Source organism: Methylobacterium amylolyticum, assembly GCF_030700245.1.
GTDB lineage: Bacteria > Pseudomonadota > Alphaproteobacteria > Rhizobiales > Beijerinckiaceae > Methylobacterium.
Genome location: NZ_JAUYZI010000011.1, coordinates 1 through 54,684, shown reverse-complemented (window position 1 = coordinate 54,684; position 54,684 = coordinate 1). Strand labels below are relative to the sequence as shown.

Annotated in this window: 57 protein-coding genes (1 of these 57 only partly in view); 35 read left to right on the top strand and 22 right to left on the bottom strand. The window is 72.3% G+C overall.

What is annotated here, in order from left to right:
- Positions 1–1,051, top strand: partial view of a glycosyltransferase family 4 protein gene (locus Q8W71_RS10250; protein WP_305525259.1) — the 3' portion only. Its footprint begins 131 nt before the window's first position; 1,051 of the gene's 1,182 nt are visible here — the last part of the coding sequence; its start codon lies off the left edge, out of view; its stop codon occupies positions 1,049–1,051.
- A gap of 29 nt (positions 1,052–1,080) precedes the next feature.
- Here Q8W71_RS10250 and Q8W71_RS10245 read toward each other — a convergent pair whose 3' ends face one another.
- The gene (locus Q8W71_RS10245; protein WP_305525345.1) at positions 1,081–2,064 is read right to left on the bottom strand and encodes a glycosyltransferase family protein; all 984 of its coding nucleotides are present in this window, start codon (positions 2,062–2,064) and stop codon (positions 1,081–1,083) included.
- Positions 2,065–2,165: 101 nt separating this feature from the next.
- On the opposite strand from Q8W71_RS10245, the gene Q8W71_RS10240 reads away from it, so the two are divergent.
- Together Q8W71_RS10240 and Q8W71_RS10235 are read left to right on the top strand one after the other, a co-directional pair.
- Positions 2,166–2,801 (top strand): hypothetical protein, encoded by a 636-nt coding sequence (locus tag Q8W71_RS10240; protein WP_305525258.1) that lies wholly within the window; start codon positions 2,166–2,168, stop codon positions 2,799–2,801.
- Positions 2,802–2,806: 5 nt separating this feature from the next.
- Positions 2,807–3,451, top strand: coding sequence for a hypothetical protein (locus Q8W71_RS10235; RefSeq protein ID WP_305525257.1), 645 nt, complete (start codon positions 2,807–2,809; stop codon positions 3,449–3,451).
- Positions 3,452–3,618: 167 nt separating this feature from the next.
- Here Q8W71_RS10235 and Q8W71_RS10230 read toward each other — a convergent pair whose 3' ends face one another.
- The 6 genes from Q8W71_RS10230 to Q8W71_RS10205 all read right to left on the bottom strand — a co-directional run bounded on the left by Q8W71_RS10230 (position 3,619) and on the right by Q8W71_RS10205 (position 11,398).
- Positions 3,619–4,692: an alpha/beta fold hydrolase gene (locus Q8W71_RS10230; RefSeq protein ID WP_305525256.1), complete on the bottom strand. Its 1,074-nt coding sequence runs from the start codon at positions 4,690–4,692 to the stop codon at positions 3,619–3,621.
- Positions 4,693–4,846: 154 nt separating this feature from the next.
- The gene (locus tag Q8W71_RS10225; RefSeq protein ID WP_305525255.1) at positions 4,847–5,206 is read right to left on the bottom strand and encodes a hypothetical protein; all 360 of its coding nucleotides are present in this window, start codon (positions 5,204–5,206) and stop codon (positions 4,847–4,849) included.
- 36 nt (positions 5,207–5,242) lie between these two features.
- Positions 5,243–8,491 (bottom strand): efflux RND transporter permease subunit, encoded by a 3,249-nt coding sequence (locus tag Q8W71_RS10220; RefSeq protein ID WP_305525254.1) that lies wholly within the window; start codon positions 8,489–8,491, stop codon positions 5,243–5,245.
- A 10-nt stretch (positions 8,492–8,501) separates the two neighbouring features.
- Positions 8,502–10,217: an efflux RND transporter periplasmic adaptor subunit gene (locus tag Q8W71_RS10215; RefSeq protein WP_305525253.1), complete on the bottom strand. Its 1,716-nt coding sequence runs from the start codon at positions 10,215–10,217 to the stop codon at positions 8,502–8,504.
- Positions 10,218–10,295: 78 nt separating this feature from the next.
- Positions 10,296–10,673, bottom strand: coding sequence for a hypothetical protein (locus Q8W71_RS10210; RefSeq protein ID WP_305525252.1), 378 nt, complete (start codon positions 10,671–10,673; stop codon positions 10,296–10,298).
- A 470-nt stretch (positions 10,674–11,143) separates the two neighbouring features.
- Entirely contained in the window at positions 11,144–11,398 is a 255-nt protein-coding gene (locus tag Q8W71_RS10205) for a hypothetical protein (RefSeq protein WP_305525251.1), read from the bottom strand.
- 250 nt (positions 11,399–11,648) lie between these two features.
- Between Q8W71_RS10205 and Q8W71_RS10200 the strand changes: the two genes are divergently transcribed.
- The 3 genes from Q8W71_RS10200 (at position 11,649) to Q8W71_RS10190 (ending at position 13,964) form a co-directional block, all read left to right on the top strand.
- Positions 11,649–11,933 (top strand): hypothetical protein, encoded by a 285-nt coding sequence (locus tag Q8W71_RS10200; RefSeq protein WP_305525250.1) that lies wholly within the window; start codon positions 11,649–11,651, stop codon positions 11,931–11,933.
- A gap of 547 nt (positions 11,934–12,480) precedes the next feature.
- Entirely contained in the window at positions 12,481–12,612 is a 132-nt protein-coding gene (locus Q8W71_RS10195; RefSeq protein ID WP_305525249.1) for a hypothetical protein, read from the top strand.
- Between the two features lie 125 nt (positions 12,613–12,737).
- Positions 12,738–13,964: an FAD binding domain-containing protein gene (locus tag Q8W71_RS10190; RefSeq protein ID WP_305525248.1), complete on the top strand. Its 1,227-nt coding sequence runs from the start codon at positions 12,738–12,740 to the stop codon at positions 13,962–13,964.
- On the opposite strand, the gene Q8W71_RS10185 is transcribed toward Q8W71_RS10190, so the two are convergent.
- Both Q8W71_RS10185 and Q8W71_RS10180 read right to left on the bottom strand, forming a co-directional pair.
- Positions 13,954–14,382 (bottom strand): cupin domain-containing protein, encoded by a 429-nt coding sequence (locus Q8W71_RS10185; protein ID WP_305525247.1) that lies wholly within the window; start codon positions 14,380–14,382, stop codon positions 13,954–13,956. The two genes, Q8W71_RS10190 and Q8W71_RS10185, sit on opposite strands and share 11 nt — an antisense overlap.
- Before the next feature lie 25 nt (positions 14,383–14,407).
- Positions 14,408–15,145, bottom strand: a complete 738-nt coding sequence (locus tag Q8W71_RS10180) for a TetR/AcrR family transcriptional regulator (protein ID WP_305525246.1) — start codon at positions 15,143–15,145, stop codon at positions 14,408–14,410.
- Between the two features lie 96 nt (positions 15,146–15,241).
- Here Q8W71_RS10180 and Q8W71_RS10175 point away from each other — a divergent pair, with 96 nt between their 5' ends.
- The 9 genes from Q8W71_RS10175 to Q8W71_RS10135 all read left to right on the top strand — a co-directional run bounded on the left by Q8W71_RS10175 (position 15,242) and on the right by Q8W71_RS10135 (position 24,352).
- A complete protein-coding gene (locus tag Q8W71_RS10175; protein ID WP_305525245.1) occupies positions 15,242–16,129 on the top strand; it encodes an FAD binding domain-containing protein in 888 nt (295 codons plus the stop codon).
- A complete protein-coding gene (locus tag Q8W71_RS10170) occupies positions 16,119–16,631 on the top strand; it encodes a (2Fe-2S)-binding protein (protein ID WP_305525244.1) in 513 nt (170 codons plus the stop codon). The genes Q8W71_RS10175 and Q8W71_RS10170 overlap by 11 nt, the downstream gene beginning before the upstream one ends.
- Positions 16,628–19,012, top strand: coding sequence for a xanthine dehydrogenase family protein molybdopterin-binding subunit (locus Q8W71_RS10165; RefSeq protein ID WP_305525243.1), 2,385 nt, complete (start codon positions 16,628–16,630; stop codon positions 19,010–19,012). Before Q8W71_RS10170 ends, Q8W71_RS10165 begins: the two co-directional genes overlap by 4 nt.
- A 74-nt stretch (positions 19,013–19,086) precedes the next feature.
- Complete coding sequence (locus Q8W71_RS10160; RefSeq protein WP_305525242.1) at positions 19,087–20,322, top strand: ABC transporter substrate-binding protein; 1,236 nt, start codon at positions 19,087–19,089, stop codon at positions 20,320–20,322.
- Between the two features lie 19 nt (positions 20,323–20,341).
- On the top strand, positions 20,342–21,241 hold the full coding sequence (locus tag Q8W71_RS10155; RefSeq protein ID WP_305525241.1) for a branched-chain amino acid ABC transporter permease: 900 nt from the start codon (positions 20,342–20,344) through the stop codon (positions 21,239–21,241).
- Entirely contained in the window at positions 21,238–22,260 is a 1,023-nt protein-coding gene (locus Q8W71_RS10150) for a branched-chain amino acid ABC transporter permease (protein ID WP_305525240.1), read from the top strand. The genes Q8W71_RS10155 and Q8W71_RS10150 overlap by 4 nt, the downstream gene beginning before the upstream one ends.
- The gene (locus Q8W71_RS10145) at positions 22,257–23,033 is read left to right on the top strand and encodes an ABC transporter ATP-binding protein (protein WP_305525239.1); all 777 of its coding nucleotides are present in this window, start codon (positions 22,257–22,259) and stop codon (positions 23,031–23,033) included. Before Q8W71_RS10150 ends, Q8W71_RS10145 begins: the two co-directional genes overlap by 4 nt.
- Before the next feature lie 104 nt (positions 23,034–23,137).
- The gene (locus Q8W71_RS10140; RefSeq protein WP_305525344.1) at positions 23,138–23,854 is read left to right on the top strand and encodes an ABC transporter ATP-binding protein; all 717 of its coding nucleotides are present in this window, start codon (positions 23,138–23,140) and stop codon (positions 23,852–23,854) included.
- A gap of 24 nt (positions 23,855–23,878) precedes the next feature.
- Entirely contained in the window at positions 23,879–24,352 is a 474-nt protein-coding gene (locus tag Q8W71_RS10135) for an SRPBCC family protein (RefSeq protein ID WP_305525238.1), read from the top strand.
- Between the two features lie 9 nt (positions 24,353–24,361).
- Here the strand turns inward: Q8W71_RS10135 and Q8W71_RS10130 are convergent, their stop codons facing one another.
- The gene (locus tag Q8W71_RS10130) at positions 24,362–25,303 is read right to left on the bottom strand and encodes a LysR substrate-binding domain-containing protein (RefSeq protein ID WP_305525237.1); all 942 of its coding nucleotides are present in this window, start codon (positions 25,301–25,303) and stop codon (positions 24,362–24,364) included.
- Between the two features lie 365 nt (positions 25,304–25,668).
- Here Q8W71_RS10130 and Q8W71_RS10125 point away from each other — a divergent pair, with 365 nt between their 5' ends.
- From Q8W71_RS10125 to Q8W71_RS10100, 6 genes are read left to right on the top strand one after another with little or no spacing between them, the layout of a single operon-like run.
- Positions 25,669–26,463, top strand: coding sequence for an SDR family NAD(P)-dependent oxidoreductase (locus tag Q8W71_RS10125; protein WP_305525236.1), 795 nt, complete (start codon positions 25,669–25,671; stop codon positions 26,461–26,463).
- 17 nt (positions 26,464–26,480) lie between these two features.
- Positions 26,481–27,749, top strand: a complete 1,269-nt coding sequence (locus tag Q8W71_RS10120) for a ribulose-bisphosphate carboxylase large subunit family protein (protein WP_305525235.1) — start codon at positions 26,481–26,483, stop codon at positions 27,747–27,749.
- The gene (locus Q8W71_RS10115) at positions 27,746–29,137 is read left to right on the top strand and encodes a four-carbon acid sugar kinase family protein (RefSeq protein WP_305525234.1); all 1,392 of its coding nucleotides are present in this window, start codon (positions 27,746–27,748) and stop codon (positions 29,135–29,137) included. Before Q8W71_RS10120 ends, Q8W71_RS10115 begins: the two co-directional genes overlap by 4 nt.
- A gap of 11 nt (positions 29,138–29,148) precedes the next feature.
- Positions 29,149–29,925 (top strand): SDR family NAD(P)-dependent oxidoreductase, encoded by a 777-nt coding sequence (locus Q8W71_RS10110; protein ID WP_305525233.1) that lies wholly within the window; start codon positions 29,149–29,151, stop codon positions 29,923–29,925.
- A 40-nt stretch (positions 29,926–29,965) separates the two neighbouring features.
- The gene (locus Q8W71_RS10105) at positions 29,966–30,985 is read left to right on the top strand and encodes a TRAP transporter substrate-binding protein (RefSeq protein ID WP_305525232.1); all 1,020 of its coding nucleotides are present in this window, start codon (positions 29,966–29,968) and stop codon (positions 30,983–30,985) included.
- Positions 30,986–31,021: 36 nt separating this feature from the next.
- On the top strand, positions 31,022–32,137 hold the full coding sequence (locus tag Q8W71_RS10100) for a zinc-binding dehydrogenase (RefSeq protein ID WP_305525231.1): 1,116 nt from the start codon (positions 31,022–31,024) through the stop codon (positions 32,135–32,137).
- Here Q8W71_RS10100 and Q8W71_RS10095 read toward each other — a convergent pair.
- Positions 32,109–33,044 (bottom strand): GntR family transcriptional regulator, encoded by a 936-nt coding sequence (locus tag Q8W71_RS10095; RefSeq protein ID WP_305525230.1) that lies wholly within the window; start codon positions 33,042–33,044, stop codon positions 32,109–32,111. The genes Q8W71_RS10100 and Q8W71_RS10095 overlap by 29 nt on opposite strands.
- Positions 33,045–33,233: 189 nt before the next feature.
- Between Q8W71_RS10095 and Q8W71_RS10090 the strand changes: the two genes are divergently transcribed.
- The 3 genes from Q8W71_RS10090 (at position 33,234) to Q8W71_RS10080 (ending at position 36,800) form a co-directional block, all read left to right on the top strand.
- Positions 33,234–34,352 carry a mannitol dehydrogenase family protein gene (locus Q8W71_RS10090; RefSeq protein ID WP_305525229.1) on the top strand — a complete coding sequence of 373 codons (1,119 nt, stop codon included), beginning with the start codon at positions 33,234–33,236 and terminating at the stop codon, positions 34,350–34,352.
- A gap of 44 nt (positions 34,353–34,396) precedes the next feature.
- A complete protein-coding gene (locus Q8W71_RS10085; protein WP_305525228.1) occupies positions 34,397–35,407 on the top strand; it encodes a zinc-binding alcohol dehydrogenase family protein in 1,011 nt (336 codons plus the stop codon).
- 100 nt (positions 35,408–35,507) lie between these two features.
- Positions 35,508–36,800: an MFS transporter gene (locus Q8W71_RS10080; protein ID WP_305525227.1), complete on the top strand. Its 1,293-nt coding sequence runs from the start codon at positions 35,508–35,510 to the stop codon at positions 36,798–36,800.
- Between the two features lie 64 nt (positions 36,801–36,864).
- On the opposite strand, the gene Q8W71_RS10075 is transcribed toward Q8W71_RS10080, so the two are convergent.
- The 3 genes from Q8W71_RS10075 to Q8W71_RS10065 form a co-directional block, all read right to left on the bottom strand.
- Complete coding sequence (locus tag Q8W71_RS10075) at positions 36,865–38,028, bottom strand: acyl-CoA dehydrogenase family protein (protein WP_305525226.1); 1,164 nt, start codon at positions 38,026–38,028, stop codon at positions 36,865–36,867.
- A 163-nt stretch (positions 38,029–38,191) separates the two neighbouring features.
- Complete coding sequence (locus tag Q8W71_RS10070; RefSeq protein ID WP_305525225.1) at positions 38,192–38,788, bottom strand: thiamine pyrophosphate-dependent enzyme; 597 nt, start codon at positions 38,786–38,788, stop codon at positions 38,192–38,194.
- On the bottom strand, positions 38,776–39,318 hold the full coding sequence (locus Q8W71_RS10065) for a thiamine pyrophosphate-binding protein (protein WP_305525224.1): 543 nt from the start codon (positions 39,316–39,318) through the stop codon (positions 38,776–38,778). The genes Q8W71_RS10070 and Q8W71_RS10065 overlap by 13 nt, the downstream gene beginning before the upstream one ends.
- Before the next feature lie 451 nt (positions 39,319–39,769).
- Between Q8W71_RS10065 and Q8W71_RS10060 the strand changes: the two genes are divergently transcribed.
- Complete coding sequence (locus Q8W71_RS10060) at positions 39,770–41,056, top strand: MFS transporter (protein WP_305525223.1); 1,287 nt, start codon at positions 39,770–39,772, stop codon at positions 41,054–41,056.
- A gap of 30 nt (positions 41,057–41,086) precedes the next feature.
- Positions 41,087–42,139, top strand: coding sequence for an NAD(P)-dependent oxidoreductase (locus tag Q8W71_RS10055; RefSeq protein WP_305525222.1), 1,053 nt, complete (start codon positions 41,087–41,089; stop codon positions 42,137–42,139).
- Here Q8W71_RS10055 and Q8W71_RS10050 read toward each other — a convergent pair whose 3' ends face one another.
- Complete coding sequence (locus Q8W71_RS10050; protein WP_305525221.1) at positions 42,140–43,399, bottom strand: MFS transporter; 1,260 nt, start codon at positions 43,397–43,399, stop codon at positions 42,140–42,142.
- Between the two features lie 421 nt (positions 43,400–43,820).
- Here Q8W71_RS10050 and Q8W71_RS10045 point away from each other — a divergent pair, with 421 nt between their 5' ends.
- Entirely contained in the window at positions 43,821–44,378 is a 558-nt protein-coding gene (locus tag Q8W71_RS10045; RefSeq protein WP_305525220.1) for a YgjV family protein, read from the top strand.
- Positions 44,379–44,390: 12 nt separating this feature from the next.
- Here the strand turns inward: Q8W71_RS10045 and Q8W71_RS10040 are convergent, their stop codons facing one another.
- The gene (locus Q8W71_RS10040; RefSeq protein ID WP_305525219.1) at positions 44,391–44,639 is read right to left on the bottom strand and encodes a hypothetical protein; all 249 of its coding nucleotides are present in this window, start codon (positions 44,637–44,639) and stop codon (positions 44,391–44,393) included.
- A gap of 458 nt (positions 44,640–45,097) precedes the next feature.
- Here Q8W71_RS10040 and Q8W71_RS10035 point away from each other — a divergent pair, with 458 nt between their 5' ends.
- Positions 45,098–46,174, top strand: coding sequence for an SGNH/GDSL hydrolase family protein (locus tag Q8W71_RS10035; protein ID WP_305525218.1), 1,077 nt, complete (start codon positions 45,098–45,100; stop codon positions 46,172–46,174).
- A 36-nt stretch (positions 46,175–46,210) separates the two neighbouring features.
- Here the strand turns inward: Q8W71_RS10035 and Q8W71_RS10030 are convergent, their stop codons facing one another.
- Positions 46,211–46,360, bottom strand: coding sequence for a hypothetical protein (locus tag Q8W71_RS10030; RefSeq protein WP_305525217.1), 150 nt, complete (start codon positions 46,358–46,360; stop codon positions 46,211–46,213).
- A 115-nt stretch (positions 46,361–46,475) separates the two neighbouring features.
- A complete protein-coding gene (locus tag Q8W71_RS10025) occupies positions 46,476–47,006 on the bottom strand; it encodes a cupin domain-containing protein (RefSeq protein WP_305525216.1) in 531 nt (176 codons plus the stop codon).
- Between the two features lie 400 nt (positions 47,007–47,406).
- On the opposite strand from Q8W71_RS10025, the gene Q8W71_RS10020 reads away from it, so the two are divergent.
- From Q8W71_RS10020 to Q8W71_RS09995, 6 genes are all read left to right on the top strand, one after another.
- Positions 47,407–48,174 (top strand): class I SAM-dependent methyltransferase, encoded by a 768-nt coding sequence (locus Q8W71_RS10020; protein WP_305525215.1) that lies wholly within the window; start codon positions 47,407–47,409, stop codon positions 48,172–48,174.
- 538 nt (positions 48,175–48,712) lie between these two features.
- Complete coding sequence (locus Q8W71_RS10015) at positions 48,713–49,111, top strand: hypothetical protein (protein WP_305525214.1); 399 nt, start codon at positions 48,713–48,715, stop codon at positions 49,109–49,111.
- A gap of 338 nt (positions 49,112–49,449) precedes the next feature.
- The gene (locus Q8W71_RS10010; RefSeq protein ID WP_305525213.1) at positions 49,450–49,983 is read left to right on the top strand and encodes a DUF5131 family protein; all 534 of its coding nucleotides are present in this window, start codon (positions 49,450–49,452) and stop codon (positions 49,981–49,983) included.
- A complete protein-coding gene (locus tag Q8W71_RS10005; protein WP_305525212.1) occupies positions 49,964–50,266 on the top strand; it encodes a hypothetical protein in 303 nt (100 codons plus the stop codon). Before Q8W71_RS10010 ends, Q8W71_RS10005 begins: the two co-directional genes overlap by 20 nt.
- A gap of 3 nt (positions 50,267–50,269) precedes the next feature.
- Positions 50,270–50,626 carry a hypothetical protein gene (locus Q8W71_RS10000; RefSeq protein ID WP_305525211.1) on the top strand — a complete coding sequence of 119 codons (357 nt, stop codon included), beginning with the start codon at positions 50,270–50,272 and terminating at the stop codon, positions 50,624–50,626.
- Positions 50,626–51,720, top strand: a complete 1,095-nt coding sequence (locus tag Q8W71_RS09995; protein WP_305525210.1) for a hypothetical protein — start codon at positions 50,626–50,628, stop codon at positions 51,718–51,720. Before Q8W71_RS10000 ends, Q8W71_RS09995 begins: the two co-directional genes overlap by 1 nt.
- On the opposite strand, the gene Q8W71_RS09990 is transcribed toward Q8W71_RS09995, so the two are convergent.
- The 3 genes from Q8W71_RS09990 to Q8W71_RS09980 form a co-directional block, all read right to left on the bottom strand.
- Entirely contained in the window at positions 51,698–51,991 is a 294-nt protein-coding gene (locus Q8W71_RS09990) for a hypothetical protein (RefSeq protein WP_305525209.1), read from the bottom strand. The genes Q8W71_RS09995 and Q8W71_RS09990 overlap by 23 nt on opposite strands.
- Positions 51,992–52,101: 110 nt before the next feature.
- Positions 52,102–52,368: a hypothetical protein gene (locus Q8W71_RS09985; protein WP_305525208.1), complete on the bottom strand. Its 267-nt coding sequence runs from the start codon at positions 52,366–52,368 to the stop codon at positions 52,102–52,104.
- Positions 52,365–52,877, bottom strand: coding sequence for an Arc family DNA-binding protein (locus tag Q8W71_RS09980; protein WP_305525207.1), 513 nt, complete (start codon positions 52,875–52,877; stop codon positions 52,365–52,367). Before Q8W71_RS09980 ends, Q8W71_RS09985 begins: the two co-directional genes overlap by 4 nt.
- Before the next feature lie 115 nt (positions 52,878–52,992).
- Between Q8W71_RS09980 and Q8W71_RS09975 the strand changes: the two genes are divergently transcribed.
- Entirely contained in the window at positions 52,993–53,247 is a 255-nt protein-coding gene (locus Q8W71_RS09975) for an Arc family DNA-binding protein (RefSeq protein ID WP_305525206.1), read from the top strand.
- A gap of 197 nt (positions 53,248–53,444) precedes the next feature.
- On the opposite strand, the gene Q8W71_RS09970 is transcribed toward Q8W71_RS09975, so the two are convergent.
- On the bottom strand, positions 53,445–54,599 hold the full coding sequence (locus Q8W71_RS09970) for an ISAs1 family transposase (RefSeq protein ID WP_305525205.1): 1,155 nt from the start codon (positions 54,597–54,599) through the stop codon (positions 53,445–53,447).
- Positions 54,600–54,684: the final 85 nt, after the last annotated feature.

Below are 54,684 nucleotides of genomic sequence, written 5' to 3'. Positions count from 1 at the left end.
CCGCGCGCGGGTCGGCGGCGTCGCGGTGGTCGGCCTCGCCCTGCCGTCCTGCGGCACCCTGGCGCGGCTGCGCCGGTGGGGCTCGGCCGGGCATCTGGCCGCGCCGCTCGCCTTCCGGCGCGCCGTGCTCGACGCGCACGGCCGCGCGCCGTTCGCCGTGGTCGAGGCCACGAACTGGTACGCGCCGGCCGCGCTGCTCGCCGGACGCCCCGACCTGCCGCTGGTGACGCGCAGCTCGACGCCGGCCGCCTTCACGCGCGAGCCCGCCGGCACCCTGCGGGACCGCCTCGACGGGTGGACGGCCGATCGCCTCGAACGGCGGCAGGCCCGGGGCAGCGCCGGCCTCATCGCCAACACCGCCGAGCACGGGGCGGTGATCGCGGGGGCCTACGGGCTCGGGGGCCGGCAGCCCTCCGCGGTGATCGGCCTCAGCCTCCCGCCCGAGGTCGCGACGGGCGCCGGCGGCACCGCCTACCCGCAGGACGGACCGGTCTCACTGCTGTTCGTCGGACGGGCGGAGGCGCGCAAGGGCTTCGACGCGCTCCTCGACGCGGTCGCCATCCTCGGCCGGGAGCACGCCCGGGGCGGCCTGCCGCCGTTCCGGCTCGATCTCGTCGGCGTAGCGCCGGGCGACCTTCCGGCCGATCTGCCCGCGGCGGCGCGGCGGCACCTCCGCGCCCGCGGCCGGATCGACGGCCCCGCGCTGGCCGAGGCCTACGCGCGGGCGCACGCGGTGGTCGCGCCGTCCCGCTACGAGAGCTTCGGCCTGGTCTACCAGGAGGCCCTGGCCTATGGCCGGCCGGTCGTCGCGTGCGCGGAGGATGCGAGCGCCCGCGCCTTCGTCGGCGCGCCCGGCGCCGGCCCCCTCGCCTGGAACGCGACCGGGCCGGCCGTGGCCGAGGCCCTGCGCCCGCTCCTCGTCGATCCCGGCCTGCGCCGGACCTACCGCGCGCGCGCCCTGGCGGCGGCCGGACGCTTCGGCCGGGCGAGCCTCGGGCGGGAGACCCTGGCGCTCTACCGGCGCGCGGTCGCGGCAGCCCGGGGCGCCTGACCGGCGGTCCGGACACGCGCGCCGACCGGTCACTCCGCGTAGGGACGCAGCAAAGCCGCTTCCTCCTCGATCCGCCCGCGGCCGGGATCGAGGGCCTCGTAGCGGCGCGAGCGCGCCCGCACATGGGCCGCGCTCAGGCGATGCGCGATGACGCCGTGCAGCGTGATGAAGCTCCGGGGCCAGCCGCCGTCGAGCACCGGCCGCTCGTGCACCCGCCCGGCGAAGCGCACGCATCTCCGGTTCAGCCGGTACTGGACGTCCGGGAAGACGTCCGACAGCACGCCGTCGACCCTGTTGGCCCGCGCGAGCCCGACCGACACCACGTCCCCCGCCTCGGCCTGCGCGACCAGGGCCGGCAGGAGCCGGCCGGCGGCGGGGCGTATGGACTCGTCGGCGTCGAGTTGCAGCATCCAGGCCCGGCGCGCGAGGTCCTGGAGCGCGTTCCGCTGCGCGGCGAAATCGCCGTCGAGGGGCCGCGCGGCCACGCGCACCGCGCCGTCCGGAAACCCGGCGACCGGCACCGCCCGGGGCGCCTCCGCCGGCCCGTCGAGGAGGATCGCCGCGTCGTCCGTCCAGCCGGCCTGCCCGGGCAGCGCCGCCAGGACCGCGTCCAGCTCCGCCGGGCGGCAGAGCAGGCCGAGCGAGACCGGAGGCCCGTCGGCATCTGCGAGTGCGTAGAGGTCCGCCCGCGCCGCGCCCCGGTCGTGGGGGTGGAGCAGCGCCGCGCGGCCCGCCTCGTCGAGCGGGCGTGTGCCCCGGGCGAGGCGGGTCGCGGCGGTCCGGAGGGTGTAGAGGTCGAAGCCGTAGGGGGCGTCCGGGTCCGACGCGAAGACCGGTGCGGCGAGGCTTCGGGCCAAGTGCTCCCGACACGCGGCCGGATCGGCCCCGTCCGCCAACAAGACGCCGCAGGAGCCGCAGGCGCGCGCGAAGCTGCGGCTCCGGCCGTCCGGATAGGTCAGGCGCCGCCCGCCGGGCCCGAGCATGTCGGCCGCGCAGACGAAGCATCGGCGCATGGTCGTCACCCCGGTGGATTCCATCCGGCCGCGGTCTGGCTGTCCCCGGCCGGCACCTTACTTCGGCTGCTCCCCGCGATCCTTGCCGACCTTTGCCGGACATGCCCCGCGCCGTCGATCCCCCCTCCCCCGACACCCGGGGCCTGCCCACCGGACCGTCGCTCGCCATTGTCGGCAACGCGCCCGGGATCGGCGACGTCGGGCCGGCGATCGATGCGGCCACGTGCGTGGTGCGCTTCAACAACGCGCCGGGCTTCGGCGGCAGGACCGGCCGGCGCGTCACGCATCTCGCCCTGGTGAACCGCGGCGGCCAGACACGGGAATGGCTGGCGGACCGGCACTTCCTGGAGCGCCCGGTTGTCCGGGAGGCGCGGGCCTTCATCCTGCCCTTCCCGATGCTCCCGGCGGAGCAGAACGTTCCCGAGCCGATCTGCTGGACGCGCGAGATCCTGACGCTGCTGCGGCCCCTGGGACGCCCGGTCCACGTCCTGCCGCAGACTCTGCACGGTCGGGCGCACGACCTCCTGGCCGCCCGGACGGAGGGGGGCCCGAACCCCAGCACCGGTTTCCTCGTGACCCTCGCGCTGCTGGACGGCCGCCCCGCGCGGGCGCGGCCGGCGGACGCCTACGGCTTCGGCTTCGCCGGCTGGCCCGGCCACCCCTGGGCGGCCGAGCGCGCGTGGTTCGCCGCCGCCGAGGCGTCCGGCCGCATCCGCCTGCACCCCCCCGAAGGCTGAACGCCATGTCCACCCTGATCACCGTCCTCAAGGGCGGCGGGCGCTACGATGCGACCTGGGTCGAGCGCCTCGCGCGCGGCGTGCGCCGCCACGCGCCGGCCTTCGCGCGGATCCTCTGCCTCACGGACCTGCCGCTCGCGGTCCCGGGAGTGGAGCGGGTGGCCCTGCGCCACGACTGGCCGGCCTGGTGGGCCAAGATGGAGGCGTTCCGCCCCGGCCTGACCGACGGTCCGGCGCTCCTGTGCGACCTCGACACGGTCCTGACCGGGCCGGCGGATGCCCTGGCCGAACCCGGCCTCGCCGCGATGGAGGACTATTTCCACGCGGGGCGGCTCTCGACCGCGCTGCTGCGCTGGCACGGGGACGAGCTCGGTCCGCTCTACACGACCTTCGCGGCCGACCCCGCGCACTGGATGGCGCCGGGGTCCTGCGGTCCCGTGCCGAACGCGGTGCACGGCGATCAGGTCGTCGTCGACCACCTCCTGCGCCGGAGCGGCCGGCAGCCTGACGTCATCCAGCGGATCCATCCGGGCCTGCTCGACTTCTACGATCCCCGGCGCGACGCCCACGGCCCGGTGGTGATCTTCATCGGCGCGGCCAAGCCGGATGCGGCGACCGGATCCGTCCGCGCGGCGTGGAGCGGCGTCTGACGTGCGCCGCGGGGGGACGACGCTGAGGCAGGCCCGTCGTCCGGCGTCTGCGGCGACGCGTCCGGTCCGCGCCGTGAGCGGGACCCGATCGCGGTCTCCGGGACGTTCCGACCGGTCTACTACAGTGGATCGATCGGGAATTCTTCGTCTGGATCGAGGCGGTCGCTCTACATCGCCCGTTTCGGTGCGGCTTGCAGGAAGTCTCGGAGCTGCTGCTTGTAGAACTTGGCCAGGGCGGTGGTGCCGTGGCCCGCGGTCTCGTCGCTCGCTGGGATCAGGTACAGGCGGCCGTTCTTCACGCGCTTCATCGCGCGCTCCATGATCCCGGTCTCGGGCAGATTGCGCTCGTCGTCGGCGGCGTTGATGGCCAGAACCGCGGCCTCGATCCGCTCCAGGCCCGGCGAGGGATCGTAGCCGCGCGACGATTCCCATTGATAGACGTAATCGTTGGCGTCGGCACCGAACGGCGCCGCCAGGCGCGCGTCCACGAGCCTGTCGGCCCGTTCACCCGTCGACCCCTGCTTCTGGAGCGCCAGCGTGCCGCCGCTGGTGCCCAGCGCGAAGAAAACGTTGGCGACCCGCAGGGACGGCGGCTGGGCGGTGTACGCGCCGTCGGCATAGGCCGGATCGCGCCGGATGGTCTCGATCAGCAGCCGGCGCATCATCCAGTTGCGGCCCGCCATCTCGGTCGGCTGCGACGCCATCGGAACGAGCGCATCCATGTATCCGGGGTGCCGAACGCCCAGGATCCAGGCGTGCATGCCGCCCATCGAGTTGCCGATGATCAGGCGGACGTGGTCGAGGCCGAGATGCTCCCTGAGCAGCCTGTACTGGGCTTGCGCCATGTCGTCGTAGTCGTACTTCGGGAACTTCGCCTTCAGCCCGTCGGAGGGCTTGGAGGATTTCCCGTGGCCGATCGCGTCCGGGATGACGATGAAGTACTTGGTCGCGTCGAGCGGCTGGCCGGGACCGAACAGCTCGCCGGCGAAGCCGGGCGTGAGCATGCTGGCTGCCGATCCGGTCGTGCCGTGCAGGACGACCACCGGCTCGCCCTTCGGATCCCCGACCGTGGTGTAGTGGAGGCGCAGTTCGGGCAGGATCTCGCCGGTGTGGAACTTGAAATCCCGGACGGTCCAGTCGCCCTCCTTCGGCGCCGGGTAGTCCGCGGCGCTCGCCGCGAGAGCGGTCAGCGACAGGACCGCACCCGCGGCCGCGATCCGCAACAGGCTCAGGACGCCCATCCACTCCCCCCAGAACGACCGATCTCCGCGTCGGAGCCGTCACGCTAGCGACGCCGGAGCCGGTTTGGTAGGCGAGCGCTTGAGGATCGCGCCGCGAAGTCAGGCCCCCGGACCCGGAACCGCCCGCCGTCGACGCCGTCACGCGGCCGGTGGGCTACCGCTCGAAGCGAGCCTGAAGGGTGTGGCCGTGCACCCTGGTCGACAGCACGACCTTGGCGCCCGGCGGCAGCGGCGCCTTCAGGTCGGCGGCGAGGCGGTTCGGGGCGGCCGGCTTCAGGACCAGGGTCTCGGTCCTGCCGCCGGCCGTCACGAACGCCTTGGCCGTCAGGCCGGCGGTGTCGACCGGCTTGCCGTCCTCGCCGGTCAGGAAGAACGTCAGGCCGGCGTCGGTGGCCACGAACTCGACCGGGTGGCCGTCCGCCACCACCGTCGCCCCGCCGTTCGGGCCGGCCGCGAGGCAGGGCGCAGCGATGACGACAGCCGCGAGGGCCGCCGGGAACAGGTGTGCGCGCATGGTATCCGTCCTCTCCTCGTCGAAGGTGTCGCGGGTTCAGAACGCCCCGGCGGGGGCGCCGCGTTCGGCCGTGGCGGCGGGTCCGGGGCGGCGGAGCACCTCGTCCCGCAGACGCTCCAGGGGCCTGCGCCCGAAGGCCAGGAACAGGACCGGGGTCAGCACCGTGTCGAGCAGCGTCGCGCTGATCAGGCCGCCGAAGATCGCCACCGCCACCGGGTGCAGGATCTCCTTGCCCGGCGCGTCGGCCCCGATCAGCAGCGGCACCAGCGCCACGCCGGCCGAGAGCGCCGTCATCAGCACCGGCGCCAGCCGCTCCAGGCTGCCGCGGATCACCAGGTCCCGCCCGAACGGCACCCCCTCGTGGATCGCGAGGTTCAGGTAGTGGCTGATCTTGAGGATGCCGTTGCGGGTGGCGATGCCGGTGAGCGTGATGAACCCGATCATGGAGGCCACCGACAGCGGCTGCCCCGCGATCCACAGCGCCGCCACCGAGCCGATCAGCGCCAGCGGGATGCTGCCGAGGATGATCAGCGTGAACACGACCGACCGGTAGCGGCTGTAGAGCAGGGCGAAGACCAGGGCGAGCGAGAGCAGCGACAGCAGGCCGATGACCCGGGACGCTTCGGCCTGCGCCTGGAACGCGCCCTCCAGTTGGACGGTGTACCCGTTCGGCAGGTCGGCCGCCGCCACGCGCGCGCGGATCGCCGCGACGACGGCGCCCATGTCGGCGCCCGCCTGCGTGTTGGCCTGCACGACGATGCGGCGGCGGGCGTTCTCGCGCAGGATCTGGTTCGGGCCGTCGGTCTCGCGGATGTCGGCGATCTGCCGGGCCGGCACCCAGCCCGAGGGCGTCTCGATCAGCAGGTCGCCGAGCCGCTGCGTCGTGCGCATCGCGTCCGAGAGCCGCATCACCACGTCGAAGCGGCGGTAGCCGTCCACGACGCGCGAGACCACCTGCCCGTTCGACAGGCGGCTCAACTGCTCGACGAGCGCCGCCGGCTGCACGCCGTACAGGGCGGCCCTGTTGTAGTCGACGCGGATCTCCAGTTGCGGGATCAGCACCTGCCGCTCGACCTGGAGGTCGGCGATGCCGGGGATGTCCGCCATGCGCCCGCTCAGGTCGTCGGCCAGCGCGCGCAGGGTGTCGAGATCCTCCCCGAAGATCTTGAGGGCGATCTCGGCGCGCACGCCCGACAGCATGTGGTCGAGCCGGTGCGAGATCGGCTGGCCGACGTTGACGTTGACCGGCAGCACCGCGAGGCGGCCGCGGATGTCGGCCACCAGCTCGGGCTTGGGCCGCGCCCCGGGCTTGAGGTCGATCTCCAGATCCGAGGAGTGGACGCCCTCGGCGTGCTCGTCGAGTTCGGCCCGGCCGGTGCGTCGGCCCACCGAGCGCACGTCCGGCATCTCCAGGAGCAGGCGCTCGGCGACGAGGCCGATCCGGTTGCTCTCGGCCAGCGAGATGCCGGGGGTGAAGGTCATGTTGACCGTGAACGAGCCCTCGTTGAACGGCGGCAGGAAGGTCCGCGGCAGGTAGAGGGCCGCGAGGCCCGCCGCCGCCACCGCGAGGCCCGCCACCAGCATCACCGGCCGGGCGCGGCCGAGCAGGGCGCGCAGCACCGCCGCGTTCGCCCGCTTGAGCACCCGGACGAGGCCGCTCTCGTGCGCCTCCAGGCGCGTCAGACCCGGCAGCAGGTAGTAGGCGAGCACCGGGGTCAGGGTGATCGAGACGACGAGGCTCGCCAGGATCGAGACGATGTAGGCCTGCCCCAGGGGCGCGAACAGCCGCCCCTCGATGCCCGACAGCGCGAACAGCGGCACGAACACGAGGACGATCACCATCGTCGCGTAGACGATGCCCGAGCGCACCTCGTTCGAGGCGGCGACGACCACGTCGAAGACCGGCCGCGGGCTGCCCATCGCGCGGTTCTCGCCGAGGCGCCGGAAGATGTTCTCGACGTCGACCACCGCGTCGTCGACGAGCTCGCCGATGGCGATGGCGAGGCCGCCCAGCGTCATCGTGTTGATCGACAGGCCGGCGGCGTGGAACACGATCGCGGTCGCCAGGATCGAGACCGGGATCGCGGTCAGCGAGATCGCGGTGGTGCGCACGTTGAGCAGGAAGGCGAACAGCACCACCGCCACCACGACGACGGCCTCGATCAGCACCGTCTCGACGTTGCGGATCGAGGTCTCGATGAAGTTCGCCTGCCGGAAGATCAGCCTGTCCGCGCGCACGCCGCGGAAGGCGCAGGCCTCGCCGGCCGGCTCGGCGAGGGTGGGTCCGGCGGCGGCGGGTCCTGCTGCGGCGGGTCCTGCGGCGGCCTTGCCCGGCCCCGGCCCGCAGGCGTTGAGGTTGGCGGTGATCTCGCCCACCGCCCGCTCGACCTCGCGCGTGAGCCGGAGCGTGTCGACGCCGGGCTGCTTCTCGACCGAGACCACGACCGCGGGCGCGCCCATGTAGCCGGCGTCGCCCCGCTTCACCCGCGCGGCGAAGGACACGTCGGCGACCTGCCGCAGGAAGATCGGCCGCCCGGCCACGGTCGCCACGACCATGTTGCGCAGGTCGTCGAGCTCCATGGTCCGGCCGAGGTTGCGGATCAGGTACTCGCGGGCGTGCTGGTCGACGAAGCCGCCGCCGGTGTTGGTGCCGAACTGCGCGAGCGCGCCTTCGAGCTGCGCCTGGGTCACGCCGAGCGCGCGCAGGGCCGTGGGCTGGGGCGCGACGCGGAACTGGCGCACCTCGCCGCCCATCGGGATGACCTGCGCGACCCCCGGGATCGCGAGCAGCCGCGGGCGGATGGTGAAGTCGGCGAGTTCCCGCAACTGCATCGGCGAGACCGAGCCGCCGCTGACCGCCACCATGACGATCTGGCCCATGATCGAGGAGACCGGGCCCATGGTCGGGTTGACCGTCGGCGGCAGTTGCGGGCGCACCATCGCGAGGCGCTCGGAGACCTGCTGGCGGTTGCGGTAGATGTCGGTGCCCCAGTCGAACTCGACGTAGACCACCGACAGGCCGACGCCGGAGACCGAGCGGACGCGGGTCACGCCGGGCAGCCCGTTCATCTGCGTCTCGAGCGGGAACGTGACGAGCTGCTCGACCTCCTGCGGCGCCAGCCCCTCGGCCTCGGTCATGATCGTGACCGTCGGGCGGTTCAGGTCGGGGAACACGTCGACCGGCAGCTTGGTCGCCGTATAGGCGCCGTAGACGACGAGGATTGCCGCGAGCGCCAGCACGAGCAGGCGGTTGCGCAGCGATTGCGTGACCAGCAGCGTGAACATGCGCGCCTCCTCAGCGGACCTGATTGAGGAGTTCGGCGCCCTGGGTCACGACCCGTCGCCCCGGGGCGAGCCCCGACACCACGAGGACGCGCGCGGCGTCGAGCGGCTCGACCCTGACCTCGCGCGGCGCGAACGTCTCGGGCGCGGTGTGCTCGTAGACGATGCTCTGGCCGTTGCCCCCCCGCACCACGCTCGTGCGCGGCAGCGCCAGCCCCGTCCGCTGCACGTCGGTGCCGGCGAGCACGGTGACGAACTGCCCGGTGCGCAATTCCGGCGGCGCGTCCTGCACGGCGAAGTGCATCGGCACCGCCTGGCTGCGGTCGGCGAGGCCCGCGCCCATGAAGGCGAGCCGCAGCACCCGTCCGTCGGCCAAGCGGGCGGTGGCGTCCTGCCCGCCCGCCACCGCGTCGAAGCTCAGCGCCTCGACCCAGAGCCGGGCGGGATCGACGATCTGGAACACCTGCACGCCGGGGCTCGCCATCTGCCCGGCCACCGCGCTCGCCTCGGCGATGACCCCGTCCACCGGCGCCTTCAGGGCCTCCGGCTGCTGGCGGATGCTGTCGAGGGCGGCACGGCGGTCGAGCAGCCCCTTCAGCTCGGCCTGTGCGTCTTCCAGTTGCACCTGCGAGACCGAGCCGCCCGGCGCGAGCTTGCGGAAGCGCTCGACCCGACGCTCCAGGATGGCGATCTGCTGGTCGAGTTCGCCCTGGCGCTGGCGCATGTCGGACATGTCGACCGCCTGGACCGGCGGGGTGACGTAGGCCAGGATCTCGCCCTTGCGCACGCGGGTGCCGAGGCGGGGGAAGATCCCCGACTCCGGCGTCGACAGCCGCCCGCCCACCGAGGACTGGACGACGCCGCTCGCGCTCGGATCGGGCACGATCCGCCCGGGCAGCTCGACGGTGCGGTGCAGGGTCCCGTCCGCCGTCACGACGGTGCGGACGGCCAGCACGCGCTGGGTCGGCTTGGGCACGAAGACCGACCCGTCCGGCCGCCGCCGCGCCAGGTCCTGGCCGGCGCCGGTGAAGGCCATGGTCTTGGGGGCTGTCCCGCCATGGTCGTGGCCCTCGCCCGCGAAGGCGCGCGGCGCCAGCAGCATGGCGAGGACGAGCGCCACCAGGGCGGCGGCGGGCACGAGGCGCCGCCGCCGGGCGAGCAGGGTCGCCGCGATGCCGAGCAGGAAGCCCCCGCCGCCCACCGCCAGCGGCAGCGGATCCGCATCCCGGAGGTGACGCTCGAAGTCGTGGGCCGCCGCGAGCCCCACCGCCCAGGCCGAGGCGCCGGAGCCCGCCGGCTCGGCGGGCGCCTCGGGCACGACCAGGGTGACGGGGAACACGTCCGCGCCGCCGTCCGCGGCGACGGTGAACAGCACCTCGTGCTCGCCCGGCCGCTCGCTCCAGTGCGCGTCCAGCCCGTAACCGCCGTCCGGCAGCGGTGCCGCCTCCGCCGGGCCGTCGGGCGTCTCGGCCCGGACGACGGCGCCGGTCACCGGCTCGTTGGTCGCGACCCGGTCGAGATAGACGGTCAGTCTCCCGTTGCGGGCGATCGCGACCAGTTCGAGGGCGTCGGTGCTCGACGCAGCCCGGGGCGCCGCCGCGGCGGGGGGCGCGCCGGCCGCGTCGCCGTGGTCGTGGCCGTCATGCGCGACGGCGGGCGGCGCCAGCCCGGTGCACAGGCAGAGGGCGAGCGCGGCCGCCCGCAGGGCGGGGGCTATCGGAGCGATCATGGGACATGGACCTTCGCGGAGACGGGCGCGGCGCCGCGTCGGGCCGAGCCGTTCGGCGCGCGCGGCGGCGCGCAGACCTCAGGCGAAGGGTCTGGGCGGCTCGGCCTGGCTCTCGGGCGGGACGCTGTCGAAGGTCACGGCGCGGATGCCGGCCAGGATCCGGCCGAGCGTCCGCGTGACGGTAGGAGCGCTCTCGCCGCTCAGCCGCATCGTGTGGTGCTGGCAGCAATCGAGGCCGGCCGTCGGTCCCGCGCTCTCGTGGGCGTCGTCCGACGGGCTCGCCTGGAGGACGCGCTCGACCGCCTGTGCCGGCAGGTCGACGGTTGCGGACCGGACGTGGCCGGCCGTGACCTCGCCGCGGTGGCTGTGAGCCCCGGTGACGAAGGCCATGCCGACGAGCGCGACGACCTGAAGGATCGTCGCGAACCTGCGCCAGAGGGTGCAGCAGCCTGACATCGCGGCCAGCCATAGCACAGTCCCGCGCCGCAGACACCCGGATTCCAGAGATGCGTCGCGGGACGCGCCGTCCGTGTCGGGCGATCCCCCGCCTATCTGGTATCGGGAACGGCCTTCGGCGGTGGGCGCTGGCCTCTTGTGCGCGGAACTAGAGCTGTTCCCGGCCGCGTTGCGCAGAGTACACGACAGTCCGGGGTACAGCCCCGCGGATCCCATCAGACCCCCTCATCCTGAGGCGCCCCTTGCCGTGGCAAGGGGCCTCGAAGGAGCCCTCCAGAGGGCGCCGCGATCCCTGGAGCCCTCCTTCGAGGCCCGCTCTCGCGGGCACCTCAGGATGAGGAACAGGGTCGGATGCGCCGCCCGGTACGAACTGTCGTGGGCCGTGGCGTTGCGATCGTCCGCAGCTCCAAGTCCTTGTTTCGACGCGCTCTCTTTCGCCGAACCGGCATCCACTTCGGCGGCGCGCAGGTCTAGTTCACCGGCACCCGCGCCGGCGGACGCCAGCTCATCCCGTAATCCGGGCGGGGATCGGCCTGCGAGACGGAAGGCCCCTGCGCGTCGAGCCGAGCGAGCCCGCCGATCAGCGCCAGCATCCCGAGCCCGACCGCGACCGAAGCCAGGATCGCCGTCGCGTGGTCCGCGTGCGGTCCGGCCCGGGAGATCGCGAAGCCGCCCAGCGTGAACGCGGCGGCGAGGCCGGCCGCCACGGCGAGGGTGTCGAGCATCGGCCCACCTCCCGCGCAAGTCTTGTCCCGCGCGAGTCTTGCGCCGACGCGGTGCGATCCGCAAGCCGCGGTCACGACGCACCGGCACCGGGGTCAAGGCCGCCCAACTCGGGGACCGCATGCGCCACGCCCATGGGTGCGGACCTGTCCCGGCCGAGCCCCGTCCGGTAAGCCGACCGGCCCCGCGCGACCCCGCCCCCGGGCCGCGGTCGCGCTCGTTCCGGTGTGTCAGGATTCTCTGGTCGTTGTCATGAGGACGCTCTCCAGGACGATCACCAAGACGCTCGCCGCGTTGACGGCGATGATGGTCGTGTGCGCGGCCCCCGCGCTCGCCGGGGCCGATCCGTCCGGCCGGGATTGCGGCAACGACCCGGAGACGACCGGCGCGCTGTCCGCCGACCCGCGCAGCCTGCATCTCCCGGGTGAGAGGCCGAACCGGGTCGGGGCGATCCCACCTGAGGAGAGCTGGCAGGAAGAGGCGCGGGAGAGTGCCGAGCAGCGCTGGCGGGACCTTCTCGCCTGCGGCGTGGACTGAAGCGCCCGCCTTATCCCGCTGCGGCGGTTCTTCGCCCGGAACCGCCGCGCGTCCAGGGGCGGTCGGCGCCGAGCGCGCCGCCTTGTCCTGCGCAGATCCGCGATGCTCGCTGTCCCGCTCGGCGCACAGGGCGGACGGCGACGGAGCCGCCTCGACGGCGATCCCGGATCGCCGGCCCCGTCCGCAGCTCCCGAGCCCGGAGCACACGCGGCACGGGCGTGCGCCGGGCCCCGAGCCGTCGGGGGGGGCCGCCGTCGGCCGCGACGCACGCCCCCCGGCACGCAGGGTTCGAACCTGCGCATCGCGCGTGTTCCAAAGCACGTCGACGTCCCGAGCTTGAGCGTAGACCACCGTCACACCGCGAAGACAGTCGCGGCACAGACGGAGACCGACGATGACCCTGACGACGCGCCTCTTCCTCGCCGCCTCCGCCGGACTCGGCGGCGTGCTCCTCGTGGCCACCTACGCCCAGAGCTTCGCGCTGCCGATCCACTTCGTCTGAAGCCGCCAAAAACAACCGACAACGATAAACTTGAGGGGACGCACCATGGCCACCACGATGATCACCAAGGGCATGACCGCGATGGACCGGGTCATCGCCACCGCGCTGACGACGGGCTTCGCCTTCGCGCTGATCGAGTGCGCGCGCGTCGCGGCGCTGCCGACGCACTTCGTGTGAGGCTTCGGGCCCGGCGAAGGCGCACGGTGCCTGTACCGGAGCCGATCGGTGACCGGACGGCCCCTTCCCTTCCCACCAATCCGTGAAAAGATTCGCCCGGCAGCGGGATCGCGTTCGGGGGATGCATGCGCAGACTGGCGATCACGGTGATCGGCGGCTCGATCGCGGGCCTGACCGCGGCGCGGCTCCTGTCCCAGGCCGGACACGCCGTGTCGGTCCACGAGCGCTCCGCCGAGCCGCTCGCCGGCCGCGGGGCCGGCATCGTCACGCATCCCGGCCTGCACGCGGTGCTCGCGCGCTGCGGCGTACCGGTCGCGCCGCGCGATCTCGGGGTGACGGTCGCGGTCCGCAGGGTGCTGGATCGCGACGGCCGGGTCGTCGCCGAACGGGCGCTGCCGCAGGTGCTCGCGGGCTGGGGGCGCCTCCACGCCCTGCTGCGGGAGACCCTGCCGGGCGACGCGGTGCGGCTCGGGGCGCGCCTCGTGGCGGTCGAGCGCGACGGCGACGCGGTCGTGGCCCGCTTCGCGGACGGCGGCCGGGTCGCGGGCGACCTGCTCGTCGGCGCCGACGGCCTGCACTCGTCCGTGCGCGCCGGCTTCCTGCCCGGGGTGGCGCCGGCCTATGCCGGCTACGTGGCGTGGCGGGCGGTGGTCGACATGGCCGACCTCGCGCGGGCGACGCGGGCCGCGATCGGCGACCACTTCGCGTTCTGCCTGCCGCCCGGCGAGCAGATCCTCGGCTACCCGGTGTCGGGGGCCGACGCGGACGGGCGCCCCGGGGCCCGGCTCTTCAACGCGGTGTGGTATCGGCCGGCGCCCGCGGAGGACCTCGCGGGCCTCATGACGGACACGGGCGGGGCGCGGCACGCCCTCTCCATCCCGCCGAACCGGATCCGGCCCGAGGTCCTGGCGGCGATGCGGGCGGAGGCGGAGCGGGTGCTGGCCCCGCCCTTCGCGGACGTCATGCGGCGGGCCCCGAGCCCCTTCCTCCAAGCGATCCTGGACCTCGAGATGCCGTCCATGGCGCCGGCGCCCGGCGTCGCGCTGCTGGGCGACGCCGCCTTCGTCGCGCGCCCGCATGTCGGGATGGGCGTGACCAAGGCGATGGAGGACGCCGCCGCCCTGACGGACGCCGTGAGCGCGGCCGACGGCGACGTTCGCGCGGCGCTCAGAACGTTCGACGCGCGCCGCCGCCCCTACGGCGCGGCCGTCGTCGCCCGGGGGCGGGAGCTCGGCGCCTACCTCCAGGCCCAGCGGCTCGGTGCCGCCGAGCGCGCGGCGGCGGAGCGCTACCGCAGCCCGGAGGCGGTGATGGACGGCACGGCGGTGCCGCCGGCCGGGCTCACCGGGTAGGGGCCGCGTCGGCCTCGGCCCGGATCGCGGCGGGCAGGGCGAGGGGCGGGTTGGCGCCGTCCAGGAACTCGACGGTCGTGAACACCAGGGTCGTGTCGCCGATGTTGGCGAGGTCGTGGGTCATCGACTCGCCCGGTCCGAAGGCGAGGTGACGGATGTCGCCCGCCCGGTACTCGACCTCCGCGACCCGGCCGTCGCCGTAATGCGAGCGGGCCCGGCCGGCGGTGGCCGCGGTCCAGAAGTAGTCGAGGACGTGGGTGTGGAAGCCGATCCGCTCGCCCGGCTCGAGGACGATCGTCCACACCCGGCAGCGCGGGTCCTCCGACAGGAGCCGGGTGCCGACGCAGCCGTTCGTCGCCGCCGCCGCGAATTCCCGCGCGAGGTCGGGCGGAAGTGCCGTTGCCGTCTCCTGCGCCATCGTCCGCGCCCTCCCCCCACACAGGCTAGCGCGCCGCGGTCCGCCCCGGAAGGGCCGCCGCGGCGACCACCCGCCGGTGCGTCGCGAGCAGCCCCGGCAGGGCGGCGTCGAGCATCGCGGCGCGCACCGCGTCGCGGTCCGCGGTGCCGTCGATGCCGTAGACCCGGGAGCGCAGGCCCACGTAGACCAGGGCGCCGTGGATGCCGAACAGCAGCTCGAACTCGTCGGGCGCGAGCGGCTGCGCGGCGGGGCTCGGCAGGCCGGATTCGGCGCGCATCGCTTCGAGGAGCGGCGCGAAGATGCGGGCGCGCACCATGCCTAAGTAGCGGCTCGGCAGGTCGAAGCCCTTGAGCCCCGCCGAGACGAAGATCCGCAGCCACGCGTAGTCGTCGATCCGGCGCTGGTAGTCGATCTCGAAGCGGCGGAAGCGTTCGAGGCAGGGCAGCGCGGCCTCGCGCACGGTCGCCTCCCAGCCGGGATCCCAGCGCTTGAGATAGACCTCCTCGTAGATGCGCTCGATCAGCGCCGCCTTGGTCGGGAAGTAGCGGAACAGCAGCGGCTGGGTGATGCCGAGCCGGGCCGCCAGCGCGCGGGTGTGCCCGTCCAGCCCGACCTCCGCGAAGAAGGCGATCGCCCCCTCGACGATCTGCCGCTCGCGGTTCTCGGCCGTGAGCCGGCGCCCCGCCGGGACGCGATCCTGGCCGCCGGCCGGACCGCGCGCGGGTTCGGGTGCCGGTCCGGTTGCAGGGCTGCTTGACGCCATCCCCGTTTGCCCTTCTATTGAGCGAACGATCAATAAGGGCATCCAGCCTGTCCCATCGGGGCGGGGATGGGCAAGCCCACCGGGAGGAGGACAGGGGTGAAGGCGCCCGACTTCGCCTACGCGCGCCCGGCCTCGCTCGACGAGGCGCTGGCCCTGCTCGCCGCCCACGGCGAGGACGCGGTGCCGCTCGCGGGCGGCCAGAGCCTCGTCACCGCGCTCAACATGCGGCTCTCCGCCCCCGGCCTGCTGGTCGACCTGAACGCGATCCCCGGGCTCGCCGGCGTCTCGGAGGCGGACGGGGTCGTGCGGATCGGCGCCATGACCCGCCACCGCGACGTCGGCGCCGCCCCGGTCGTGCGCGCGCGCCTGCCGCTTCTCGCCGCCGCCCTCCCCCACATCGCCCACCCCGCGATCCGCAACCGCGGCACGATCGGCGGGTCGGTGGCGCTCGCCGACCCGGCGACCGAGTGGCCCGCCTGCTGCCTCGCGCTCGGCGCGACGGTCGTCGTCCGCGGGCCGGAGGCCGAGCGGCGGATCGCGGCGGAGGAGTTCTTCCTCGGCCTCTACACGACCGCCCTGGAGCCCGGCGAGATCGTCACGGCGGTCGAGATCCCGCTGCCCCCGGCCGACGCGGTCTGGGGCTTCGAGGAACTGGCCCGCCGCCACGGCGACTACGCGCTCGCGGGCCTCGCCGCGACGGCGCGGCGGAGCGGCGGCGGCCTGACGGCGGTGCGGCTCGCCTTCTTCGGCGTCGGCGACCGGCCGGTGCTGGCCCGCGCGGCCGCCGCGGCGATCGAGGCGGGCGACGTCCAGGCCGCCCAGGCCGCGCTCGCCGACGAGCTGGACCCGCCGGGCGACCCCGCGATGCGGGCCGCGACGCGGCTGCACCTCGCGCGGGTCATCCTCGGCCGGGTCGCGGGCACGCTGCTGGCGGGGGCATCGATGGCGGGGGCATCCATGGCGGGGGATGGCGATGGCGCCTGAGGCTCCTGAGCGCGAGCGCGCGGTCGCCTTCACGCTGAACGGGGAATCCGTCCGCTGCCGGGCCCCGGTCCGGACGCATCTGGGCGACCTGCTGCGCGACGCGTTCGGCCTCACCGGCGTCCATCTCGGCTGCGAGCACGGGGTGTGCGGCGCCTGCACCGTCCTCGTCGACGGCCGGGCGGTGCGCGCCTGCCTGATGCTCGGCGTCCAGGCGGACGGCACGGTCGTCGAGACCGTCGAGGGCCTGACCGAGAGCGGATCCATCCGTGATCTCCAGGACGCGTTTCACGCCCGCAACGCCCTGCAATGCGGCTACTGTACCCCCGGCATGCTGGTGACGGCGGCCGAACTGCTCGCCGAGGGCGGCGTGCCCGAGCGCGCGGCGATCCGCGACGCGATCGCCGGGAACTACTGCCGCTGCACCGGCTACCACGCGATCGTCGACGCGATCGCGACGACCGCCGAGGCGCGCCACGCCGCCGGCCGGGACGCCGCCGAATGAGCGCGGACGCGAGCGGCCTCACCTTCCTCGACCGGCCGAACAGCTATATCGGCCGCTCGGTCCCGCGGCCGAACGCCCGGCGCCTGCTGGAGGGCCGCGGCGTCTACGTGGACGACGTGCCCGCCGCCCGTCTCGGCCACGTCGCCTTCCTGCGCAGCCCCCACGCGCATGCCCGCCTGCTGTCGGTGGAGACCGCCGAGGCGAAGGGGATGCCGGGCGTGCTCGCGGTGGTGACGGGCGCCGAACTCGCCGCGATCTGCACGCCCTGGGTCGGGGTGCTCGGCCACTTCAAGGGCCTGCGCTCGGCGCCCCAGCACGCGCTGGCGATCGACCGGGTGACCTGGGTCGGCGAGCCGTTCTGCGCGGTCGTCGCCCGCAGCCGGGCCGAGGCCGAGGACGCGCTCGCCGCGATCGCCGTCGAATTCGACCCTCTGCCCGCGGTGGTCGACATGGAGACGGCGCTGGATCCCGGCACCCCGCCGATCCACGCGGAACTCGGCGACAACCTCGCCTTCGAGCGCAGCCTCGATGTCGGCGACGTGGACGCCGCGTTCCGCGACGCGGCGCTCGTCGTCGAGGAGACCTTCCAGTTCGGCCGCCACACCGGCGTCTGCCTGGAGCCGCGGGCGATCCTGGCGGACTGGGCGGCGGCGGACGGATTGCTCACCGTCCACCACTCCTTCCAGGCCCCGCACATGATGCAGGACATCCTGTGCAAGCACCTCGCGCTGCCCGAGGGCGCGGTGCGGGTGATCTGCAAGGATGTCGGCGGCTCGTTCGGGATCAAGGTCCACATCTACCCCGACGAGATGGCGACCTGCGCGCTGGCGCTGATGCTGAAGCGCCCGGTCAAGTTCGTCGCCGACCGGCTGGAGAGCTTCCAGAGCGACATCCACGCCCGCGACCACCGCGTCACCGCGCGGATGGCCTTCTCCGCCGAGGGCGACATCCTCGCCCTCGACATGGACGACCTGACCGGGATCGGGCCCTACTCGGTCTACCCCCGCACCAGCGCGGTCGAGGCCAATCAGGTCGTCAACCTCACCGGCGGGCCCTACCGGCACCGGCACTACCGGGCCCGGGCCCGCGTGGTGCTCCAGAACAAGGCGCCGACCTGCCAGTACCGGGCGGTCGGCCACCCGATCGCGACCATGGTCGCCGAGGGGCTGGTCGATCTCGGGGCGTCGCGGCTCGGGCTCGACCCGCTGGCCATGCGCGAGCGCAACGTCATCCCCGACGACGCCTACCCCTGCGCCGGCGTGTCGGGGATCAAGCTGGAGAAGCTCTCGCACCAGGCGGCGCTCGCCAAGCTCAAGGCGATGATGGGCTACGACGCCCTGCGGGCCGAGCAGGCGTCTCTGCGCGCGCAGGGCATCCACCGCGGCATCGGGCTCGCCGCCTTCATCGAGATCACCAACCCCTCGGCGGCGTTCTACGGGGTCGGGGGCGCGCGCATCTCCTCGCAGGACGGCTGCACGATCCGGCTCGACCCGCAGGGCGGGGTCGTGGCCGCCATCAGCGTGACCGAGCAGGGCCAGGGCACCGAGGGGATCATCGCGCAGATCGTGGCCACCGCGGTCGGCGTGCCGATGGAGAAGGTCCGCGTGATCTCCGGCGACACGCAGGCGACGCCCTACGGCGGCGGCACCTGGGCCTCGCGCGGGGCGGGCATCGGCGGCGAGGCGGCGTGGCAGGCCGGCAAGGCGCTGCGGGCCAACGTGGTCGCGGTGGCGGGCGCGATCCTCCAGGCCGATCCCGCGAGCCTCGACCTGCGCGACGGCGCGGTGGTGGACGCCGAGAGCGGCACGGAGCGCATGCCGCTCTCGGAACTCGGCCGCATCGTCTATTTCCGCTCCGACACCCTGCCGCCGGGCGTCCAGCCGGAATTCGTGGCAACCCGGCACTACGTGCCGAAGGACTACCCCTTCGCCTTCACCAACGGCGTCCAGGCCTCCTATGTCGAGGTCGACGTGCAGACCGGCTTCGTGCGCCTCCTCAAGCACTGGTGCGTCGAGGATTGCGGCACGGTGCTCAACCCGCTCCTCGTCGACGAGCAGATCCGCGGCGGCATCGTCCAGGGCATCGGCGGGGCGCTGTTCGAGCACTGCCTCTACGACGCGGAGGGGCAGTTGCTGAACGGCTCGATGGCCGACTACCTCGTGCCGATGGCCGGCGAGATGCCCGACATCGAGGTCGCCCACGTGGTGTCGCCGACCACCTCCTCCGAGATCGGCGCCAAGGGCGCGGGCGAGGCCGGCACCGCCGGCGCGCCGGCCGCGGTCGTGAACGCCATCAACGACGCCCTGCGCCCGCTCGACGCGCGGGTCTCGCGCCAGCCGGTGACGCCGGAGGTGGTGCTGGAGGCGCTGGGCCTGGTCTGAACGCAGGGAGCGGGAACCGGTCCGACGAGAACCGGCCCCGATGAGGACACGCGGCGCAGGGAGGGACTGAGGGGATGACGACGGGCATCGACAGGCGCGGGCTCCTCCGGGGCAGCGCCGCCGCCTCCACGCTGGCGCTCGCCGCCCCGGCGCTGCTGCGCTCGGCCGCGGCGCAGGCCGGGCCGATCCGGATCGGCTTCCCGGTCCCGCTCACCGGCGCCTTCGGGGCCGAGGCGAACGACCAGGTCCGCGCCGCCCAGCTCGCGATCAAGGAGTTCAACGCGGCCGGCGGCTTCGACGGCCGCACCGCCGAGCTGCTCGTGCGCGACGACAAGATCAACCCCGGCGAGGCGGCCACCCGGACGCTGGAGCTGATCGAGAAGGACCGGGTCAACTTCCTCGTCGGCGGCCTCTCGGCGGCGGTGACGCTGTCGATCAACAACGTCGCCCGCGAGCGCGGGGTGATCTACAACTCGATCAGCCAGTCCGACGCGATCAACGAGGCCAAGGATTTCGGCCGCACCACCTTCCACGAGGCGCTGAACCCGCACATGACCGCGGGCGCCGTCGGCCGCTACGTCTTCCCGAAATCCGGCAAGCGCGTCGCCTTCCTCAGCGCCGACTACGCCTACGGCCACGAGATGATGCGCGGCTTCAAGCGGGCGGGCGAGGCCTCCGGCATCGAGGTGGTGGCCGACATCCGCCATCCGATCGGCGCCTCCGACTACTCCGCCTTCCTGCCCCGGATCGCCGCGCTCAAGCCCGACGTGCTCTGCCTGTGCAATTTCGGCCGCGACCAGGTCGTCTCGATCCAGCAGGCGACCGAGTTCGGCCTGAAGCGCAACACCAAGCTCGTGGCGCCGGTCCTGCTGTTCACCGCGCGCAAGGCCGGCGGCGACGCCTTCGACGGGGTCGTCGGCGGCACCTCGTACTACTGGCGCTTGGAGGACACGGTGCCCTCCGCCAAGGCGTTCAACGACCGCTTCCGCGCCGCCTACAACGGCGCCGTGCCCTCCGATTACGGCGCGCTGGGCTATGCCGGCGTCCGCTCGGTGCTGGAGGGGGTTAAGGCCGCCGGATCGACCGACACCGCCAAGGTCGTGACCGCGATGGAGGGCCTCAAGGCCGACTTCTACAAGGGCCCCCAGAGCTTCCGGGCCTGCGACCACCAGTCCGTGCAGTCGGTGCTGATCGTCGAGGCGAAGTCCAAGGGCATGAGCACGCCGGACGACGTGTTCACGATCCTCGGCACGGAGGGGCCCGACGAGCGCTTCCTGCGCGGCTGCGACGAACTCGGCCACAAGGCGTGACGGCGGCGGGGGTGCGGCGGTGAGCGACCTCACGATCGGCGGCTTCCCGCTCGATCTCCTCGGGCTCCAGCTCGTCACGGGCGTCGCGCTCGGCGCGATCTACGTGCTCGTCGGCATCGGCCTGTCGCTGATCTTCGGGCTGATGAACGTCGTCAACTTCGCCCACGGCGCCTTCTTCATGGTCGGCGCCTATGTCGGCGTGTTCCTGTACGGCTACACCGGCAGCTTCTGGCTGAGCCTCGTGGCGGCGCCGCTCGCGATGGGGCTGCTCGGGCTCGCGGTCGAGCGCGTGCTGGTCCGCCCGCTCTACGGGCGGGGCATCGACGATCCGCTGCTGCTCACCTTCGGCCTGTCCTACGTCATGGTCGAGGGCGTGCGCATCGCCTTCGGGCTGACCGGGCTGCCCTTCGGCGCGCCGCCGGAGCTGCGCGGGGCCGTCGATATCGGCATCGGCTACTTCCCGCTCTACCGCCTGTTCCTGATCGCCTTCTCGATGGCCGTGGTCGGCGCCCTGTGGCTGTTCATCGAGCGCACCGCCTTCGGCCTCGTGATCCGCGCCGGCGCCCGCGACCCGCAGATCGTGCAGGTGCTCGGCATCGAGATCTCCAAGGTCTGGCTCGCGATCTTCGGCCTCGGCTGCGCGCTGGCGGGGCTCGCCGGGATCCTCGCCGCGCCGCTCCAGGGGGTGACGCCGGAGATGGGGATCCCGGTGCTGGCCGAAGCCTTCGTGGTCACGGTGGTCGGCGGCATGGGGTCGCTCGCCGGCGCGGTGCTCGCCGGGCTGATCGTCGGGATCGTCGTGGCGATGACCTCGCTGGTGGCCCCCGACATGACCAAGATGGCGATCTTCGCGCTGATGGCGCTGGTGCTGCTCGTGCGCCCGCGCGGGCTCCTCGGCCGGGCGGGGGCGCTCGGATGAGCGCGCAGGTCGCAGGACGGGCCGTGACCGAGGGGGCGCCGGCCGCCCGGCCGGGCTCGGGCCGGACGGGGCGGTGGCTCGCCCGCGCCTCGCGCCACCGGGTCGCCCTGACGCTGGCCTTCCTCCTCGTGTTCCCCTGGATCGCGCCCTACCAGGCGCTCGCCGTCAACATCCTCGTGCTCGGGCTCTACGCGCTGGGGTTCAACCTGCTGTTCGGCTACACGGGGCTGCTGTCGTTCGGCCACGCCGCCTTCCTCGGCGGCGGCGCCTACGGCTGCGGCATCGCGATCGTCCATTACGGGTTGCACCCGGGGCTGGCGCTCGCCGCCGGCACGCTGCTCGCCACCCTGATCGCGGCGGCGATGGGCGTGCTCGCCATCCGCACGCGCGGCATCTACTTCGCGATGACCACGCTCGCCCTGTCGATGTGCGTCTACTACGCCTTCTACCGGGCGGAGGCGTTCACCGGCGGCGAGAACGGCCTGCGCGGCATCAACGTGCCGAGCGTGGCGCTGCCGGGCGTCCGGCTCAACCTGCTCGACCCGACCGTGAAGTACTACGCGGTGCTGGCGGTCGTCGGGCTGGCGATCTGGCTGTTCTCGCGCCTCCTGTCCTCGCCGTTCGGGGCGGCGCTGGAGGCGATCCGCGAGAACGAGCACCGGGCGCAGGCCTGCGGCTACGACGTAGCCCGCATGAAGCTCGCGGCCTTCGTGATCTCCGGCGCCCTGTGCGGGCTCGCCGGCGCGCTCCAGGCGATCCACCTGTCGATCGTGCCGATCGAGATCATGCACTACTCGACCTCCGGCCAGGCGGTGATGATGGCGCTGCTCGGCGGGATGGGCACGTTCTTCGGGCCGTTCGTGGGGGCGGCGACCTTCTCGCTCCTTCAGGACGGGCTCGCGACGCTGACGAGCCACTGGCAGCTCTTCGTCGGCGCGATCTTCATCGCCTTCGTGCTGTTCCTGCCGCTCGGCATCTGGGGCGAGGTGCTGGCCCGGCTGAGGCGGGCCGGCTGGTGAGCGCCCCCGCCCCGCGCGCCGCCCCCGAGGCGCTGCCGATCCTGGCGACCGAGGGGCTCGGCAAGCGCTTCGGGCATTTCCGGGCCCTGTCCGGCGTCACGGTCGCCTTCCCCGAGGGCGGCATCACCGCGATCATCGGGCCGAACGGGGCGGGCAAGTCGACCTTCTTCAACCTCATCTCCGGCGCCGTCCCGCCGAGCGAGGGGCGGGTGCTGTTCCGCGGGCAGGACATCACCGGGCTGGCCCCCCACCGCTTCGCCCGGTTGGGCATCGCCAAGTCGTTCCAGATCACCAACGTGTTCCCCCACCTCACGGTGCGCGAGAACGTGCGCGTGGCGGCCCAGGCGCGCCGGGTCCGCTTCGCGCTGTTCCGCGACCGCGCGGCCTTCCCGGAGCTGATCGCGCGGGCCGAGGCGCTGCTCGGCGAGGTCGGGCTCGGCGCCCGGATGGACCGGCTCGCCCGGGAACTCGCCCACGGCGAGCAGCGGGCGCTGGAGATCGCGGTGGCGCTCGCCGCCGAGCCGGCGCTGCTGCTCCTCGACGAGCCCACCGCCGGCATGAGCCCGGAGGAGACGCGCGACATGATGGACCTCGTCCAGCGGTTGGCCGAGACGCGCACGCTGATCCTCGTCGAGCACAAGATGAAGCTCGTCATGGGGGTGAGCCGCCGCCTCGTGGTCCTGCACCAGGGCGAACTGCTCGCCGAGGGCAGTCCGGACGCCATCCGCGCCCACCCCGAGGTGCGGCGGGTCTACCTGGGCAAGAGCGCGTGAGCGCGTCCCGGGAAGACGGGCGCGTGAGCGCGTCCCTCGAAGACGGCCGTGTGAGCGGGCTTCTGGACAGGCCCCGGGCCGGCGGGCCGGCCCCGGCCACACCGCTGCTCGCGGTCGAGGACCTCGCCGCGTGGTACGGCCACTCGCACATCCTCCAGGGGCTCTCGCTGGAGGTGCGCCCGGACGAGATCGTGACGCTGGTCGGCCGCAACGGCGCCGGCAAGACCACCACGCTGAAGACGATCATGGGCCTCGTGGCCAAGCGCGCGGGCCGCGTCACCTTCGCGGGCGCCGACATCCTCCACCGCCCGCCCCACGAGCGCTTCCACCGGGGCCTCGCCTACGTGCCCGAGGAGCGGCGCATCGTGCCGGGGCTGACCGTGGAGGAGAACCTGCGGCTCGGCATCCTGGCGGCTCGCGGGGCTCGGGCGACCCGGCGCGACGAGGCGCGGCGGATCGAGGCGATCGCCGAGACCTTCCCGCGGCTGAAGCAGCGCCTGAAGCAGGAGGCGATCACCATGTCGGGGGGCGAGCAGCAGATGCTCGCCATCGCCCGCGCGCTGATGGCCGAGCCGGTGATGGTGCTCCTCGACGAGCCCTCGGAGGGGATCATGCCGATCCTCGTCGAGGAGATGTTCGAGCAGTTCGTGGCGATGAAGCGGGCGGGCACCACGATCCTGCTCGTGGAGCAGAACGTGGAACTGGCGCTCGACGTGTCCGACCGCGTCTACATCGTCGACGGCGGTTCGGTCGTCTACCACGCGCCCGCGGCCGAGCTGCGGGCCGATCCCGAGATCCAGGCGCGCTACTGCGCGGTCTGAGCGGCCCGCCGGAGGAGATCGATCATGGATATCGGCGGCACGTACCGGATCCCCGTCCCGCGGGAGGCCGTCTGGACGGCGCTGAACGATCCCGCGGTGCTGGGGCGCTGCATCCCCGGCTGCAAGGAACTGACGCAGGTCTCCCCCGAGGAGATGGCCGCCAAGGTCGCCCTGAAGATCGGCCCGGTCTCGGCGACCTTCGCCGGGACCGTGCTGCTGGAGGATATCCGGGCGCCGGAGGGCTACACGCTCGTCGGCCAGGGCAACGGCGGCATGGCCGGCTTCGCCAAGGGCCGGGCCGTCGTGAGCCTCGCGCAGGAGGGCCCGGAGACGGTGCTGACCTACGCGGCCAAGGCCGAGATCGGCGGCAAGATCGCCACCCTCGGCGGACGCCTGATGCAGGCCACGTCGCGCAAGCTCGCCGACGAGTTCTTCGGCAAGTTCGCCGCCGCTCTGGGCGCTGCGGCGGACCCGGCCGCACCCGCGCCCGCGGCCTGATCCCGGCGCTCAGGCCGGCGCGTGCGACCCGGGACCGTCCGCCGCGGGCCGCCGGAGGCCGGCCGCACCCATCTCGTGCCGCAGCCACGCGACCACCGTGCGCAGGTCGGCGCGGGTGCGCAGGTGCTCGGCGGTCCAGAGCTGGAGATGGTGCGGGCCAGGGGCGAAGCCGAGCGGCGCGACGAGGTGGCCGGCCCGGATCTCGTCCTCGACCAGCAGCCGGGGCGCCAGGGCGAAGCCCAGGCCGCAGGCGGCCGCCTGGATCACGAGGTAGAAGTGCCCGAAGACCTCGTGCGGCGCGATCACGAGATCCTGCCGCCCCACCGCCGCGATCCACTCGGTCCAGGCCCTGAGCCGCGTCGCGCTGCCGAGGATGCGCGCCCGGGCGAGATCCTCCGGCCGCGCGATCCCGAGGCGCGCGGCGTAGTCGGGGTGGCAGACCGGGCCGATCTCCTCGCGGATCAGGGTCTCGGCCACCGCGTGCGGCGGCGGCTGGTACATGCTGTTGCGGATCGCGACGCTGATCTCGTCGCGGATGAAGTCCACGTCGCCATGGTTGATGTTGAGCCGCAGCTCGATCGCCGGATGCGCGCGCTTGAACGTCTCCAACCGCGGGATGAGCCAGCGCATCATCACCGTGGCCGAGCACGACAGGGTCAGCGGACCGGGCTGCACCTGCGCGACCGCCACCTGCATGCGCTCGAACGCCTCGCCGAGTTCGCCCGCGAGCCGCGCCCCCTCCGGGGTGGGCGAGACCGCGCGGGGCCCGCGCTCCAGCAGCGGCAGGCCGAACTGCGCTTCGAGCCCGCGCACGTGCCGGCTCACCGCGCCGTGCGTCACGCCGAGTTCGGTCGCCGCGGCGCTCATGCTGCCGAGCCGCGCCGCCGCCTCGAAGGCGCGCAGGGCGTTGAGCGGCAGGCGCGGGTTCGACACGGCGTCCTCGTGGGCCAAGCTGTGAGATTTCTTCACAGGTCCGTGCGCCGAACTCAAGTTCCCGGCCCGTGCATCCTCGGCTAGCTTTTCCGACGACACGCGCGGTCCCGAAGCAGTCCGGGGCCGACGAGAACAACGTCGAGCCGGGCGGAGACAGAGGCGGACGAGGCCGAACCCCGCGGGGGGACGCCGCCGCCTCGCGTCCGGGACAGGGAGAACGCCGTGGAACGCGCCGACACCGGACCCGGCGGGCGTCCGATCGCCCCGCCGACAGCGAAGCCCCCGCGCGGCCGCCGCGTCGCTGCTGCCGTCTTCGCCGCTGCCGTCTTCGCCGGCCCCCCAAACGCCTCGGGTCTTCGTCCCCGCATCCCCGGAGCGCGCGCATGAGCGGTCGTCTCCAGGACAAGGTCGCCCTGGTCTTCGGGGCTGGATCGGTCGGGCCCGGCTGGGGCAACGGCAAGGCCACCGCCACCCTGTTCGCCCGCGAGGGCGCGGCGGTCGTGTGCATCGACGTCAACGCGGCGGCCGCCGCGGAGACCGTGGGCATCATCCGCGGCGAGGGCGGGCGCGCCTCGGCCGCCGCCTGCGACGTGACCCGCTCCGAGGACATCCGGGCGGTGGTGGCGGCGGCGATCGCCGAGCACGGCCGCATCGACGTGCTGCACAACAACGTCGGCTACGCGACGATGGGCGGCCCGATCGAACTCGACGAGGCCGGCTGGCACCGCACGCTCGACCTGAACGTGACGAGCTGCTTCCTGACCTGCAAGCACGTGCTGCCGCACATGCTCGAACGCCGCTCGGGCGCGATCGTCAACCTCTCCTCGATCGCGGCGGTGCGCTACACCGGCTACCCCTACGCCGCCTACTACGCGGCCAAGGCGGCGGTGAACAACTTCACCATGGGGCTGGCGCTGCAATACGCCGCCCAGGGCATCCGCGTGAACGCGATCATGCCGGGGCTGATGAACACCCCGCTGATCCACCAGCAGATCTCGGGGCAGTACGCCGACGCCGAGGAGATGGTGCGGGCCCGCGACGCCGCCTGCCCGACGGGCCGCATGGGCACCGCCTGGGACATCGCCAAGGCCGCCCTGTTCCTCGCCTCGGACGAGGCCGCCTACATCACCGGCGTCAGCCTGCCGGTGGACGGCGGGCTCTCGTGCCGAGCGGCCTAAGGGGCGGCGTGACGGGCATGACAGGCGAGACTCCCCCGGTCCGGATCGAGGCCGACTACCTCGTCGAGACGATCGGCGACCCGGCCCGGGCGGTCGAGACCATGGCCGGCGAGCAGTCGAGCGGCACCTTCGTGCCGGTCCCCGGCGAGACGCCCGAGCTGAAGGCGCGCTCCGCCGCCCGGGTCGAGCGCCTGGAGATCCTCGACGAGCGGGTCGAGACCGCCGCCCTGCCGACCACCGCGAAGACGGCCGGCGCCGAGATCCGCCGCGCCCGGGCGACGCTGTCCTGGCCGCTCGACAACCTCGGGCCCTCGCTGCCGAACCTCATGGCGACGGTGGCCGGAAACCTGTTCGAGCTGCGGGCCTTCACCGGCCTGCGCCTCCTCGACATCCGCCTGCCGGGGGCCTTCGCCGACGCCTATCCGGGACCGCGCCACGGCATCGCTGGCACGCGCCGCCTGTCGGGGGTCGCGGACGGGCCGGTGATCGGCACGATCATCAAGCCGAGCGTCGGGCTCGGGCCGGAGGAGACCGCGGCCCTGGTCGAGAGCCTGTGCGCGGGCGGCATCGACTTCATCAAGGACGACGAGTTGCAGGCCGACGGGCCGGCCTGCCCGTTCGACGACCGCGTGCGCGCCGTGATGCGCGTCGTCAACGCCCACGCCGACCGGACCGGCCGCAAGCCCATGGTCGCGTTCAACCTCACCGGCGACCTCGACCAGATGCGCCGCCGCCACGACCTTGTCCTGGCCGAGGGCGGCACCTGCGTGATGGCGAGCCTGAACGCGGTCGGCCTCGTCGGGATGATCGAGCTGGGGCGCTTCTCGCAGCTCCCGATCCACGCCCACCGCAACGGCTGGGGCGCGCTGACCCGGCACCCGCTGCTCGGCTGGTCCTACGTGGCGTGGCAGAAGGTCTGGCGCCTGGCCGGCGCCGACCACATGCACGTCAACGGGCTGGCCAACAAGTTCTCCGAGGACGACGACAGCGTGGTCGCCTCGGCCCGGACCTGCCTGACGCCGCTGTTCCCCGACAAGCCGTGCCTCGCCATGCCGGTCTTCTCCTCCGGCCAGGGGGTGCGGCAGGCCCCGGGCACCTACGCGGCGCTCGGCACGACCGACCTGATCGTCACGGCCGGCGGCGGCATCGTCGCCCATCCGGGCGGGCCGGGCGCCGGGGTCCGGGCGCTGCGGCAGGCGTGGGACGCCGCGGTCGCCGGGATCCCGCTCGACGCCCACGCCCGTGACCATCGGGAGCTGGAACAGGCCCTGGGGGCGGCGGCGTGACGGGCCCGCGCCCGGATCCCCGCCCGGATCCCCGCCCCCTGCCGGACGGGCCGCTCGTCGCCTTCTACGGCGACGATTTCACCGGCTCCTCGGCGGCGATGGAGGTGCTGGCGTTCGCGGGCCTCCCGACCGTCCTGTTCCTGCAACCGCCCACCCCGCGGCGGCTCGCGGCCTTCTCCGGCATGCGGGCGATCGGCATCGCCGGCACGGCCCGGGCGCAGTCCCCGGCCTGGATGGACGCGCACCTGCCCGACGCCTTCCGGCTGCTCGCCGGGCTCGGCGCGCCGGTGGCCCACTACAAGGTCTGCTCGACCTTCGATTCCGCGCCGCAGGTCGGCTCGATCGGCCGGGCCGCCGAGATCGCCGCCGCCGTGTTCCGGCCGGCCTGGACGCCGATGGTGGTCGGCGACCCCGGCATGGGCCGCTACCAGAGCTTCGGCCACCTGTTCGCGATGGCGGACGGGGTCGGCCACCGCCTCGACCGCCACCCGACCATGGCGCGCCATCCCGTGACGCCGATGGACGAGGCGGATCTCGGCCGCCACCTCGCCCGGCAGACGGACCGGCGGGTCGGCCTCGTCGACTTCGTGGCGATGAAGCGGGGCGGCACGGAGGCGCAGCTCGACGCGGCGCTGGCAGCGGGCGCCGAGATCGTCTCCCTCGACGTGCTCGACCGCGAGACCCTGACCGAGGCCGGGCGGTTGATCTGGGAGCGCGCCGGCGCGCCCGCCTTCGGCCTCGGCTCGCAGGGCTTCGAGGCGGCGCTGGTCGCCTACTGGCGCGCGGCCGGGCTGCTGCCGGCCGAGCCCGACCTGCCCCGGCCCGGGCCGGTCGAGCGGATCGCCTGCGTGTCCGGGTCGGTCTCGCCGGTGACGGCGGGCCAGATCGCCCACGCCCTCGACAGCGGGTTCGAAGGTCTCCGGCTCGACGCGCGGCGCGTCGCCGATCCGGCGGCCTGGGAGCGCGAGGTCGCCCGCGCGGCGGAGGCGGCCCTGGCGGCGCTCGGCGCCGGCCGCGATCCCCTGATCTACACGGCCGCCGGTCCGGACGACCCGGCGGTCGCGGCCTTCCGGGAGGCGACCGCCGGCTTGCCGGCCGAGACGGTGAACGAGCGGCTGGGCGCCGGACTCGGCCAGGCCCTGCGCGCGGTGATCGCCGGGGCCGGCCTCACCCGCGCCGTGATCTCGGGCGGCGACACCTCGGGTCGCGCCGCGGCGCAGCTCGGCATCGACGCGCTGACCGCGATCGGCCCGCTCGATCCGGGCTCGCCGCTCTGCCGGGCGGACGGGCAGGACAGCCCCCTCGACGGGCTGGAGATCGCGCTGAAGGGCGGACAGGTCGGGCGCCCGGACTTCCTCCAGGCGGTGAAGCGGGGCGGACGCGGATGACGGAGGGAACGATGCGGAGACTGGCGGGCAAGGTCGCCGTGGTCACCGGAGGGGCGCGGGGGATCGGCCTCGCGGTGGCGCGGGCCTACGCCCGGGAGGGCGCGCGGGTCGTCGTCGCCGACCTCAACGCCGAGGGCGCGCGGGCGGCGGCGGAGGACCTCGGCGGCGGGGCGCTGGGGCTCGTCGTCGACGTGGCCGACGCAGGTTCGGTCGCCGCGATGATCGCGGCGATCGTCGAGAGCTGCGGGCGGATCGACATCCTGATGAACAATGCCGGGATCGGCGCCAACACGCCGTTCCTGGAGACGCGGCTGGAGGACTGGAACCGCATCCTCGGCGTCAACCTGACCGGCGCGTTCCTGGTGGCGCAGGGGTGCGCCCGCGAGATGGTCCGGGTCGGCGAGGGCGGCAAGATCGTCAACATCGCCTCGCTGTCGGGCCAGCGCGGCGCCAACGGCCGCGCCGCCTACGGCTCGGCCAAGGCGGGGCTCGAACTGCTCACCAAGGTGATGGCGGTCGAACTCGCCGAGCACGGGATCAACGTCAACAACATCGCCCCCGGCGCGATCGAGACCGACATCGCCCGGATCATGCACGACCGCGCGACCCGCGCCGCCTACGGCCGCCTGATCCCGATGGTCCGCTACGGCACGCCCGAGGAGATCGCCGACGCGGCCGTGTTCCTGTGCTCGGACGAGGCCCGCTACGTCCACGGCCACACCCTCAACGTCGACGGGGGATTCCGCGAGGCGGGCCTGATGTTCAAACGCGACGCGCCGGAGGCGTGACGCCCCGCGAGACCCAACGAAAAGACAACGGGAGGGAACGATGGCCCACACATTCACGCGGCGGCGCTTCGCGACGCTCGCGGCCGCCTCCGCGATCGGAAGCGCCTATCCCCTGCGCTACGCCCGGGCCGCGGAGTTCAGCTTCAAGTGGGGCACCAACGTGCCCGAGTCGCACCCGCTCAACGTCCACGGCCGCAAGGCGGCCGACGCCCTGAAGGAGGCCACCAACGGCCGCGTCGAGCTGCGGCTGTTCCCCAACAACCAGCTCGGCGGCGACGCCGACATGTTCTCGCAGCTCCGCTCGGGCGCGCTCGAATGCTTCACCCTCTCGGGGGTGAACGTGCTCTCGACCCTGCTGCCGGCGGCGGCGATCTCGGGCGTGGGCTTCGCCTTCAAGGACTACCCGACCCTGTGGAAGGCGATGGACGGGCGCCTCGGCGTGTGGCTGCGCGAGCAGATCGGCAAGACCGGCCTCGTCGTCCAGGAGAAGATCTGGGACAACGGCTTCCGTCAGGTCACGACCAGCACCCGGCCGATCGTGAAGCCGGAGGACTTCCAGGGCCTCAAGATCCGGGTGCCGGTGAGCGCCCTGTGGACCTCCCTGTTCCAGGGGCTCGGCGCCTCGCCCACCAGCCTCAACTTCGCGGAGGTGTACTCCGCCCTCCAGACCAAGGTGGTGGACGGGCAGGAGAACCCGCCGGCGATCATCTCGGCGGCCAAGCTCTACGAGGTGCAGAAGTACTGCTCGCTGACCAACCACATGTGGGACGGCTGGTGGTTCCTGATGAACCGCCGCGCCTGGGGGCAGCTCCCGCCGGACCTCCAGGAGACCTTCGCCCGGGTGATCAACGCCGCGGCGATGGCCGAGCGCGAGGAGGTCGCCCGGCAGAACGACGGCCTCAAGGCCGAACTCGCCGCCAAGGGGCTGATCTTCAACGCCGTCGAGCCCGAGCCCTTCCGCGCGACCCTGAGCCAGGCGGGCTTCTACAAGACCTGGAAGGCGAAGTTCGGCCCGGAGGCCTGGGCGATCCTGGAAGAGAGCACCGGGCCGCTCGCCTGAGTCGGGCCGCGTCGGGCGAGGGAGGGAGGCAGCGCGATGAAGGGCATTCCCGAGTTCAGCCGCGCCGCGGTGCTGCGGCAGTTCAAGGCGCCGGTCTGCATCGAGGAGGTGCCGATCCCGCGCGAACTGGAGCCCGGCGCGCTCCTGACCAAGATCGAGACCTGCTCGATCTGCGGCACCGACGTCCACCTCTGGCAGGGTTCGCTGTCGCTGAAGGTCGACCTGCCGGTCATCCTCGGGCACGAGATGGTCGGCCGGATCGTCGCCATGGGCCCGGGGGCGGACCGGGACTCTGTCGGCCAGGACCTGCGCGTCGGCGACCGGGTCACCTGGACCCACACGTCTTGCGGGCGCTGCTACTTCTGCACGGTCGCCCGCGAGCCGACCCTGTGCCAGCACAGCCGCATGTACATGTACACCTGCATGGAGGTGTTCCCGCACCTGATGGGCGGCTTCTCCGAGTACGGCTACGTGGTGCCCGAATCCGGGCGCGTCCGGGTGCCCGACGACGTGCCGAACGAGCTCGCCAGCATGGCGAGCTGCGCCTTCCGCTCGGTGATGAACGCCTTCGACGTGCTGGAGGGCGTCGGCACCACCGATACGGTGGTGATCCAGGGCGTCGGCCCCCTCGGGCTGCTCGCCACGGCGGTGGCGAAGGTCGCGGGCGCCCGCCGGGTGGTGGCGATCGGCGCGCCCGACGCCCGCCTCGCGCTCGCCGGCGAATTCGGGGCGGACGAGGCCCTGTCGCTGGAGCGCACCACCCACGCGGAGCGGCTGGAGCGGGTGCGCGCCCTGACCGACGGGCGCGGGGCCGACATCGTCATGGAGTTCACCGGCCACCCGGGGGCCTTCGCCGAGGGGATCGACCTCGCCCGCCGCGGCGGGCGCTACCTCGTCGTCGGCCAGCTCGGCCAGGGCACCACGACGATCAAGCCGGCGCTGATCGTCTCCAAGAACCTGAGGATCCTCGGCTCCTTCTCGGGGCAGGCGAAAGCCTACTGGAAGGCCCTCGACTTCCTCAGCCGGCACGGCTCCGCCATCCCGTTCGGGCGGATGATCACCAACCGCTACCGCCTCGACGAGGCGAACGTCGCGCTGGCGCGGATGCGCGACCTCCAGGAGATCAAGCCGGTCCTGACGCTGGGCGGCTGAGAACCCCGGCCCGTGCCGGCTCGGGGCCGATGGAGCGCAGCAGGGTCGCGCGCACGGTCCGCAGGTGCGCCCGGCAGGCGGCGTCCACGGCGCGCGCGTCCCGTGATCGCAGCGCGGCGATGTAGACGAGGTGTTCTTCGAGCGCGACGCGGTTGCGCTCGCGCTCGTCGGCCTTGTTCCACTGGTAATGGTAGTGGAACACGAACGCGATCAGGTCGTAGAACTCGCGCATGAAGCGGTTGCGCGCGGCGTCGTAGACGAGACGGTGCAGCCGCTCGTCCAGCCGGGCGAAGTCGGTGTCGCGGCCGTCCGGGTCGCGCAGCAGACGGTGGTGCTCCCGCTCGATCGCGTCGAGGTCTGCCCAGGCCGGGTCGTCACCGGGCAGCGCGATGAAGGCCCGGGCCGAGCGCAGCTCGAACATCTCGCGGACCTCGTAGATCTCGGTCGCGAAGTCCCGCGTCACGCCCACGAAGATCCAGCCGCTGTTCTGGCGCCGCTCGATCAGGCCGAACCGTGCGAAATGCGTGAGGTATTCCCGCACGGCTGTCGTCGACGTGCCGAACCGGCGCGCGAGATCGAGGGCGCTGATCGTCTGTCCCGGGCGGCAATCGCCCTCCAGCACCCACTGCATGAACCGGCGGGCGACCGCTTGCGCGACCGTCTCGGTCTGGCGGTCCGGGAAGTAGTCCCGCGGGTCGGGGAGACGGTGCAGTGCGCGGGCGCCGCCCGCGCCGCGCAGGATCTCCCGCTCGTCCAGCGACGCCAGGATGGCGCGCACGGTCGTCCGGCTGACGGCCAGGAGGCCGGCGAGCCGCGCTTCGGAGACCGGCCACGCGCCCAGGGGGCGGCCCGCCAGGATGTCCAGGCACTGGTTGTAGGCCCGCTTGTAGACCGTGTTCGCGCGCATGCTCGGGCCGTGCTCCCGGGACGCGGCCTCATACCAGAACCCCGCGCATGCCGGTCGCGCAAACCTTACCGAGAAGACATTTGACACCCCATTCGGCTGGGTTTTTTGTGCATAAAGATCAGCCTGGGCGCGTAAACCGGAGGTCCCCATGCCGCATCCTGCCCACTCCGACGCCGCGAGGCCGGCCCGGTGACCGGCCGCATCCTCCAGTTCGGCACGAGCCGCTTCCTTCAGGCGCATGTCGACCTGTTCGTCCACGAGGCGCGGGAAGCCGGCCAGAGGGTCGGGCCGATCAGCGTGGTGCAGGTCTCGGGCTCCGCCGCGCGGGCCGGCCGCGTCGCCGCCTTCGGCAATCCCGCCGGCTACCCCGTGATCATCCGCGGCCTGGAGGACGGCGCGCCGGTCGAGCGGCGGGTGACCGTCACCAGCATCGACCGGGGTCTCTCGGCCGCCGCCGACTGGGGCGTCGTGCGGCGGCACTTCGACGAGGCCGACTACGTCGTCTCGAATACCGGCGACAGCGGATACGAGACCGGAGCGGAGCGCCTCGACCTCGCCGCGGCGGGCGCCGTGCCGGACTCGTTCCCCGGCAAGCTGGCGGCGCTCCTCCACCACCGCTGGCAGGCGGGCGCGCGGGCGCCCACGATCCTGCCCTGCGAGCTCGTGAGCCGGAACGGGCAGGTGCTGCAGGGCATCGTGCTGCGGCTCGCCGAGGCGGCCGGCGCGCCCACCGGATTCCGGGATTGGCTGCGCGGGGATGTGGTGTGGGCCGACACGCTGGTCGACCGGATCGTCTCCGAGCCGCTGGAGCCCGTCGGCGCGGTGGCCGAGCCCTACGCGCTCTGGGCCATCGCCCGCCGGCCCGGTCTCGTGCTCCCCTGCACCCATCCCTGCATCGTCCTCGCCGACGACCTCGAACCGTTCGAGCGGCTGAAGCTGCACATCCTCAACCTCGGCCACACGCTGCTCGCCGACCGGTGGATGCGGGAGGGCCGCGCCCCGGACGCGACCGTGCGCGCGCTGCTCGACGACGACGGCGTGCGCGGCTGGCTGGAGGGCGTCTACCGCGACGAGGTGCTGCCGGGCTTCCGCCTGCGCGGGATGGGGCCGGAGGCGGAAGCCTACGTGGCGACGACGCTGGAGCGGTTCCGCAACCCGTTCCTCGACCACCGCCTCGCCGACATCGCCGGGAGCCACGCGACCAAGGTCGCCCGCCGCCTCAGCGCCTTCCGGGACTGGGTCGGGCAGGGTTCCGGCGCGGAGCCCGACACGCCCGCGCTGACGGCCGCGATCGCGCGGGCTGCGTGATCCGAGAGGCGCGGGAGAAGGACGATCCGAGGGAGGAGCCATCCATGAAGGCGGTGATCTGCGAGGAGCCCGGACGGCTCGCGGTGGTCGAGCGTCCGCGGCCCGAACCGGCGGCCGGCGAGGTGCTGGTGCGGATCCGGCGCGTCGGCGTCTGCGGCACGGATTTCCACATCTTCGCCGGCAAGCACCCGTTCCTCGAATACCCCCGCGTCATGGGGCACGAGCTGTCCGGGACGGTCGAGGCCGCACCCGAGGGCAGCGCGCTCGCGCCGGGGCAGCCGGTCTACGTCGTGCCCTACCTCGCCTGCGGCCGCTGCGCCGCCTGCGGCAAGGGCCTCACCAACGCCTGCCAGTCCATCCGCGTGCTCGGCGTCCACTGCGACGGCGGCATGGCGGAATATCTCTGCGTGCCGGAGCGCAACGTCGTGGCGGTGGAGGGCGCCTCCCTCGACGAGGCGGCGATGATCGAGTTCCTGGCGATCGGCGCCCACGGCGTCCGGCGCGGCGGCGTGGGCGCGCAAGACCGGGTTCTGGTGGTGGGCGCGGGGCCGATCGGCATGGCCGCGACCGTCTTCGCCCGCGCCCGCGGCGCCGACGTGACGGTGATGGACACCCGCGCCGACCGGCTCGCCTTCAGCCGCGCACAGCTCGACGCGCATCGCACGGTGATGGCCGGGGACGGCGACGCGGCGCGCCTCACCGAGATCACCGCGGGCGACGGGTTCGACGTGGTGATCGACGCTACCGGCAACGCGTCGGCCATGCGGCGCGGATTCGCCTTCCTCGCCCACGGCGGCCGCTACGTGCTGCTGAGCGTGGTGCGCGACGACATCACCTTCTCCGATCCGGAATTCCACAAGCGCGAGGCGACGCTGCTGGCCAGCCGCAACGCGCTGCCCGAGGATTTCGCGGAGGTCGTGCGGCAGATGCGGGCGGGACGGGTCCCGACCGGCGCGCTCGCCACGCATCGCGGCGCGCTCGCCGACGCGCCCGGCCTGTTCGAGGCGTGGCGAGCGCCGGAGGCCGGGGTGATCAAGGCCATCCTCGAAGTCTGAGCCCGAGCGGGGCGCCGCCCCCGGGCGCCCGACGCAAGCAGACGAGCCGCCGTCAGAGTGGCCCGACCGGTCCCGTCGCGGACCCGAAAGGAGGAGCGCGATGCCCAAGGCACGCTGGACGATGATATTGTTGTGCTGCCTGGCCAACACGATCAACTACATCGATCGGGCCAACCTCGCGGTCGCCGCGCCGTCGATGCAGCACGACCTCGGCATCGATGCCGCCACGATGGGCGTCATCCTCGGCGGCTTCTTCTGGACTTACGCGGTCATGCAACTGCCCGCCGGCTGGTTCGCCGACCGGGTCGGCGCGCGGATCGCGCTGGCGGTCGCGGTGGTGTGGTGGTCGGTGTTCACCGCGCTGACCTCGGTCGCGCGCAGCGTCGAGACCCTGCTGGGCTGCCGGCTGCTGCTCGGTATCGGCGAGGCCGGCGCCTATCCGTCGATGGCCAAGGTTTCCGCCAACTGGTTCCCGCGCACCGAGCGGGCGCTCGCCGCCTCCATCTTCGACAGCGGTTCGCGGATCGGCTCGGCCCTGTCCCTGCCGATCGTGGCGTGGCTGATCGGCACGTTCAACTGGGAGACGTCGTTCGTGGTGACCGGGCTTCTCGGCGTCGCCTGGGTCGTCGTCTGGTTCACCCTGTACCGTGAGCCGGAGAACCACCCGGCGGTGACGCCGGAGCAGCTCGCGGCGCTCCGGGCCGAGCGGCAGGGCAAGGGAGCGGACGGAGCGAAGGTGCCGTGGGCGTCCCTGTTCCGCTACCGGACGATCTGGGGGATGATGATCGGCTTCTTCTGCCTCAACTTCACGATCTACTTCTTCATCACGTGGTTCCCCAGCTACCTCGTCGAGGCGCGCGGCTTCTCGCTGTCGCAGCTCGGGACGCTCGGCCTGCTGCCCGCCCTGTTCGCGATCCCCGCCGGCTGGCTCGGCGGCATCGTCTCGGACGCCCTCTACCGCCGCGGCTGGAGCCTGACGCGGGCGCGCAAGACCTGCCTCGTCGGCGGCATGCTCACCTCCTCGATCATCACCGGCGCCGCGTTCGCGCCGAACGTCTACGGGGCGCTGGCCTGCTTCGCGATCGCCTACGGCAGCCTCGCCTTCGCCGCCGCCAACATCTGGACGCTGCCCGCGGACGTGGCCCCGACGCCGGCGCACGTCGCCTCGATCGGCGGCATCCAGAACTTCGCCTCGAACCTCGCCGGCATCGTCACAACCTCCTTCACCGGGGTCATGCTGACGATCACCAGCGGGTCCTTCGTCGTGCCGCTGATCGTGGCCGGGGCGTTCTGCGTGGTCGGAGCGGGGGCCTACCTGTTCATCGTCGGCGAGATCGCGCCCCTGCCGGCCCTCGAGAGGGGCGCGGTCCCTGAGCGCTCACCCACGGCGTAGCGCCCGAGGATCGGCGGGATCGGGGTGGGAGGCCGGCGGCCTCCACCGGTCGGCAGGGAAGCGCTCAGAACGAGCGCGGCAGGCCGAGGATGTGCTCGGCGACGTAGGACAGGATCAGGTTCGTGGAGATCGGCGCGACCTGATACAGGCGCGTCTCGCGGAACTTGCGCTCCACGTCGTACTCGGCCGCGAAGCCGAAGCCGCCGTGGAACTGGATGCAGGCGTTGGCCGCCTCCCAGCTCGCCTTGGCCGCGAGGTACTTGGCCATGTTGGCCTGCGCCCCGCAGGGCTGCCCGGCGTCGTAGAGGCGGCAGGCCTCATAACGCATCAGGTTGGCCGCCTCGACCTCGATGAAGCTCTCGGCGATCGGGAACTGCACCCCCTGGTTCTGGCCGATCGGCCGGCCGAACACGGTCCGCTCCTTGGTGTAGGCCGTGACCTTGTCGATGAACCAGTAGCCGTCGCCGATGCACTCGGCCGCGATCAGGGCCCGCTCGGCGTTCAACCCGGTGAGGATGTACTTGAACCCCTGGCCCTCCTCGCCGATCAGGTTCTCGGCCGGGATCTCCAGCGCGTCGAAGAACAGCTCGTTGGTCTCGTGGTTAACCATGTTGAGGATCGGCCGGACGGTCATGCCCGCCTTCTGCGCCTCGTGCAGGTCGACGAGGAAGATCGACAGGCCCTCCGATTTCTTCGTCACCTGCTCCAGAGGCGTGGTGCGGGCCAGCAGGATCATCAGGTCCGAGTGCTGGATGCGCGAGATCCAGACCTTCTGGCCGTTGACGACGTAGCGGTCGCCCTTGCGCACCGCCGTGGTCTTGATCCGGGTGGTGTCGGTGCCCGCGGTCGGCTCGGTCACGCCCATCGATTGCAGGCGCAATTCGCCCGCGGCGATCCGGGGCAGGTACTTCCGCCGCTGCTCCTCGGAGCCGTGCCGGACCAGCGTGTTCATGTTGTACATCTGCCCGTGGCAGGCGCCGGAATTGCCCCCCGAGCGGTTGATCTCCTCCATGATGACGGAGGCTTCGGTCAGGCCGAGGCCGGAACCGCCGTAGGCTTCCGGGATCAGGGCGGCCATCCAGCCGGCCTTGGTCAGCGCGTCGACGAACGCCTCCGGGTAGCCGCGCGCCTCGTCGACCTTGCGGTGATACTCGGCCGGGAAGTCCGCGCAGAGGGCGCGCACCGCGTCGCGGATGTCGCCGTGGCTGCCGTGGTCGATCGTCTGCATGTCCTCACTCCGTCGGATCGCGTCTGGCGCGGGGCCGCCATCCCGGCGCTCGCCCGATCCGCCCTGCCCTGCCCGGTCTCGGCACGATGTAGAGGCCGGACGGCCCCGTGACACGGACCGTCCGGCTGCGCTGATCCGGACCGCGCCGACGCTGTCTGCGTCGTCAGATCGGCTGGAAGCCGAGGGCGGCGCGGAACCGGTTCTTGACGTGGACGCCGTCGCGGGGCGGCAGCACCCGGGGCGGGTTCTCGGCCCGGACCCCGATCCGCGCGAACGACAGGCCCGCCCGGGCCGCGACCCGCGCGCGCAGCGCGTCCACGCCCGCCATGTCGTCGATCGCCGCGGTCCAGCCGAAACCGCAGGCGGCCGCGACCCGGTCCAGGGCGAGGCCCCGCCCGGCGTGGCTGAGCTGCATGCCGGTCTCGCCGTAATGGCCGTTGTCGAGCACCGCGATGCTCAGGTTCGGCGGATTCTGCACGGCGAGCGTCGCCAGGGCGCCGAGCCCCATCAGCATCTCGCCGTCGCCGGTCACCACCAGCACCGGCCGCCCGGGCTGCGCCTTGGCGAGCCCGAGGCCGACGGTCGCCGCCGAGCCCATCGCCGCCCAGAGGTAGTAATTGCCGTCGTGGTCGCCCGCCGCCATCACGTCGTAGGAGGGCGAGCCGAGGCCGGTGACGACGAGCAGGTCCGCGCGGTCGGCCAGGAGCCGCGCCACGACCGCGCGGCGGTCGAGGGCGCCGCCCGCGTTCACTTCACCCATTGCTTCTCTCCGATCAGGCGCTGTCCGAGCAGGAGGGCGCAGGCGGCGTCGCCGTTGAACGCCATCGTGGCCGCCCCGTGCAGCAGGGGCGCGACGTCCTCCGGCGCGTCGGCCCGCCACGTCAGCACGCCCATCAGCCTCAGGGCGGCCTCGGTGGCCTGCCCCATCGGGTTCTGCCACGCGTTGAACTCGGCCCAGTCGCCGCGCATGGTCACGACCATCAGCAGAGGGAAGCGTGCGCAGGCCTGGAGCGCGAGCGTGTTGATGCAGTTGCCGACACCGCTCGATTGCAGGAGCAGCGCGCCCTTCTCGCCGCCGAGCCACGCGCCTGCGAGGTAGCCGAGCCCCTCCTCCTCGGTCGTCAGCACCACCGCCTGGATCTCCGGGTCGGCTTCGGCGGCGCGGATCGCCGCGGAGTGTCCGGCATCCGGCACGTAGGCCACGTGGCGCACGCCGTGCGCCTTCAGCACGCGGAAGACGTCGTCGCGCCAGCCCGTCCCGTCGCCCGGGTCCATCCCCGTCATCGCCATGATCTCCTCCCGAGGGCGTTGCCCCGGGTCTAACGGGCCGGTCGCGCGCCGACCAATAGCGCTTTGCGAAATGAGAAATGCCGGATCGTGCTAGCCCGGGCGGGACGAAGGGGCGTCGTCGTCAGTGCCGCAGACCGACCGATCCGACATCCGGACCCGGCGACGCGACCGCATCGGCGCGCGCGTCTGTAGAGCCGCGGCTCGCGGCGCCGATGTGCCTCGAAGAACTGGCCGCGGCGCGACCACGCGCGCGGGAAGCACGGCGACCGACCTTATAGCTGTTATCGAAAACGATTATACCTTGCGCTCCTCCTAAGCTGTACGCTGCGCTGAAGGGGCCGTCACAAGGCCCCGGGCAGCGGCGCCGAGCGGGCGCCCGGGACTGCCGCGGGCGAGGGAGCGGCGCGGCCGCGCCGTCCCCGTCGGCGCGGACCGATCAGGGGAGGACGACATGGACGAGCGCGCAGCCGGCGCATCCGTCGCCGAGGACGCGACCCCGTTCGGCTTCTACGGCGCGATGTCCGCCTCGGAGCGGCGGACCTTCTGGGGCTGCGCCGCCGGGTGGGCCTTGGACGGGATGGATTTCATGATCTATCCCCTGGTCATCGGCACGCTGATCAGCCTGTGGCACATCAGCAGCTCGCAGGCGGGCCTCGCCGCGACGGCGACGCTGCTCGCCTCGGCGCTCGGCGGCTGGCTCGCCGGCTATCTCTGCGACCGGATCGGGCGCGTCGCCACCCTGCGCCTGACGATCCTGTGGTTCTCGGCCTGCAGCCTGCTCTGCGCCTTCGCCCAGAGCTTCGAGCAGCTCCTCGTCGCGCGCACCCTGCTCGGCATCGGCTTCGGCGGGGAGTGGGCGGCGGGCTCGATCCTGATGGGCGAGATGGTGCGGGCCGAGTACCGCGGGCGCGCGGTCGGCTCGGTCCAGTCGGGCTGGGCGGTCGGCTGGGGCCTCGCCGTGCTTCTCCAGGCCGTCCTGTTCTCGACCCTTCCGCCCGAGACCGCGTGGCGCTGGATGTTCGCCGTGGGCGCGCTGCCCGCCCTCCTCGTCCTGTACCTGCGCCGCTACGTCGAGGAGCCGCCGCTGGCGCGCGAGTCGCGGCGCAAGCAGATCGCGGCGGGCGACCGGCCGGCCATCACCGAGATCTTCTCCGGTCCCTACCTGCGCACCACGCTGCTCGCCTCGCTGATGATGGTCGGCGCGCAGGGCAGCTACTACGCGATGAGCACCTGGGTGCCGCGCTACCTCACCGCGGAGCGCGGGCTGTCGGCGGTCGGGTCCACCAGCTACCTCGCGACGCTCATCGTCGGCAGCTTCCTCGGCTACCTGACGGGCGCGTGGCTCGCCGACATCCTCGGCCGCCGCCGGCTGTTCGCCACCTTCACGGTCGGCGCCGTGGTGACGCTGGTCGTCTACATGCAGGCGCCCCTCCCGGCGGGCGCGATCTGGATGCTCGGCTTTCCGCTCGGCTTCTTCTCCACCGGCTACTTCTCGGGGATCGGCCCGTTCCTGACCGAACTCTACCCGACGCGGCTGCGCGGCTCGGGTCAGGGTTTCTGCTACAATTTCGGCCGCGGCATCGGGGCCCTGTTCCCGGCGCTGGTCGGCGCGCTCGCGACCCTCACCAGCCTCGGCAACGCGATCACCCTGTTCGCGCTCACGGCCTACGGCCTGTTCTTCACCCTGTCCTTCGCCTTCCCCGAGACGCGCGGCAAGCAGCTCGATGCGGACGGGTGAGCGAATGCGGACATTGCAGGAAACCGCGCCGTGAACGCAGACCCGAAGATCGTCGTCCGGCTGGACGTCTGGATGGACGCCGCCTTCGCCGAGCGCCTCGCCCGCGAGCCCGACATCGACCTGCGGACCTGTCCCCGCGCCGGGCCCGAGGCGGCGGTTCGGGCCGCGCTCGCCGAGGCGGTGGCCTACCAGATCACCCCGGCCAAGGACGAGCTGCCGCGGCGATACTTCGCCGACGCGGACCTCCTGGCGCGCTGCCCGCACCTGCTCTGCGTCTCCGCCACCGGCGCCGGCTGCGACACGATCGACATCCCGGCCTGCACCGCGGCGGGGGTGCTGGTGGTCAACCAGGCGGGCGCGAACGCCCGGTCGGTCGCCGAGCACACGGTCGGCGCGATCCTGGCGCTGGGACGGCGGATGACGGAGAGCGACCGGCGCCTGCGCCGGAGCCGTGGCTTCGCCCGCGAGGAGCTGATGGGCCGCGAGATCGCCGGCAAGACCCTCGGCCTCGTCGGCATCGGCGAGGTCGGCCGCCGCGTCGCCCGGCTAGCCGAGGCCTTCGGCATGACCGTGCTCGCCCACGACCCCCTGCTGGCACCGGAGGAGATCGCCGCCCGCGGCGCCGAGGCCGTGGCGTTCGAGGCGCTTCTGGAGCGCTCGGATGTCGTCTCGCTCCACTGCCCGCGCGACCCGGCCACGCTCGGGATGATGGGGGCGGCCGCCTTCGCGCGGATGCGCCGGGGCGCGGTGTTCGTCAGCACCGCCCGCGGCGGCATTCACGACGAGGCGGCGCTGGCGGCCGCGCTGGAATCCGGCCACCTCGGGGGCGCCGCCCTCGACGTGTGGGACGTGGAGCCGCCGCCGCTGGACCACCCCCTGCTCGCGCTCGACACGGTGCTCGCCACCTACCACACCGCCGGCGTCACCCCCGAGGCCCGCGCCGCCGTGGCCGGCTGGGCCGCCGACCAGCTCGTCGAGGTGCTGCGCGGCGGCCGGCCGCCCCGCCTCGTCAACCCCGAGGCGTGGCCCGGCTTCGTCGAGCGCCGCCGGGCCGTACTCGGCATCCCGGTCTCCGCCGGCTGATCAGCGCGCGCCCGCGGCGACGGCTGCCGGGCCCGCGCGCTCGGTGAGGAGCGAGGCCGCCCAGATCGCGAGGCCCCCGAGCGCCAGGACGACGCCGACCCACCCGGTCGCGGGCAGGCCGAAGCCCGCCGCGAGCGCGAGGCCGGCGAGCCAGGGCCCGAGCGCGTTCGCGACGTTGAACGCGGAGTGGTTGAGGGCGGCCGCCAGCGTCTGGGCATCCTCGGCCACGTCCATCAGGCGGGTCTGGAGGATGGTGGCGAGGCCGCCGCCGCAGCCGATCAGGAACACCGCCGGCCCCAGCGTCCAGAGGCTTCCCACCGCGAACGGGTAGAGGGCGAGCGCGGCGGCGCTCCACACCAGCGTCAGGCCGGCCGCGGGCATCAGCGCGCGGTCGGCCGCCCAGGCGCAGATGAGGTTGCCGAACGTGAGCCCGAGGCCGAACAGGGCGAGCACCGGCGGGATCGCCGCGGGCGGGGCGTGGGTCACCTCCAGCAGGGCCGAGGCGAGGTAGGTGTAGACCGAGAACAGGCCGCCGAAGCCGACAGCGCCGGTCGCCAGCGTCAGCCAGACCTGGCCGCGCCGCAGGGCGCCGAGTTCGCGCAGGGCGCTGGCCCCCGACGTCGCGGCCCCGAGCGGCGCGAAGATCCGCACCAGCGTCGCGGTCGCGAGCGCGAGGACGGCGACGAGGCCGAAGCTCCAGCGCCAGCCGGCGAGCTGGCCGATCGCGTTGGCCAGCGGCACGCCCACGACGGTGGCGACCGTCAACCCGGCGATCACCCGCGAGACCGCCTGGGAGCGGCGCGCGCGCGGGACGAGAGAGGCCGCCACCAGGGCCGCCACCCCGAAATACGCGCCGTGCGGCAGCCCCGCGAGGAAGCGGAACACCAGCATCGCGGCGTAGCTCGGCGCCAGGGCCGAGAGGCCGTTGCCGAGCGCGAACAGCACCATCAGGCCGACCAGCAGCGTGCGCCGCGCGATCCGCGCCGCCAGCACGGCGATCACGGGGGCGCCGACCACCACCCCGAGGGCGTAGGCGCTGATCACGTGGCCGGCGGTCGGCGCGTCGATGCCGAGTTCGGGGGCGAAGGCGGGCACCAGGCTCATCGCCGCGAACTCGGTCGTGCCGATGGCGAAGCCGCCCATGGCCAGGGCGAGAAGGACGAGGGTCGGATGGGCTCCCGGGGCGGGCGCGGGCGGTGCGGCCTCCGTCGCCGACGCGGAATCGAGCGGGGCGGCCGCGGGCAGGTCGATGAGCGTCATTGAACGTCCCTGACGGTCCGGTGCGGGGCGGGCGCCTCCCTCGACCGGCGCGGGTACGGGGCAGGAATGGTGCTGGATGGATGTCGCCGTCGCCGTGCGGCGAGGGCGCCGCCGACGATCCACGCTCCCGGGCCCATCCCGACAGGTGCGACCGGCCTTTCGCAGTGCAATACGCCTCGGAAGCGCGCGGATCGCCGGGGGATCGTGCAGCGCGGCGTTGCAGCCCGGGCATGGGCCGCGGGCGCGTCCGTCGAAGGATGGTCGAGGCCCCGGGGGGACCCGGGCGCGGGTGGTCGCTCCCGTCTGCGGCCGCCGCGCCACGTCGGGCTGCGCGCAGCGATGTCGTTAACGGACCGGTTACCATCGGGTCCTAGCGCATCGAGTGCGACACGCCGCAGGTTATGCGCCCAGCGTTGAGATCATGACCTTCCGCGATACAATTTCCATTGCGCTCGATGCCGTCATCGGTCGGATCGACATCTTCGGCGCGCTCGGCCTCGTGCTCGGCTTCGTCTCGGGAGTCATGCCCGGCCGGGTCGCGATCTTGGTCGCCTCTGCGGCTTGCTCGACCTGCTTCGGGCTACACTTTCTCCGGCTCGGCGCCGGCACGGGGGCGGCGATGTGCGCGCTCTCGGTCGCGCAGAGCCTCGCCGCGGCGCGCTTCGGCGGGCGGGATCGGCGCCCGGCGTGGTTCGCGCCGTTCTTCGGCGGCTGCCTCTGCCTCGTGCTCGGCCTGACGGCGGCGACGTGGTCCGGCTGGCCCTCGGCCTGCGCCGGCACGGGTGCGCTGCTGGCGATGCGGGCGCGGCTTCAGCCCGAGGCGGGGGCGATGCGCGCGAGCTTCCTCGCCGCCTCCCTCGCCTGGGCCGGCCACAACCTGCTCGTCGGCTCTGCCTTCGGCCTGACCTGCGATCTCCTCACCCTCTCCGGCCTGCTCCTGGCGATGGGCCGGGCCCGGCCGGCGACCGCGGCGGCCTGACCGCCGTCGGGATCAGTCCGCCGACAATCGGGCCTCATTGGCCGCGACGTGCTCGCGGTAGCGGGCGACCACGCGCTCGGGCGAGCCGCCGGTCATCAGCGTGCCCATCGCCTCGACGGCCGCCGCCATCTTCTCGGCGACCATCAACTGCGCCTCGACCCAGGCTGCCGGGCCGCCCCAGGCCAGCCGCACCAGCCGCAGTTCGACGACGCGCTCCGCCTCGACAGCGAGCAGGATCCACGGGCAGAAGACGTTGAGCACGGTCGAGTTCCTCACTACGGCGCGTGGATGACGGGCATCCTGCGCGTGCGATCGTTGCGGACGGGCTACCGGACCGGTCCCGCACAGAAAAAGGGCCACTCCCGAAGGAGCAGCCCGAAGTCTAGGGAGGAAACGCCCAAGAAGGGCTGCGGGAGGACGACGCCATCGCCATCCCGCAGTGCACAAATAGGACGTTGCGCTGCGAAATGCAACGACCCGTGGGTTGAATGCGACCGCGTGCCACTCCGGGCACCGGTGCTCCGCCCGCGCGGTGCCGGGCCGCGCGTCCGCGGGATCGCAGCCGCCGTCGGCGGCCGGCCCCGGCGCGGGACCCGTCGCGTGGAGGATCCGCACGCACCGTCCTTCGACAACCGTCGAGGCAGCCGGCATAAGCGGGCCGGAGGCGCGGTGCCGGACGAGAGTCGCGGGTTGAGGCCGCCGGACGGGAAGGCGCATCGATGGCATCAGCGCAGGACGAGGCCGCGCGCCGGGAGAAATTCCTCCATCACGTCCGCTATTTCGACGCCTCGGTGCGGTATCCCGCCCCCTATGTCGGTTTCACCGGGCGCCCGGGCCACCGGCCCGAGCACCAATGCCTGCCCTACGACGCCGCCGGCTTCCTCAACGCTGAGGCGGCCGGGCCGCGCACCGATCCGGATGAGATCCGTGTCTTCATGCTGGGCGACAGCACGATGCTGGAGGGCGCCGACTGGGGCGACCTCGTCCCCGGCCGCGTCGAGAATCTGCTGCGGGCGGCCTGCTCCGAGCGCGTCCGGGTCTACAATTTCGGTGCCGTCTCGTCGTGCACGGAGCAGATGTGCGCCCTGATCTGGGCCCGCCTGCTCGACCTCGACCCGGATCTGGTCGTCGTTCTGAGCGGCGGGACCGACGCCTTCCTGCCGCTGACCTTCGATCCGCGACCGGGATACCCGTACAACGCCTTCATCGGCGAGTTTCTCTACGCGCACTTCTTCAGTGAGAACAATGACAGGTCGTGGCAGTCGAGCCTCGACTACGACGGCGTGGTCGATGGCGCGTTCGATCTGCTGCGGCAGAACCGGCAGCGGGTCGGCTACGGCTCGCCCGATTGGGAAGTCGCCGTCGCGCGCAGCTACGAGGCCTCTCTGCGCAAGCTGGTCCGGACGGCCCGGGCGGTGGAGATCCCGGTCGTCTACGTCCTAGAGCCGATCGTCGTCCGCAAGCGCGACCCGATCGCCTCCGAGACCGCGCTCGCTTCGCCGGACACCCTCGCCTACCTCGCGCGGCAGTACGACCGCTTCGAGGCTTCGCTGGCGGACCAGCGGGCGCGGGACGTTCCCCGCAACCTGCGCCTCATCGATGCGAGCCGTGCCCTGACCGAGAGCGGCCCCGGCCTGTTCACCAACGTCGTGCACTACGATCCCACGGGCCGGGCGACGATCGGTCGGCTCATCGCCGACCATCTGCTTGAACCCGTTCGCCGGCGCCGCGACCGCGGCGCCCGGCGCACCGTCGGCGGCTGGCTGCGCGACCGCCTGCGCGCGACGCGGCGGTGACGACGGGCCGCGGACCGGCCGTTTCAGTCCGATCCGCTATCGGCTCTTTCCGTCTTTCTTGCCGCCCTTCTTGCCGAGTTCCGCCTGGGCCGCCGACGACGTGCGCGGATTGGACTTGCCGGCCCTGCTGGCCTTGGCGTTCGCCTTCTTGGCGGTCTCGCTGCCGTGTCCCTTCTTCTCCGTCATCGCCGTCTCCTCGGTCTTCGGCGGCAATGCGGATGGGGAGGGCACCGTTCCGGCGCGCGAGGCGGTCGGGATGCGGGCAACGGTCCCGACCCGTGCGCGCGGCCATTCCGACGGCTCACGGGTGCTTGTGGATGGGATCGACCCAGTAGACCGTCTCGGGCCGCTCGGCCGCGGCGACGTCGGGCAGGTTCACCACCACGGCCTCGTTGTCCGAGCGCACCAGCACGCAGTGCAGGGGCTCGTCGGTCGAGGCGTTGATCTCCTGATGGGGCACGTAGGGCGGCACGAAGATGAAGTCGCCGGGCCCGGCCTCCGCCACGTACTCCAGCCGCTCGCCCCAGCGCATCCGGGCACGGCCCGAGACGACGTAGATCACGCTCTCCAGCGCGCCGTGGTGGTGCACGCCGGTCTTGGCGTCGGGCTCGATCGCCACGGTGCCGGCCCAGATCTTCTGGGCGCCGACCCGGGCTGCGTTGATTGCCGCCTGCCGGAACATGCCCGGCGTCTGGGCGGTGTTGGGATCGAGCCGGTCTCCGGGAATCACCCGCACCCCGTCGTGCTTCCAGCGCTCTCCCGCCTCGCCGTGAGCGTGCCCGTGGTCATGCGATTCGGGCGCGTGGCTGTGATCGTCGCCGATGTCGTGCATATCGAACTCCTCCGGCCGCATCATCGCACGGCGGCGCCCGTCTCGGAAAACTTCGGCGCGGTTCAGATTCCGCGCGGCCCGTCCTCGTCGATCCGATCACCGTCGGCCCATCACGCCGCCGCGGCTCGACCCCGGAGCCGCCGGGCCGACGCGGTTGGCAGTCCTTGCCTCTGGCGGCCGCTCAGGCGCATAGGCCGGGGTCGGAGCCGGTGTCTCTCGTGCGCCCATCGATCGCTGCCGCGCGGTCCGGATTCGATCCCGGATTGCCGAGGGTGTCGCGGCGGTTGGCGGGCAGTGCGACAGATCTGACGTTGATCGCCCGGCGCGGACGCACCCGGTCGGGAGCGCGGCAGGTCAGTTCGATTCCCGTTGTGCGTGTATTTCTCAATCGAGGTCTGGAATGTCCGGGGAAAGAGAATTCGTTAGATCTGAACCGACTCTGCAGAACGTCCTGGACATCTTTCACGGCGAATGGTCGACGATCATGCCCTCGGACCTCGGGGCCGTCTCCCATCCAGGCTTGGCACACCTGTTCGAGGATCCGCGCATCGCCTGGGCCAATCGGGTTCTCGGTCCCTTCACAGATCTCGACATCCTCGAACTCGGGCCGCTCGAGGGCGCGCATTCCTACCTGCTGGAGCGGCTCGGAGCGTCTTCCGTGACCGCAATCGAGGGAAACGCGCGCGCCTTTCTCAAATGCCTCTGCCTGAAGGAGGTCATGGGCATGAAGCGGGTGAGCTACAAACTCGGCAACTTCGTCCCCTATCTGACGTCGTGCCAAGACTTCGATGTCATCATCGCCTGCGGTGTGCTCTACCACATGACGGATCCGCTCCTGTTGCTCGAACGGATCGTGAGCAAGTCCGATCGGGTGATGATATGGACGCACTACTACGATCAGGATGCGATCAGTGCTCGCGAAGATCAGATCCAGTTCACCAAGCCCACCGCGCTGAACGGAACCCGCTATCGCGGATCCAGGCGCTTCTACCCGGAGGCGGCGCTGTCTTGGAGGGGTTTCTCCGGAGGATCTGAGAACTACGCGGTCTGGTTGGAACGCGACAGCCTGATCCAGTTCTTCATCGACCGCGGCTTCGAGACGAGCGTCGACTTCGACAACCTCCCCAACCCGAACGGACCCGCACTGGCGATCTGCGCCAAGCGCTGAAGCGGTCGGACATTCGCCGCGATGGACGGTCGCTTCCGCGTTGGAACCCGGTTCTCCACCCGGCAACGGTCGGCCAGGCGATCACCATCGGCGGTGATGTGGGCGACCATCGTCGAACCGACGCGGGTCCCGCGCGCCAAGCATGCTCAAGCGGCGGCCGAGGCTGCTGGGACTGGCGGCGCCGCGGCCGAGCCGCGAACGTCCATCACCCGAAATCGGAAGCGGCCCCGCCGACTCAGAGGCCCCACCGACCGAGATCCGGACAGGGATTGCCAGAACGTCGGCGCGAGGATGTCGCGGACATCAACTCGTCGAGGCATTCGGAATTATAGATTCTGGATGTTCTTGGTGGGCGCACTAGGGTTCGAACCTAGGACCCGCTGATTAAGAGTTGCCTGCGATAGCAACGATTTCAACGGCCATTCCGATACGTTCTTGATCCGTACTAGGATTGAAGACTCAAAGGAATTTGGCCTTGTCGGAATACCGGAAGTCCCCGAGACGAGCCCCCTCCCCTGTCTCGGGGGGAGGCCGGGCGATGAGGATCCGAGCCTCCGAGAGCGAGCAGGCGAGGATCCGCGCCCAAGCCGCCGAGATGGCCTATGTGCCTGCGGTCAAGCATCTCCGGATGCACATCGGCACGCCTCTCACCGAGTCGATGCAGATCGCACGGCAGATTGCCGACGAGATGCCGGACAGTCCGCTGGCGAGGTCAATGCCGCCTAGGCCTGAGCGCGTCCTGCTCCGCGAGCGCGGTCAGATCACCGCCGAGATCGAGAAGGCGGTCGCCGGTTGCTGCTTCCCGTCCAACCCCGACATGAGCGGCGATCCTCGTCGGAAGTTGTCACCCTCTCAGATGCGGCGCGTCGAGGTCTGCGCCGAAGCCATCATGGAGATCTTCCGGGAGGCCGGCTTCCAGCCGCCGGCAGAAGCGTGACCACTTCCCTGGATCTCTCCCCGGATCACGGTGTGTCTGGGGTTGGGGGCTTGGGTTTGCGGGAGGGGGCGGGGGAGGCGTTGAGCCCCCTTTCGATTAGCAGGCGCGCGGCTTCCGATTTGTTCGGGATAGGCCGCTGAGCCGCCCGCCATTCCTCAATGCGCTGCAACAGGTCTTCGGTCGCGATCACGTTGATGCGGCCGGACGGGCTGTCGTTGCTCAGCTTCGGGGGCAAAGTCGCTGCGGCCTGTGATCTTGCGACGCCCATAGCTTCCCCTTGCGCGTTCGTCTATCATGTCATAATGTCATAATGAACGTTGTGACACAAGGAGGCCAGGGTGGCTGAGTTCAGCGCTATTGAGTGGACCACGCACACGTTCAACCCGTGGTGGGGCTGCACCAAGGTCGGACCCGGATGCGACCACTGCTATGCCGAGACGTTCGACCGGCGCGTCGGCGGCTCGCACTGGGGCGCAGGCTCGCCGCGGCGACTGGTGAAGGACTGGTCCGGCCCGCGAAAGTGGAACGCGGCGGCGGAGCACACGGGCGAGCGGCCTTGGGTCTTCTGCGCCAGCATGGCCGACGTGTTCGACAACGAGGCGCCGCCGGAGTGGCGCAACCGGCTGTGGAGCCTCGTTCGCGAGTGTCGGAACCTGCGCTGGCAGTTCGTGACAAAGCGGATTGGCAACGCCCCCAAGATGCTGCCGGATGACTGGGCCGAGAACTTCGGCCACTGCGGCCTGCTGGCGACCATCGTCAATCAGGAGGAGGCGGATCGGGATATCCCGAAGCTTCTCACCACGCCGGCCGCGTGGCGCGGGCTACCGGTTCGAGGCCGGCAAGGCCGTCGAGGTGCCGGACGAGGTCTATGACAAGCTGTCCAAGAACCCGTGGTTCAAGGGCGACCGGAAGGCGGCCGAGCGCCTGACGACCGGCTCCGGCGTCAGCCCGGGGCCGTCCTCGGGTATCGACTCGTCCGTGATGCCGGCCTACGCGCCCGGCAGCGGCATGAAGCACGATCCCGAGACAGCCATGACCGCCGAGGGCATCAAGCCGTCGGGCGACCTCACCGACGCGGACATGGTCGACAACGCCACGTCAGTCGAGGATCCGAAAGAGGCCCGGAGGGCCGGTCGGGTCCCGAGCAAAGGCTGATCGGTGGCCGTCTACAACCGCGAAGACCTCGTCCAGCGCGTCCTGGCGCGGCTGGGCGAGGTCGGCTTCGGCCAGACCGCCGAGCCGGAGGCGCGCGCCCGCGTGTCCGATGCGCTCGACGGCATTCTGGACGAGATGGAGTTGGACCGGGTCTACGATTTCGCATCGTCGTCTGAAATCCCCGGCGCCGCGATGGATCCGCTCTCGGCCATCGTCGCCTCGCGCTTGGCCGACGATTTCGCGCTCTCGTCCGAGGAGGCGACCCTGCTCGCCGCCCGCGCACAGGGCGCCGAGATGCGCCTGCGCCGTTACCGCGCCCTGTCGTCCTCGCGGACCTATACCCGGGGCCACTACTTCTGATGGTCGCCCTCGCGTTCCCGACCTCGTCGAGCCCCGGCGCCATCCCCGGCGAGGGCTCCGGCCGCCTGATCAACGTCCTGGCCGTGAAGGACGGCGCCGAGGTGCGCTACGTGCCCGCGCCCGGCCTTGATGTCGTCGCGAGCCCCGGCTTCGGCGCGCCCCGCGGCGGCCTGCTGGTCGATGACGCCCTGCTGCTGGCGCGGGCCGACAACCTGTTCGCGCTGGACGCCGGCTTCAAGCTCAAGCGCATCGGCGCGCTGCCCGGGTCCAAGCCCGTCACCATGGCGCGCGACAACTTCGCGATCTCGGCCGGCGGCCCGCACATGGTGATCTGCGGCGAGACCGGCGTCTTCGTGGTCGGGCCAGACGCCAACGGCGTGCAGGGCGTCCAACCCTACCCGAACAACACCTCGTCGGGCGCCTCCATCGGCGCGCCGACCTCGGTGGCGTTCCAGGACGGTTACTTCTTTTTTCTGTACGACGACGGCGAGCTGCTGGCGACCGGCACCACCGCCACGCCGACCAACACCCTCGACTGGTCGGACCAGAGCTACACCAAATGCGAGAGCAAGCCCTGCAAATGGCTGCGGGTCACGGCCTCGGGCGGGCAGATCTGGGCCTGGGGCGAGACCTCGACCGAGGTCTATTCGGACCAGGGGCTTCAGCCGTTCCCCTACGCCCGCGCGCAGGTGATCCCGGTCGGGCTGCTCGGGCCCTGGTGCATCGCTGGGTTCGAGGATGGCTGGGACGGCCAGCAGATCTTCGTCGCGGCCGACGGATCGGTGCGGCAGCTCAACGGCTACACCCCGGCCCGGATCTCGACGCGCGCCGTGGAGCGGGCGATCGAGGCCGCGATGAGCGGGGACGTGCTGCGCGCCTGCGCCTACACCTTCGGCGGCAACGCGATCTGGTCGTTGTCCGGCCCGGATTGGACCTGGGAATTCAACGCGAACACCCAGGCGTGGCACGAGCGCGCGTCGCAGGGCATGGATCGCTGGCGGGCCGAGGCGAGCGTCTTGGCGTTCAACCGCTGGTTCCTCGGCGATGTCGGCAACGGCGATGTGCTGGTGCTCAACCCCGACAACCGGTCTTGATCAGCGCCGCGATGCCGCCCAGGCCGCCGACAACCACGATCATGATGGTGATGACATCGAACTTGGAGGGCAGCTTATCGATGTCACGGCGCAGCCCGTCGCCCACGGTGCTGAGATTGGCGAGCCGGCCGTCAAAGCCTGCGAGGCTCGTGCGGACCTCTCCCGCGGTGCGCTCCAACGTTGCGGTGTCGGCCTTGGCGTCGAGCTTCACGCTGATCTCACGGAGCGTCCCCGCGATATCCGCAAGCTGCGTGGTCGCGGCCTCGGTCATGGCTCAGTGGGCTCGGCGGTCCGCCCACTTCGCGTAGCGAATGGCGCCGAGGCCCAGCGCTAGGGCAGCAGCGGGCACGAGCAGCAGGGCGAGGATGTCGAGGTAGGGCATCACTTCAGCTCCCCGAGGTACACGCGAGCCCGATAATGTAGGGCCGCGCTGACGATCCAGCAAACGAGCGAAATGAGGATGACAGCCCAGGTCGGCACGCCCGACGTGGCGTTGGTGTAGAGCACGGCGAAGATCGGGGTGAGGCCGCCGACCGTGAAGACCCCGCCCGCGACCGTGTTCACGTAGGAGGCGGTGAGCTTGGTGCGCTCGTTGTGGACCGACTTGGCGCGCTCCTCGGCTTTCTTCTCATCTTCAAGGAGGCTCATCGATCAGGGGTCTCGGGGTCTTTGCTGTTGAGGGCGCGAGTGCGGGGCTTGGGCAAGGACGCCTCCTCCGGCGGGATCGCCTCGGAGGCGGCTTGTGAGGCCAAAAATTCCTTTTCTTCGGCATCCAGCGGGACGTTGTGCTTCGTCTTTGCCTCAATGATTGCGGTCAAGAAGTGATCTCTGGCATTCTTGTCGGGATCGAAAACGTTCAGACCAAGCTTCTCAAGACCCGCAATCAGTTTCATGGTCGTAGCTAGGTTTGACTGAGCCTGCCGTCTAATCTCATGAAGCAGAATGCTGGTGTCTGGGTTGCTTTGCTTAAGCCAATGATCGATTTGGTCGAAGCCATCCGAGTTGCTGATCTCAAGAGACGACTTCAGCCGAGCGACAATCTCGGCGTTCATGGAGCGGTTGTTCGCCTCTGCTTCGGCTTTCAGGCGGTCGCGCATGCCATCAGGCAAGCGAAGCATAAACTGATCGAGGTGCCGGCTGGGCGTGTCCTGGGCCATGCCCGTGCATAATCGCCTGAGGCTATGATTTTCCATCGTAGCCTATTGCTAGGTCGCTCAGGACGTGCGAGCATAGCCTTAGGATAGGTCGTCGTGACCATCTAGCGAGGAGGCCATGCAGATCGCACCCAGAGCAAGTGAGCAGTTCCAGTTGCGATTGCCGGGCGGAATGAGGTCCCGCATCGCCGAGCGCGCCAAGGTCAACATGCGCTCAATGAACAGCGAGATCGTCATGATTATCGCGAACGCCCTCGGTGACGAGGGTCCACCGGCGACGGGGACGAGCTTCCCGGCACACCCCGCCGCCGGTTCCGACGACACCGCCCTGGCAGGCGGTCCCGCTACCCAGGCAGTGGAGATGCCCAGGTGACACAAGATAGCACGAAAAGCGGCTTGCCCGCGCTCGTCTACAAAGGCGAGGTGATCCACGAGCGGCACGAGATGCTGTCGCTGACCGACATGTGGCGGGCAGCGGGGTCGGACCCGTCGCGGCAGCCGGCAGAATGGAGCCGATCCGCAGATGCGGTCCGGTTCATCGAGTTCCTGACCGTCTCCCATAACCCAGGGCTACCGCATTTGGCTGATGAGGTCGGCGAGGTAGTCGTCGTTCCATCCGGCCAACTGTCGTTTGGTGTGCAGGGAGCCCTTCGTGGCGTCCTGGCGGATCAGGCCGAGGGCGAGGCGGCGCAGCAGGGCGAGGTTCTGGGCGGTGACGGCGTTGCGGGTGAGGATGGCGTCCTCGCGGAAGGCGACGTCGAGCAGCCAGTGCTGGTGGTTCTCGATCGACCAGTGGGCGCGCACCACGCGCAGGACCTCGGCGGGGTCGAGCCGCTGCGAGAGGGCGACGTAGCGGGTCTGGGGCGGCTCGGCCTCGGCAGGGGCGTCCACGTGCGTGCTGCGGCGCAGGCCGTCGACCCGGGCGATGGCGCACAGGCCGGCGAAGCCGTAGCGTTCGGCCCAGCCCGGCACGGCCCGGACCCAGGCGCGGCGCTCCTCGTAGCGGCCGTGGGCGGTGTGGCTGGTGCGGACGGCCGTCTCGGCATCGGCCTCGCCCAGCAGCGCCTGGGCGGCCGCGTGCAGCGGGCCGCGGTTGCCCTTGAGGATCAGGGCGTAGGCTCCGCCCCGTTCCAGGATGGCGGCGGCCGTGGCGCGGTTGCCGTGCAGGGCGTCGGGCGTGACGACGGCATCGCGCAGGTCGAGCAGGGCGATGACCTCGCGCGCGGCGGTGACCTCGCTGCGGTTGCGGGCGTGGCGCTGGGCCAGGACGAGGCGCTGCTCGGCGGCCCAGGCGGTGACGAGGTGCAGCGGGGTCGAGCGCCCGGCGCTCTGGATGGCGCCGCGCAGGGACTTGCCGTCGAGGGCGACGATGCGCGGGCGGCCGGTGCCGTCGGGCTCGTCCTGCGCCGCTTGGTCCTGCGCCGCTTGGTCCAGGGCTTTGGCGAAGGCGGCCATGAAGGCGCGGAACGCGGCCTCGAAGGCGAGCGGGTCGAGCGCCTGGAACAGGCGGCTGAAGGTGTCGTGGCTGGGCGCGCCGTGGGCGAGGCGGACGAAGCGGCGCAGCAGCGGCAGCTTGGCCCGGGCGAAGGTGGCGATGTCGACGCAGGTCTGGGCGCCGCACAGCGTGGCGGCCAGGGCGACCAGCAGAACCTCGTCGAGCCGATGGCGGGCGTTGGCCGCCCGCGGGTCCGGCACCGCCGCGAACAATCCTTGCACGGCCAGCATCGATCGCCTCCTGCGTCTCAGGAGGCGTCAACGCATCGCCTTCAGCCCAGATCGAACCCCAAACAACCCATATGCAATCGCCCTG

Excerpts from the sequence above, each read along its gene's own strand:
- Q8W71_RS10245 (WP_305525345.1), bottom strand. The coding sequence starts at position 2,064 with ATGCGCCGATGCTTCGTCTGCGCGGCCGACATGCTCGGGCCCGGCGGG.
- Q8W71_RS10240 (WP_305525258.1), top strand. The coding sequence starts at position 2,166 with ATGCCCCGCGCCGTCGATCCCCCCTCCCCCGACACCCGGGGCCTGCCC.
- Q8W71_RS10235 (WP_305525257.1), top strand. The coding sequence starts at position 2,807 with ATGTCCACCCTGATCACCGTCCTCAAGGGCGGCGGGCGCTACGATGCG.
- Q8W71_RS10230 (WP_305525256.1), bottom strand. The coding sequence starts at position 4,692 with ATGGGCGTCCTGAGCCTGTTGCGGATCGCGGCCGCGGGTGCGGTCCTG.
- Q8W71_RS10225 (WP_305525255.1), bottom strand. The coding sequence starts at position 5,206 with ATGCGCGCACACCTGTTCCCGGCGGCCCTCGCGGCTGTCGTCATCGCT.
- Q8W71_RS10220 (WP_305525254.1), bottom strand. The coding sequence starts at position 8,491 with ATGTTCACGCTGCTGGTCACGCAATCGCTGCGCAACCGCCTGCTCGTG.
- Q8W71_RS10215 (WP_305525253.1), bottom strand. The coding sequence starts at position 10,217 with ATGATCGCTCCGATAGCCCCCGCCCTGCGGGCGGCCGCGCTCGCCCTC.
- Q8W71_RS10210 (WP_305525252.1), bottom strand. The coding sequence starts at position 10,673 with ATGTCAGGCTGCTGCACCCTCTGGCGCAGGTTCGCGACGATCCTTCAG.
- Q8W71_RS10205 (WP_305525251.1), bottom strand. The coding sequence starts at position 11,398 with ATGCTCGACACCCTCGCCGTGGCGGCCGGCCTCGCCGCCGCGTTCACG.
- Q8W71_RS10200 (WP_305525250.1), top strand. The coding sequence starts at position 11,649 with ATGAGGACGCTCTCCAGGACGATCACCAAGACGCTCGCCGCGTTGACG.
- Q8W71_RS10195 (WP_305525249.1), top strand. The coding sequence starts at position 12,481 with ATGGCCACCACGATGATCACCAAGGGCATGACCGCGATGGACCGGGTC.
- Q8W71_RS10190 (WP_305525248.1), top strand. The coding sequence starts at position 12,738 with ATGCGCAGACTGGCGATCACGGTGATCGGCGGCTCGATCGCGGGCCTG.
- Q8W71_RS10185 (WP_305525247.1), bottom strand. The coding sequence starts at position 14,382 with ATGGCGCAGGAGACGGCAACGGCACTTCCGCCCGACCTCGCGCGGGAA.
- Q8W71_RS10180 (WP_305525246.1), bottom strand. The coding sequence starts at position 15,145 with ATGGCGTCAAGCAGCCCTGCAACCGGACCGGCACCCGAACCCGCGCGC.
- Q8W71_RS10170 (WP_305525244.1), top strand. The coding sequence starts at position 16,119 with ATGGCGCCTGAGGCTCCTGAGCGCGAGCGCGCGGTCGCCTTCACGCTG.
- Q8W71_RS10165 (WP_305525243.1), top strand. The coding sequence starts at position 16,628 with ATGAGCGCGGACGCGAGCGGCCTCACCTTCCTCGACCGGCCGAACAGC.
- Q8W71_RS10160 (WP_305525242.1), top strand. The coding sequence starts at position 19,087 with ATGACGACGGGCATCGACAGGCGCGGGCTCCTCCGGGGCAGCGCCGCC.
- Q8W71_RS10150 (WP_305525240.1), top strand. The coding sequence starts at position 21,238 with ATGAGCGCGCAGGTCGCAGGACGGGCCGTGACCGAGGGGGCGCCGGCC.
- Q8W71_RS10135 (WP_305525238.1), top strand. The coding sequence starts at position 23,879 with ATGGATATCGGCGGCACGTACCGGATCCCCGTCCCGCGGGAGGCCGTC.
- Q8W71_RS10125 (WP_305525236.1), top strand. The coding sequence starts at position 25,669 with ATGAGCGGTCGTCTCCAGGACAAGGTCGCCCTGGTCTTCGGGGCTGGA.
- Q8W71_RS10120 (WP_305525235.1), top strand. The coding sequence starts at position 26,481 with ATGACAGGCGAGACTCCCCCGGTCCGGATCGAGGCCGACTACCTCGTC.
- Q8W71_RS10110 (WP_305525233.1), top strand. The coding sequence starts at position 29,149 with ATGCGGAGACTGGCGGGCAAGGTCGCCGTGGTCACCGGAGGGGCGCGG.
- Q8W71_RS10105 (WP_305525232.1), top strand. The coding sequence starts at position 29,966 with ATGGCCCACACATTCACGCGGCGGCGCTTCGCGACGCTCGCGGCCGCC.
- Q8W71_RS10100 (WP_305525231.1), top strand. The coding sequence starts at position 31,022 with ATGAAGGGCATTCCCGAGTTCAGCCGCGCCGCGGTGCTGCGGCAGTTC.
- Q8W71_RS10095 (WP_305525230.1), bottom strand. The coding sequence starts at position 33,044 with ATGCGCGCGAACACGGTCTACAAGCGGGCCTACAACCAGTGCCTGGAC.
- Q8W71_RS10085 (WP_305525228.1), top strand. The coding sequence starts at position 34,397 with ATGAAGGCGGTGATCTGCGAGGAGCCCGGACGGCTCGCGGTGGTCGAG.
- Q8W71_RS10080 (WP_305525227.1), top strand. The coding sequence starts at position 35,508 with ATGCCCAAGGCACGCTGGACGATGATATTGTTGTGCTGCCTGGCCAAC.
- Q8W71_RS10075 (WP_305525226.1), bottom strand. The coding sequence starts at position 38,028 with ATGCAGACGATCGACCACGGCAGCCACGGCGACATCCGCGACGCGGTG.
- Q8W71_RS10070 (WP_305525225.1), bottom strand. The coding sequence starts at position 38,788 with ATGGGTGAAGTGAACGCGGGCGGCGCCCTCGACCGCCGCGCGGTCGTG.
- Q8W71_RS10065 (WP_305525224.1), bottom strand. The coding sequence starts at position 39,318 with ATGGCGATGACGGGGATGGACCCGGGCGACGGGACGGGCTGGCGCGAC.
- Q8W71_RS10060 (WP_305525223.1), top strand. The coding sequence starts at position 39,770 with ATGGACGAGCGCGCAGCCGGCGCATCCGTCGCCGAGGACGCGACCCCG.
- Q8W71_RS10050 (WP_305525221.1), bottom strand. The coding sequence starts at position 43,399 with ATGACGCTCATCGACCTGCCCGCGGCCGCCCCGCTCGATTCCGCGTCG.
- Q8W71_RS10045 (WP_305525220.1), top strand. The coding sequence starts at position 43,821 with ATGACCTTCCGCGATACAATTTCCATTGCGCTCGATGCCGTCATCGGT.
- Q8W71_RS10035 (WP_305525218.1), top strand. The coding sequence starts at position 45,098 with ATGGCATCAGCGCAGGACGAGGCCGCGCGCCGGGAGAAATTCCTCCAT.
- Q8W71_RS10030 (WP_305525217.1), bottom strand. The coding sequence starts at position 46,360 with ATGACGGAGAAGAAGGGACACGGCAGCGAGACCGCCAAGAAGGCGAAC.
- Q8W71_RS10025 (WP_305525216.1), bottom strand. The coding sequence starts at position 47,006 with ATGCACGACATCGGCGACGATCACAGCCACGCGCCCGAATCGCATGAC.
- Q8W71_RS10020 (WP_305525215.1), top strand. The coding sequence starts at position 47,407 with ATGTCCGGGGAAAGAGAATTCGTTAGATCTGAACCGACTCTGCAGAAC.
- Q8W71_RS10015 (WP_305525214.1), top strand. The coding sequence starts at position 48,713 with ATGAGGATCCGAGCCTCCGAGAGCGAGCAGGCGAGGATCCGCGCCCAA.
- Q8W71_RS09995 (WP_305525210.1), top strand. The coding sequence starts at position 50,626 with ATGGTCGCCCTCGCGTTCCCGACCTCGTCGAGCCCCGGCGCCATCCCC.
- Q8W71_RS09990 (WP_305525209.1), bottom strand. The coding sequence starts at position 51,991 with ATGACCGAGGCCGCGACCACGCAGCTTGCGGATATCGCGGGGACGCTC.
- Q8W71_RS09985 (WP_305525208.1), bottom strand. The coding sequence starts at position 52,368 with ATGAGCCTCCTTGAAGATGAGAAGAAAGCCGAGGAGCGCGCCAAGTCG.
- Q8W71_RS09980 (WP_305525207.1), bottom strand. The coding sequence starts at position 52,877 with ATGGCCCAGGACACGCCCAGCCGGCACCTCGATCAGTTTATGCTTCGC.
- Q8W71_RS09975 (WP_305525206.1), top strand. The coding sequence starts at position 52,993 with ATGCAGATCGCACCCAGAGCAAGTGAGCAGTTCCAGTTGCGATTGCCG.
- Q8W71_RS09970 (WP_305525205.1), bottom strand. The coding sequence starts at position 54,599 with ATGCTGGCCGTGCAAGGATTGTTCGCGGCGGTGCCGGACCCGCGGGCG.